The following is a 57,671-nucleotide window of genomic DNA, read 5'->3' as shown; positions in this document are numbered from 1 at the left end:
GCACTTTGTACTCCTGACAAAGAGGAAGAAGCAAAGGCTGCTGGTGCAGACTACGTAGGTTTGGATGAGTACCTTACTAAAATGCAAGGTGGTTGGTTAGATATTGACGTTATCGTTGCAATGGCGAACGTAATGCCAAAGCTTGGTCGTCTAGGTAGAGTATTAGGACCTCGTGGTCTTATGCCGAACCCAAAATCTGGAACAGTTGTAACAGCTGGTCAAAGTTTGGGAGATGCAATTAGCTCTATTAAGAAAGGGAAAACTTCTTTCCGTGTTGACAAATACGGTATTGTTCACACTTCAATAGGACGTGTTTCTTTCACTCCTGAGAAGTTGCATGATAATGCAAAAGAAGTATTAAACACTTTGACTAAAATGAAGCCTTCTTCTGCTAAGGGAACTTACATGAAGAGTATTACAACGGCTACTACTTGCAGTCCTGGTGTTGCTATTAATACCAAATTGAAATAATTGGCAAACTCTTTTGATCAAGCTTTAAAAATTAATATAAAATGACAAAAGCAGAAAAAACGTCAGTTATCGAAGAGTTAGCTGTTAAATTTGAGGATAGTAAATACTTCTATGTAACAGATTGCTCTGAACTGAATGTTGAAACAATAAATAAATTAAGAAGAACATGCTTTGAGCAAGATATTCAACTAAAAGTTGTTAAGAATACCTTGATCAGAAAAGCTTTGGAAAAAGCTGCAGAAAAGAACGAAGAAAACTATGAAGATATTTATGGTGTTCTTAAAGGTGCTTCTGCATTAATGTTCACAGAAACTGGTAATGCTCCAGCTAAATTAATCAAAAACTTTAGAAAGGACGAAGATAAAGAAAAGCCGTTGTTAAAAGCTGCTTTTGTTGAATCTGAAGTGTATGTTGGTGACGGAGAACTAGAAGCTTTGGTTAACATCAAATCTAAAGAGGAGCTTATCGGGGATATCATTCTATTGTTGGAGTCTCCAATCAAAAACCTTGTTGGTTCTTTACAATCTGGTGGAAACACAATCTCTGGATTGCTTAAAGCATTGGAAAGTCGCGGCGAATAGCACTTATGGTCTAAATAAAGTTGTTCTTTGTTACACGCAACTTTTTATTGAAGCTACTTCTTTGCTTCCACACAGAATTGCTTCGTAAATATTTTATTTGGAAAACTTATTTCTCTTAGGAAATTTAAAATCAATAATCAAAATGGCTGATCTAACTAAATTAGCAGAAGAACTAGTAAACTTGACAGTAAAAGACGTTAAAGAACTAGCTGACATTCTTAAAGAAACTTATGGTATCGAGCCTGCTGCTGCTGCTGTAGCTGTAGCTGCTGGACCTGGTGCAGCTGGTGGAGATGCTGCTGCTGAGAAAACTGAATTTGACGTAATGTTGAAATCAGCTGGTGCTGGTAAGTTGAAAGTTGTTAAAGAAATCAAAACTCTATTAGGTGTAGGTCTTAAAGAAGCAAAAGAACTTGTTGACGGTGCTCCATGTGCTGTTAAAGAAGGTGCTCCTAAAGACGAAGCTGAGAGCTTAAAAGCTGCTTTGGAAGCAGTAGGTGCTGAAGTAGAGTTAAAATAATGAAAGTTTGGTGATATCTACGCATACACTATACTTTTAAATATAAGTGTAGGCTTAGTTACTCTATGGTAGCTAAGCCTATTGCTCTATTAATAATCTGACAAAAGTCGGATTTTCCTGTTTTATTTTAATAGAATATTGCCAATTGTAATTATTTGATAATAAATTGGCAGAACAATATTCTATTCTGCGTCGTAACTTTATAAAATTAGCTTCATGTCATCTCTTAACAATACAAGCCATCGCGGTGCACCTGAAAATACAAGACATAATTTTGGTAAAATTAAGCATGAGGATCAATATCCTGATTTCTTAGAGATCCAAGTGAAGTCTTTTCAGGAGTTCTTTCAATTAGAGACTACTCCAGAAAGCAGAATCAACGAGGGTTTATACCAAGTGTTTCAGGAGAATTTTCCTATCACAGATGCCCGTAATATTTTTGTTTTAGAATTTTTGAACTATTTTATCGACCCCCCACGATACTCTATAGAAGAGTGTATGGAGCGAGGTCTGACATATAGTGTGCCTCTAAAAGCAAAATTACGTCTTTCTTGTAATGATGAAGAACACGTGGATTTTGAACAAACTGTTCAAGATGTATTTTTGGGAAATATCCCATACATGACACCTAAAGGTACCTTTGTTGTAAATGGTGCTGAACGTGTTATTGTTTCTCAATTACATCGTTCACCAGGTGTATTCTTCGGTCAAAGCCGTCACCCTAATGGTACAAAGATTTATTCTGCTCGTGTAATTCCTTTTAAAGGAGCATGGATGGAATTTGCTACTGACATCAACTCTGTTATGTATGCATACATCGACCGTAAGAAAAAGTTCCCTGTGACTACGTTGTTGCGTGCTATCGGTTATGATGGAGATAAAGATATCTTAAACTTATTCGGTTTGGCAGATGAAATTCCTGCTACTCGCGAATCTTTAGAAGCAAACTTGGGAAGAAAATTAGCTGCTCGTGTTTTGCGTAACTGGACAGAGGACTTCGTAGATGAAGATACTGGGGAGGTTGTTTCTATCGAACGTATTGAGGTTATCTTGGAACGTGATGTTATCCTAGACGCTTCGAATATTGAAGATGTTCTTGAGGTAGATGTTGAAAGTGTAATCCTTCAGAAGGAGGATGTAGAAGAGGACTACTCGGTAATCTACAATACTTTGCAAAAAGATACTTCGAACTCAGAAATCGAAGCCGTTCAACATATTTATCGCCAATTGCGTGGTTCTGACCCACCAGATGAGGAAACAGCAAGAGGTATTATTGAAAAATTATTCTTCTCTGACAAGCGTTACAACTTAGGGGATGTTGGTCGTTATAAGATTAACAGAAAACTAGAGTTAAACACAAGCCGTGACGTTAGCGTACTTACCAAAGAAGATATTATCGAAATTGTAACTTATTTGGTTCGTTTGATCAACCAAAAAGCGGAAATTGATGATATCGATCATTTGAGTAATCGTCGTGTCCGTACAGTTGGAGAGCAATTATATTCTCAGTTTGGAGTAGGTTTGGCTCGTATGGCTCGTACCATTCGTGAACGTATGAATGTTCGTGATAACGAGGTGTTTACGCCAGTAGATTTGATCAATGCTCGTACACTATCTTCTGTTATTAACTCTTTCTTTGGTACCAGTCAGTTATCACAGTTTTTGGATCAAACCAACCCTCTTTCTGAAATTACACACAAACGTCGTATTTCAGCACTAGGACCTGGTGGTCTTTCTAGAGAGCGTGCAGGATTTGAGGTGCGTGACGTTCATTACTCTCATTATGGTCGTTTGTGTACGATTGAAACTCCTGAGGGACCTAATATTGGTTTGATCTCTACACTTTGTGTACATGCAAAAATCAATAAAATGGGCTTTATCGAAACGCCTTATCGTCCTATTTTGGATGGTATACGGGTAGATTTTGGTAATAATCCTCAATACTTGTCAGCAGAACAAGAAGATTACAAAATTATTGCTCAAGCGAATGCTAAGTTAAATACTAAAGGAGAATTTGCAACAGACCGTATTAAGTGTCGTCAACATGGTGAATTCCCTGTATTAAGCCCAGATGAAATTGAGTTTATCGATATTTCTCCGAATCAAATTGTAGGTGTTTCGGCTTCTTTAATTCCTTTCTTGTCTCATGATGATGCCAACCGTGCCTTGATGGGATCGAACATGCAGCGTCAAGCGGTACCTTTATTAAAACCTCAGTCTCCAATTGTTGGAACTGGATTGGAAGGTAAAGTGGCTCGTGACTCTAGAATGTTGATTAATGCAGAAGGGGATGGTGTTGTTGATTATGTAGATGCAACAAAAATTGTTATCAAATACGATCGTACAGATGAAGAACGTGCGGTGTCTTTTGATGATGATTATACTACTTATGACTTGGTTAAGTTTAGAAGAACAAACCAAAACTCATGCATCAACTTAAAACCAATCGTAGCAAAAGGAGAGCGAGTACATTTAGGAAAGGTTCTTTGTCAAGGATACGCTACACAAGATGGTGAGTTGGCTTTGGGACAAAACCTAAAAGTAGCCTTTATGCCTTGGAAAGGGTATAACTTTGAGGATGCGATTGTTCTTTCTGAGCGTGTTGTTCGCGAAGATATCTTTACTTCTTTGCACATCGAAGCGTTTGAAGTAGATGTTCGCGATACAAAATTAGGAGAAGAAGAATTTACAAATGATATTCCTAACGTAAGTGAAGATGCGACTCGAAACTTGGATGAGAACGGGTTGATTCGTATCGGTGCTTGGATTAAGGAACGTGATATTATTGTTGGTAAGATTACGCCTAAAGGTGAATCTGATCCAACACCAGAAGAAAAATTACTACGTGCGATTTTTGGTGACAAAGCAGGTGATGTAAAAGATGCTTCTTTAAAAGCGTCTCCTTCTACTAAGGGGGTTATCATTGATAAGCGTTTGTTCAAACGTGCGAAGAAAGATAAAGTACAAAAAGCAATGGATAAGAAATTGCTATCTAAATTGGATAGTGATTTTGATAATGAAATTGCTAAGTTAAAAGATACTTTAGTAACGAAGTTGTTGGCTCTGTTAGAAGGAAAAACTTCTGAAGGAATCAAGTCAATTTACAATGAGCAATTGATCGAAAAAGACGCTAAGTTTACAGAACGTGGCTTAAAAGACATCGATTATAGCGCGGTAGATTACTCGAATTGGACCAATGATGACAACACGAACAAATTGGTTCGTCAGTTGTTACACAACTACAGTATTAAAGTAAATCAAATCATTAGTAACTACAAGCGCGACAAATTTGCGATTACGATTGGTGATGAATTGCCTGCTGGAGTACTCAAATTAGCTAAGGTTTACTTGGCTAAGAAACGTAAACTAAAAGTAGGAGATAAATTAGCTGGTCGTCACGGTAACAAGGGAATTGTTGCTAGAATTGTTCGCGATGAAGATATGCCATACTTGGAAGATGGAACACCAATGGATATTATCTTGAATCCACTTGGGGTACCTTCTCGTATGAACCTTGGACAGATATTCGAAACTGTTCTTGGGTGGGCTGGTGAGAAACTAAACATGAAGTTTGCAACGCCTATTTTTGATGGAGCAAAATCTGACCAAATTGACAAATTTGTTCAAGAGGCTGGATTACCTTACTTTGGTCAAACGCATTTATACGATGGTGAGACTGGAGACCGATTCCATCAAGAAGCAACGGTTGGGGTTATCTACATGTTGAAACTGGCGCATATGGTAGATGATAAGATGCACGCTCGTTCTATCGGACCTTACTCGTTGATTACTCAACAACCATTGGGTGGTAAAGCTCAATTTGGTGGTCAGCGTTTTGGTGAGATGGAGGTATGGGCACTAGAGGCATTTGGTGCGGCTAGTATCCTTCAAGAGTTATTGACCATTAAGTCGGATGATATTATTGGTCGTGCTAAAGCATACGAAGCAATCGTTAAAGGGGATAACTTGCCTGAGTCTAGTATTCCTGAATCATTTAACGTATTGGTGCACGAACTTAGAGGGTTAGCCCTTGAAATTAAGTTTGAATAAGACACGAATTACGCTTCGTTGTTTTAAGAATAAAAATAAATAGCTTATTTATATCAAAACCTTTCAAGGCGTCAAAACCTTGAAAGGTTTTAGCCCTTAATCTTTAAAGTGCTTTCGAACGGTACTAGCAGATTATAAAAAAAATAGATTTATGCCTTTTAAAAAGAATTACAACGCTAAGTCAAGACCTAAATTCGATTCAATCGTATTGAGTTTGGCTTCTCCAGATGCTATTTTAGAGCGTTCTTATGGTGAGGTTTTAAAACCAGAAACCATTAACTACCGCTCTTACAAACCAGAACGTGACGGGCTATTTTGTGAGCGTATATTCGGTCCTGTAAAGGATTATGAATGTTACTGCGGTAAATATAAACGTATTCGTTATAAAGGTATTGTATGTGATCGTTGTGGGGTTGAAGTAACAGAGAAAAAAGTACGTCGTGAACGTATGGGACACATCAAGTTGGTCGTTCCTGTTGTTCATATTTGGTACTTCAAATCATTACCAAATAAGATTGGTTACTTACTAGGCTATTCTTCTAAGAAATTAGAGACAATTATCTATTACGAGCGTTACGTGGTGATTCAACCAGGTATTGTTGCGGATAGAGAAATTAATGGTAGTGAAGTTAAAGACTTGATTACAGAAGAAGAGTATTTGGACATCATGGAATCTCTTCCTAAGGAGAACCACTTACTTCCTGATGATGATCCAAATAAATTTATCGCTAAAATGGGAGCAGATGCTGTAAGAGAATTGTTGAGCCGTATGGAGCTAGACAAGATCGCTTACGAGTTGCGTCACAAAGCAGCGACAGAAAATTCTCAACAACGTAAATCAGAAGCATTAAAGCGTTTGCGTGTTGTTGAGGCTTTTAGAGATGGACACACTCGTATGGAAAACAAACCTGAGTGGATGGTAATTGAATATTTACCTGTCATTCCACCAGAATTGCGTCCATTGGTACCTTTAGATGGTGGTCGTTTTGCAAGTTCAGATATGAACGATTTGTATCGTCGTGTTATTATTCGTAACAACCGTTTAAAGCGTTTATTAGAAATCAAAGCTCCTGAGGTAATCTTACGTAACGAAAAACGTATGTTGCAAGAAGCTGTCGATTCTCTATTCGATAACTCACGTAAGTCAAATGCTGTAAAAGCAGAAGGTGGACGTGCTTTGAAATCTTTGTCAGATGTTCTGAAAGGTAAGCAAGGGCGTTTCCGTCAAAACTTATTGGGTAAACGTGTGGATTACTCAGGGCGTTCGGTAATTGTAGTAGGACCTACTTTAAAATTGCACGAATGTGGTATTCCTAAAGGAATGGCTGCTGAGTTGTTCAAACCATTTGTTATCCGTAAGTTGATTGAACGTGGTATTGTTAAGACTGTAAAATCGGCTAAGAAATTAGTTGATCGAAAAGACCCCATTATTTGGGATATTTTGGAGAATGTATTGAAGGGACACCCTGTTATGCTTAACCGTGCTCCTACGCTTCACCGTTTGTCAATTCAGGCTTTTCAGCCAACGTTGATTGAAGGGAAAGCAATTCAATTACATCCTTTGGTTTGTTCTGCATTTAACGCGGATTTTGATGGTGACCAGATGGCGGTACACGTTCCATTGGGGAACCAAGCAATCTTAGAGGCTCAAATGTTGATGCTTTCGGCACACAATATGTTGAATCCTCAAAATGGTACGCCAATCACACTTCCTTCACAGGATATGGTTTTAGGATTGTATTACCTAACCAAAGAAAAACGCAGTACTGACGATGTAAAAGTAAAAGGAGAAGGTCGCGCGTTTTATTCATCTGAAGAGGTCATCATTGCCTATAATGAGGGGAATGTTGATTTGCATGCTATTATCAAAGTTCGTGCAAGAACAGAAGACGAAAATGGTAACTTGACTTATGGTAAGCGTATAGAGACAACTGTTGGTCGTGTTATCTTCAATGAAAAAGTGCCAGAAACGGTACCTTTCATCAACCAAGAATTGTCAAAAAGAAATTTGAAGAAAGTTATCTCTAATATTCTAAAGAGAACCAATACTAGTACTACGGCACTTTTCTTGGATGATATTAAAGATATGGGATTCTATTGGGCTTACCGTGGTGGTTTGTCTTTCAACCTTCCAGATTTGATTACTCCTTCTATTCGTTCAAAACGATTGGAAACTGCGCATGACGAAATTGAAGATATTTGGAACAATTATAACATGGGACTTATTACGAATAATGAGCGTTATAACCAAATTATCGATGAATGGACGCAGGCGGATAACGAGATTACCAACGTCTTGATGGATGAAATGGCAGCACACAAACAAGGATTTAACTCGGTATATATGATGTTGGATTCTGGTGCTCGTGGATCTAAACAACAAATTAAGCAGTTGTGTGGATTGCGTGGATTGATGGCAAAACCTAGAAAATCTGGTGATACTGGGGGAGCAATTATCGAAAACCCCGTATTGGCGAACTTCGTACAAGGATTGTCGGTATTAGAGTACTTTATCTCTACGCATGGTGCTCGTAAAGGTTTGGCGGATACGGCATTAAAAACGGCAGATGCTGGATATTTGACACGTCGTTTGGTAGACGTTGCTCAAGATGTAGTGATTAACATTGATAGTTGTGGTACATTGAGAGGTATTGTACGTACTGCCTTGATTGAAAACGATAAGATTATTCAGTCTTTGAGTGATCGTATCGAAGGTCGTTATCCTTTGCATAATGTTTACCATCCAGAGACAGACGAACTATTGGTATCAACAGAGGAAGTTATTTCTCCTGAAATGGCATTGTTGATTGAAGAAGTAGGTATTGAAATGGTTATTGTACGTTCTGTCTTAACATGTGAAGCAAAACGTGGTGTTTGTCTAAAATGTTATGGTAAAAACTTAGCAACAGGTCGCTTGGCAGAGTTAGGAGATGCTGTTGGTATTATTGCTGCTCAGTCTATTGGTGAGCCGGGTACGCAGTTAACACTTCGTACGTTCCACGTAGGGGGTACGGCATCATATACGGTAGAAGAATCAAGCTTGGTTTCTAAGTTTGAAGGTCGTATCGAATTTGATGGTGTAAGAACGGTAACTTATAAAGACGAAGAGAAAGGCACAGAATTACCGATTGTTATTTCTCGTTCTGGTGAAGTACGTATTATTGATACAAAAACAAATCGCGTTTTATCTTCTAACTATATCATGTATGGTGCTGGACTATATGTCCAAGATGGTGCTATGATTACTAAAGGAGAAAAAATCTGTGATTGGGATCCATATAATGCAGCGATCATTACTGAGTTTGATGGTTCCATTGAATTTGAAAATATCGTTGAAGGTAAAACTTACCGTGTAGAACGTGATGAGCAAACAGGTCACGAGCAGTTTGTTGTTATTGAATCTAAAAACAAAAAGCAAGTACCTGCCATTAAAATTGTAGATGCTAGTGGTGAGACTCTTCGTTCTTATAACGTACCTGTAGGCGCATTCATTGATGTTAGCGACGAGCAAAAGGTAGTAAAAGGACAAGCAATTGTTAAGATTCCTCGTGTAATGGGTAAAATCCAGGATATCACGGGTGGTTTGCCTCGTGTAACAGAGTTGTTTGAGGCACGTAAACCATCTACTCCTGCTGTGGCTACTGAAATCGATGGTGTTGTTAGTTTTGGTCGTATCAAGCGTGGTAACCGTGAGTGTATCGTTACGGCTAGAGATGGTCAAAAACGCAAGTACTTAATTGGACTTTCTCGTCATATCTTGGTTCAAGAGGGAGATTTTGTCCGTGCTGGTATGCCATTATCAAATGGTAATATTGCACCACATGATATCTTATCTATCGAAGGACCGTTTGCGGTACAGCAGTATTTAGTGAATGGTGTTCAAGAAGTTTATCGTGCACAAGGTATTACAATTAATGACAAACATATTGAGGTAATTGTGCGTCAAATGATGCGCAAGGTTCAAATCTTGGATGCTGGTGATACTAAGTTCTTGGAAAAAGAGGCTGTACTAAAAAGCGATTTCTTAGAAGAGAACGAAGATATTTACGATAAGTTAATCGTTGAGGATGCTGGAGGTTCTAGCAAAATTGTAGCGGGTATGTTGATTACTGAGCGTCAATTCCAAGAAGAAAAGGCTTATTTGAAACGTAACGATCGTAAAGTTTTACAAGCACGTGCAGCTATTCCTGCTACCGCAAAACCATTGTTACAAGGGATTACAAAATCTTCTTTGGGTACGAAGAGCTGGATTTCAGCTGCATCGTTCCAAGAAACTACAAAAGTATTGAGTACAGCTTCTATTTCTGCTTCTGCTGATACTTTGCAAGGTCTAAAAGAAAATGTAATTGTTGGTAAGAAAATTCCAGCGGGTACAGGTCTTAGACATTTTGATAATCTTATTGTTGCAGACATGGAAAAAATGGAAGCAATTGAAGCGAAACGTAGAGCAGAAGCTGCTGCTGCGGAAGAAGAGGTTATTATTGGAGAATAACAATTTTCTCTGAAAGATAAATTAAAGGAGCTGTTCTTAGTTGAGCAGCTCCTTTTTGTTTACACTTAACTTAATCTTGTCTAAAAGGTAAAAGAAAACTTCAATTGTTGTTCTTTATTGTCAAAATCAAAAGATGCTATAAAGTCTTTAAGATAAGGTTGGAGCAACGCCTTTAAACTATCTCTATCTGGATAGAGCAACCCTAGTTGAAGGATAGCTTTATTATGCCTATATTCTATACTAGGGTAGGGGCGAATTATCAAATTAGAGACTTGTTCTAACGCAATAATAAGCCCTACCAAATGCCCTTCGACCCAACCACAAGCCTGATTTAATTGCTCCAAACTTTTAGCTTTTATGTTTATCGTTAGATTTATTGTAGAGGAAGTATCAATAGCCATAAACAAAGATTTCCAAGAAATAGCTCCTTTCTTTTGATTTTTTAAAATTTCATTGCCTCTATTCAATTCTTGTTGCAATATACTAGCAGTAGATCGAGTCACATTTCTAGCACTGTTATAATAAGGTTTGATCGTTGTTAGAATTGGCATTCGATCTTGTTTCTCTCTCAGATGATAGCGAGGCTCTTTTATTAAAGTAATAGGTTGCGCCCAGTTGTATTGAGATAAGAGAGAGAAAAAATAAGGCATCAGTGTACTAATGTCCTCTAAATCTTCCTGCTTTGGAATACGATCGAGCACCCAAAGAGCTAAGATAGTCCATGAATAGGTTCCCAAAAAACCAAAGGCATTTCCCTTTATTTTCCTAGCGGTTGCCCATATTTTTATGGCTTTTACAAACCAGCGAAAACTATCTAGCGAAATTTTTCTTTGACTGTAGGTCAGAATGGAATTTGCTTCCAAAATTCCAGTTACTGCTTGCCAGTCTTGTGCACTGAAATAGTACCGATGTTTTTCCGATAGGTTATCCAATGATATGAATGCTGTAGGATAGGCTACACACAACAAATCGATAGAAATGCCCTCCATTTTTAGTTTTAAAATAGGAACTTGGGCATCTTGTATTAATCTAGCTGTTTCATACCAGCCTTTTAGTTGTATTTGTACTCTTTCTAAAAAAGCTAGAGGGTCTAATTCGTTAGGAATTGCAGCCAAGATATCTAAATCGCTTGTGCTGGTATTGGTACCTAAAGCAGTTGAACCTAATTGATGTAGTTTGTACTCTTGACCTAATATGTTATCACAAGTAGTCTGAATTATGTCTAGTATTATTGACCTATTTTGTTGTTCTGGAAAAGATATTACAGCTTTTTTATTACTTAATAATTCAACTAAATTCTGTTCGTCTACTTTTGATGGTGCATTATTATTAATAATACCAGTTTCTAAATCAATTGTATATCTTATTTTAAATGCTTCTTGATGACAACGACTGATAAGTGCAAGACGCTTGACTTTAAAATTAGTCTTTTTCCAAGGAGGTAATGATTCCTTAGCTAGTTCAATTGACCTAAATTGACCAACACTTAAATGAGGAGTAAAGGATAGTTTTGTTTTGGGTAACCCATTTTGCATTACAAATAAACGTTGCATCAAACGTTGTAATTTTTTCAAATGACCACCTTGATTGGGCTCAACAGGTTCTAGCCAAGCAATTGTTTCTGTTTTTTGATTGAAAAATTGATATTGTTTTAATTCTAATTCAAATACTGAAAACGCTTTGAGTACAGTGCTTAATTCTTGTGCTGCTTGCTCGAAATATCGATCTGGTAAAAAGCCATACAATAATGTAATATGAGGCATCCATCGGTTGTATTTTCGATCAAATTGTTGCCGTATTGTTTGGACTTTTTTCGATGTATGCTCATCTGGAAGAATAACAATAGCACTGCGATAGGTCGAAGCAATCGTATTCCAAAAATTGCTTGGTGGCTCAATTTTTTCCGTAGCCTTTTGATGAATAATATTTAACGATAAACCATAGTGATCAGAAGGCAAAGACATAGGAGAGGACATTGTTGTCATTTGATTGGCGAATAAAGCTGCTTGCTCTATTTTCCAATATTGTTCTTGGCTCGTTCGAATATAAAAGCGATCAAAGCGTGCAGGCAGACCTGTTAGGGTAGATATTGCTGCTAGAGGATTATAACTTGGTTCAAAGGTATATCCATCTTTATGAGGATGTTGAGTGCTCCATGCATCCCAAAACTGTTCTTTGTCTAATAATTCTAATCCTTCTTGTCCTCGACTATTAAAATCACCTCCTATCAAAATAGTCCCTTCTAAGCGATTCAAATACTGTAATAGAATACGTAACTGTTCTTGCCGAACAGTTGTGGCATTGTTGGTGCGATTACTAGACAAATGTACGTTCGCAACGTGAAATGGCTGACCGTTAAATTTCCAACTAGCAATTGGAAACTTTTTATTCGTAGTATATTGAAATTCTACCCATGAAAAAGGGTATTTTGATAGAACAACTAGCTCTTGATAATAAGTAGCTGCTTTTCGTTTGATATCCGAAGTATAAATCGGCTGTTTCCAATTTGCTTTTAATAATTTTTCGAGCATTGGAGCATCTACTTCTTGCAATAAAATAATATCTGCGTCTTGTTCTTGCAGATATTGAACAATAGCAGTATGCCTTGCCTCACTGTTTGCAGATATAGAATGGTATTTATCCGTTAATAAATTATAACTCACTAATTTTAGAGATTCTACAAAACAGTTTTCTATGGTAAAAATACTGGTTCTATCTTGGAGTGTTGCAACATAGGTTGGTTGAGGGACAATAGGAATGTTATCAATCAAAATTGAAGCTTGAAGATGTTGACTATCAGTTCTAAATGCCTCTGCTGGTAGCTCATTGTCCTCAAACAAATCAATACGTTTGGCTCTATCCCAAACAATCGTATTGGCGCAGCGAATATATTGCACTCTATTCCAAGGAATATCATTGCTTGCCCAGTCAATTAATAATTTTTCACCAAGAGCATCTTTTATCATACGGTCCTCATAACCGATATAGAATGCTAAGGCATTAAGTTTGGGATCCCATAAGATACGGTCGTGTACCTCCCAACTTGGTTTTAGTTTTTGTTTTGGAGTTTTCATTACGTGCCAATTTTAGATCAATTCTACTGTACTATGGCTAGAATAGAGTGGTCGTTCTCCATATAGCAATGTTTTTCTTATTAAGAAGGGACAAAGCCCTTTCTAAAAGAAAGTTATAGTACAGCGTTAAAAAAGAAAAAGTTGATATCTAAAATTGAAAATTACACGATAGAAAAATTGAAAGGATTTAAGAATGATAACCTGAAATAGTGTGCAGAATGAGCACATACCAACCAACTCTCCTTAGAACAAGAAAGTTCCATGTGAATGGAAATTAATTTATTAGCAAGAAACAAAACTTTATCTTATCAGAAGCAGATATAACAATGGTGTATTATTATAGTAGTTCGTTGATTAGTTCGCTACGCTCATGAGGGCGCAAGCTTAGTTTTTTACTTTTTTACCAAAAAGATAAAAAAGCACATTTATATTAGTTTGATAATCAAAATTTTAACACAAAATGCAATGAAGATATAACCTATTGATTATCAAACTAATAAAGTTTTTTAACGACCACGTAGTAGCAGCGCAGCTAACTATTGTTATTAAAAAAGAGAAGTATTCTAAACAGAATACTCCTCTTACACTATTTCATTACAAAGACTTTAAATTACCCCTTTTTTACAAATTTAATCGGCATTGGTGCATATTGTGCACCTTCTGCTTTTATAAAGTACATACCACTATCTAGTTTCTGAATATCAATTTGTAATTGTCCTTCATGACCATTGATGGCATCTATTCTTTCTACTTCAATACCATTGGCATTAAAGACACTAATGGAGATTTGATCCGGTACATTTTCAGTACTCCATGTCAGTGTAAGTTTATCACTTGCTGGGTTCGGTGTGACGCCTATACGAGCCATTCTACAAACTAAAGAAGAGTGCATTTGACGACAGAATCTATGTTGACAAACTTTTCCATCTGCTTGTGTTCTCGTTACTGTCATACAAACTTCGTAGTGTCCTGTAATATGTGGATTGGTGAATGGATTATTTCCAACCGTTGACACAATAGCTGTACCATCAATAGACCAAGTTACTCGGTCACAATCTAGCAAGCCGATTGGAGTAAATACATCATTAGGACAATCTAAAACCGCATTAAATCCTAAATTAACAGCATCAAAGAAACTTTCGTCACACAAACAATCGTCTTTACAAGGTGGCAACTGAATGAAAATTTCTTCTCTCCAACAATCTTGTTGATTGGCATCCAAAGACTGATATTCGAATTGGAAGGGACTACAAGTTCCGTTAGAAACAACCGTTAAATTATAAACTCCTGCTGTAGGAACAGACAAAGAAGATGGAGAAATAGTACCACAAGTTGTCAAGAAGTTAAGAATGCCAGGATTATCAACAAAAATTTCAATGTTATAATCTGGTACACCGTCTCCGTTGACATCATCAATACAAGTTGTTTTGGTACTGGTAATTTTAGGACAAGGGACTGTATCTTGAGCCGATTGGAGACAGAAGTTATCAAAACCCATATAACGAGCACCATTGATACCACTATTGTCACTGTGCGTCACAAAGAAATGTGTCATACCTGAGGCTGGAAAACCACCCCCAGTACTAGAGCTAAATGTTAAGCTATGATTGACTTTGACATTACTAGTACAGGTAGTGTTATTGATACTAATCGTACCTAATAATATCGTATTAGCAGCTCCAAATAAGGCTGTATTGGAAGGAGTAAAGGCGCCTGTTGGTGTCAAACCAGTTGTGTTGGATGGATTGTTAATCCCATAAACAGCCACTTCTGAATTTCCCCAACCACCAAGGCAAGCCATATCAAAGTTAAGTGTATAAGAACCTGTGTTAGGTAAAATGGTAGCGACCAATTTAGATTGAAAACCTTCTCTATAAGTTGTACCACCGCCCGCATAGTTGGCAATCCAACAGCCCGCATAGTTTCCAGTAGGTGGAGCTGGAGGACTAAAAGGACCTGTTGTAGCGGTATAATAATCTGCCCAGCTTCCTGTTGCCCAAATACGACCAAAATCAGTTGCATTGTCAATATCTTGGTGAGATGCTGTTGGCGTTCCCGATTCTAAGTCACCATTGCTCACATAACTACCAGGACAATCACTGGAAACAGACAGACAGAAATTATCAAAGCCCATATAACGAGCCCCATTAATGCTGCTATTGTCGCTATGAGTAATAAAAATATGCGTCATTCCTCCTGCAGGATAGTTTGGATCATTAGTATCAATAATAACTGTTTGATTGGTTTTTGTATTGGAGATACAGGTGCTTGCATTAACAGGGATTGTATTCAACAAAAAAGTAGTTCCTGTTGGGAACAAGCTCATATTGTCAGGCGTAAAAGCTCCTGTGGGTGAAAATGGAGCATCGCCTCCTGATGGGTTGTGTAGTGCATAAACGGCTACTTCTGAATTTCCCCAACCACCAAGGCAAGCCATGTCAAAAGTGAGGGTATAGGTTCCTGTGTTTGGTGGTAGAGTGACATTGAGTTCTCCCTTAAAACCTTCTCTATAAGTTGTGCCACCACCAGCATAGTTGGCAATCCAACAGCTTACATAGTTTCCAGAAGGTGGAGCTGGAGGACTAAAAGGACCTGTTGTAGCGGTATAATAATCAGCCCAACTACCAGGAGCCCAAATGCGGCTATAACCAACGGCGTTAGCAATGTCTTGGTGTGAAGCGGTTGGTGTCCCATTTTCTAAATCTCCATTCACAAATATATTGTCTGGACATAAACTACTTTGGGAGGATGCTATTGGTATCAAAAAGAGGGAAAGAATAAATAGCAATAATAAGTTTTTCATAATAATAATTTGGTTAAAATTGTTGATGCCTCATAGGCAATTAATGATTGTTACACACTCAATGGGGTATCAAAAGAGTGCGTACAGAATCGTATGTAATGAAATTTTGTGCTATTAGAAGTGATAGCTATGCTTATCACATATTAGGAAACAAGCCCTAATAAGCTAGCAGAGAGGATTTGAAGAAGTATATTTCTATTGTTATACCTGTTATACCATCTTGAGGGGACGTAGCACGTAGTCGTACTAGATGTGGTACCAACGAATAATAATGTAACTAATCTTATTTAGTAATTTAGTTGGATACAGCGGTTCTAACGATAAACGGAATTATATTTAATTTTACCATAAGTCTGCATTTATAGGACATACGAGTCAAAATAGAGTGCTAAAATCGCAAAAAAAAGACCTGAAAAATCCCTAAAACAAGGGCTTTTAGAGCATTTTTTAGACATTATTTTGGGATGTTAAATTTTATAGTTTCCTTTTGAAACTTCGCAAGTATCGATAGGCACTGATTTATGAATTAAATAAATATAATTTCAAATGTCGTTAGTTTCGCTAAGTTGGATACTAAGTTATTGATTTTTTTTAAATAATTTTAAACCATAAATTATTGGTTTTTTACAAGTGTAAGTACTTGTTTATACTAAGGGAACTTAGTATTGGTAGGTTGTTAGGTCAGGTTTTAACTTACAGTTGAGAGCAAGGTAATCTTTATTTTGTTCTAAGATTTACTTTAAGAGAGAAGAGTATAGAAATGCCTATTAATAAAAGAAGAGGCTGCCCTTTTCAGACAGCCTCTTGTGACCTTGGATAAGGAGCAAAGACAGCCTGAGATAAGTAGATGCTATATCGTAAAAAAGAGATTGCCCTTATCCTTTATTTCTTTAGAGCCAGAACAGTACTTAAAGCTACAAAGAGTAAGCTTGGATAAGAGACAAGAAAAGGTGAGGAAGAAAATAGGTCAACAAAACTTGATCTTATGGAAAAGCTACAAAAACAATGTGTGGGGATAGAGATTTCAAAATTGACATTTACAGTCTGTGTATGCAGTTTAGGATTGGATCAAAACGTTTACTTATCAGAAGTAGAGGAATTTTCAAATGATAAGAAAGGATTTAATCGCTTTGTTCGTTGGTCAAAGAAGCAACAAAACCAGAGTGTTGAAATGGTTTATCTGATGGAAGCTACAGGAGTTTATTATGAATCGTTAGCCTATCATTTACACAAAATAAAAAAAACGGTTCATGTGGTTTTGCCCAATAAAGCAAAGCACTATATAGGAAGTTTAAATCAAAAAACAAAAACGGATAGTGCAGATGCACAAGCTTTGGCTAGGTTTGGAGTAGAGCGAAAGTTTTCGGAGTGGCATCCCCCCGCTCCCATTTACAAAAAACTTAAAGGACTTTGTCGTTTTAGAGTCAGTTTAAAAGAAAATCGAACAATGCTCTTAAACCAAATCAGTAGTATAGAGGCGTCAGAGCAAGGGGATAAATTTATAAAAAAGAGCTTGAAAGAATTAGTCAAAAAAATAGAGGTTCAAATTAAATCCTGTGAACAGGAGATCTTGAGGGTATTAGAGCAGGATCAAAAAATAGCTACTCGGGTACAATAAGTTTGTACGATAAAGGGGGTGGGGATTTTTTCTGCACTAACTGTTATCGCAGAAACAGCTGGTTTCGATATGGTGAAGTCAGCTAAACAATTAACCTCTTTTGCTGGTTTGGATGTTGTTCAGAGACAGTCAGGAACATCTATTAAAGGTAAAACTAGAATTTCTAAAAAAGGAAATGCTCATATTCGTAGGGCACTTTATTTTCCAGCTATGGTTGCAGCCCGATTCAATCCTCAATTCAAGGCTGTTTACAAGAGAATTGTTCAAAAGGGAAAACCTAAAAAGGTTGCTAATATTGCCTTAGAGCGTAGATTACTGTGTTTAATATATGTGCTTTGGAAAAATGAACAATCTTACATTGAAAATTATGAAGAGCTAAAACAAGAAAAAAATATAGCCCCAGAACTAGCTGAGGCTACACAGGATAGTCCTAAGACTTCCTAATTTCATAAAAATACTATTTTTTATTCATTCTTTCTTGGATTTTATAACAGTACCTTTTTTTGTGTAAAAGTTAATATTTAAAACAAAATAGTTTAATTTTTAAAACAAAATATTTTGATTTGCGTTTTTAATTATAAAGTTGTATTTTTGTAGTCTATTATTAGTTTTTACACTTTAAAGTGTTTTTATTGGTTAATTATATTTTACAATGGCTACAGAAGATGATGTTGAAGCGTTTTTAGATGATTTTAAAGCTAAACTTAGTGTTTTTAATATAGTTTTTTATGCACGGGAGAAAAACAGAGAAACACTACTTGAGTTAGAGATAAGTCCTCTAGAGAGAGAGAATATAGTCAAAAATTTATCTGTAGAAGATTACTCAGAAGGACCACTTGGTGATAATAATGGAGGTCCTGATTTGTGGGTATTTGGAAAACTGGTCAAAGGCAGAGAAGTGTATATAAAAGTAACAATGGGAGCTTTTAATTGCTCAACGATATGTATTTCTTTTCATTTCGCTGAACACCCAATGAATTATCCTTTTAATTAATAAGAGAATAAAAAGAATAGAATGAAAAGTCCAATAACAGGTCAAGAAATGGTAAAAAAGGTAGAGCCTTTAGTATTAACTTTTAGAAAAGAAAAGTTTAAAATTGAATACCATTTTTATTTATGTAAAGATAGTGGAGAAAAGTTTACCACTACTAAGCTTGACGAAATAAATGTAGAACAGGTTCATAGCCAATACAGGGATAAGCACAACCTGCCTTTTATTCATGAAATAAAAGAAATTAGGGAAAAGTATAACTTATCTGCGATAAAAATGTCTCAGGTTTTAGGATTTGGACCCAATACTTATAGAGATTATGAAAATGGGGAAGTTCCCAATCGTTCAAATGGTAAGATAATCCAAGTAGCTAAAGACCCTAAACAGTTTAAGTTTTTGGTTGAAATATCTGAGGCGTTGAATGAGACTCAAAAGAAAAAGGTATTTGCTCGGATAAATACCTTATCTAATGTTAAACGTTCTAAGGATTATTATTGGGAGCAATTGTTATTTAGTAATGAGCAACCAAATATTAAAACGGGATATAAAGAGGCTTCTCTTGACAAGATAAGAGAGATGGTGGTTTACTTTGCTAATGCAATTCAACCAATGAAAACAATGTTGAACAAATTACTATTTTACTCAGATTTTCTCTCTTTTAGAGAAACAGGGTATTCTATGAGTGGGATGGAATATAGGGCAATAGAAAGAGGTCCTGTGCCTACTACTTTTGAAAGTATTTTTGAGCTTTTGGATAGAGAAGGTGTTATCGTAATTTCAGATGTAAAATTCCCTAATGGATTTTGGGGAAAGAAGTTTAGTGTTCCTACAGGAGGGGCTTTCAACCAAGATCTATTTAGCCCTCAAGAGTTAGATGTATTAAATGCAATAGAGAAGAAGTTTAAAAAATACAATACCAAGAAAATAGTAAATGCCAGTCATGAAGAACTAGCATGGTTAGATAACCATGAAACAAAAAGTATTATTGACTACTCTTATGCTTACTATTTAAAACACGTATAAGGTCTTATATAAAAAATATTAATTAAATAGATTATCATGTTTAGGTTTTTAGCAACATTAGCAGGTGTGATAGGAGGAGCTGTTATTTTAAATGAGATGTTGACAGATAAAACAAAATCAGATAGAATATCAGGAATAAATAAAGATTATATTAGTGATGAATTTTTGATAAGGTATAAGGTCAGGGATGATTTGAGTACTATAAAACAAAGAATTACTAGAAACTTGAATTTACTAATAGGAACCTGTAATAGTTTTAAGTTAGGTGATGGAGGAGAAGCAAGAGCTGCGAATTATAATGATTATTCTAAAATGTATTTGTTATGTGTAAGCTCAAGAGAGGATTATATAGATTTGTTAGAGAATTATTATATAGAGATGTATGAAGGTCATCCTCAGAATATGAATCAACGTAGAGGAGGAGGGCGAATGCAGTCACATGATGGAAAATATTATCTTTATGTGGTAATAGACTAATTTGTATATCTAGATGCTTCAATAGAAGTAGAATTAAATAATAAAAGTTGGTATAATTGATTACCATGATAAGCCCTAAAAAATATGACAATAGCAGAAAAATTAAGAAGAAAAGTTGATGAAGTAGATAGTGCAGGAATAAATACTATAGAAGCCAGACTAAAAGAATGTCTTTTGCTAGCAGAGGAACTTCAAAAGGAAAAGGTTGATGATTTAGATGAGTTTGCTAAGAATGAAGTTATTCCCAATGCTATAAGGAAATTAATTACAGCAGAAAAGGAATGCTCAAATTTCCAATATCCTTTAACTGCCCAGACTAAAGGCAATACAGTAATCCTAAAAGAAATTCAAAAGGATGTGAAAATCACAAATAAACATCTAGTTTATATTTTATGCGATGGGGAAGAAGGGATATATTTCTTACCAGATAATAGTTGGTTTAGAAATGAGAATCATATAAAGCTAGTAATAAGAGGGGGATATGTTATAGGTTTAGTGAATGGGGATATTTTCAAAATAAAGCCTAAGACTCGAATATATGATGTTTACTCTCAAGATGATTTGGAGTATATAGAGTTTCCAGAACATTTAGAAGAAAGGAAAAAGGATGTACTTGAGATACTTAGAAAAATTTAAAAACAATTCTTTTATAAAAAGAGTAAGAAAGGAAAACAAAAAAGCCCTGCAAGTTGTTCACTTACAGGGCTTTGCTTTTGTTGGTGTGGTCCCACCTGGACTCGAACCAGGGACCAGCGGGTTATGAGTCCGCTGCTCTAACCAACTGAGCTATAAGACCATTTACATCAAATTAATTGAAAGTTAATTTTTGGAATCCAAGAATTCATACTTTCTTCTTATCTTGTGCGACACAAAAATAAGCATTTGTATTTAATAAAACAATTTTTCTAAAAAATAATTCCATGGAGGCGATAAAAAATATAATTTTTGATTTGGGAGGTGTATTAATCCACTTACAACCACAGTGGACAGAGGCAGCTTTTTGTGCCTTAGCGGGCAGCAAAGCCGAATATGCTCGTATTTCTACTTTACTTCATCAGGAAAATATTTTTAATGATTTTGAAATTGGGGCAATTGATGCCACTAAATTTATAGGAGCGTTGCAACAATACAATCAAAATGCAGTGACTGAAGAACAGTTAGAAACGGCTTGGAATGCCATGTTGTTGGATATTCCTGCTAAGGGATTGACGTTAATTCAAGATCTAAAAGAACGAGGATACAACGTTTATTTATTGAGCAACACCAATAGCATTCATTTAACAGCATTTACGGATATTGCCAAGCAGGAGCATGGTATTACAGATTTTGATGCTTTGTTTGATAAAGCGTATTATTCTCATTTGATTGGTGCTCGTAAGCCAAATGTAGAAGCTTTTGAGTATGTGTTGAAGGATGCACAGTTGAAGGCTAGTGAGACACTTTTTATAGACGACAATGCTCCTAATTTGGTTGGTGCTCGACAAGCAGGAATACACACTTTATGGCACCCAGCGAATACGGATATAACAAATCACCTGAAAGGGTTTTTAGCTTTGGTGTAAATATAGTCTGAAAACATGTACCTAAAACCGAATATGAGTGTAAATAGGATAGTGGTCAGATGAAGTATTAGAAACGACTCGAAAGGCTTCAACGCTATTGATTGGACTGGTAAAAATGTAGTCGATACGCAAAAAGGGAAGCAAACCTGCGTAGGTGCTTCCTAAACCACTTCCTTTTTCTCGAAAAGCATCGGTCAAATTTTGAGCAAGTTGCCCATAAGCATAAGAACTTGGGGTGTCATTCATGTCACCACAAACCAAAACAGGGTAGGGGCTATTGTGAATATGTTGTGCAATAAAATTGGCTTGTTCTTCTCGTTGCAAAAATGCTTCTTTTAATTTATTATTAATGCGTTGATATTTTTTTTGTGTAGCGTTTTGACCTAGTGTTGATAAGTTGTCTTCGTCAAAAAGCTCATGTTCATCACTCCCCAATCCAATAGATTGTAAGTGAAAACAATAGACGCGAATTGTTTTACCATGGTATTTTAAATCAGCATAAATAGCACCATTGTAACTATTGGGAAAGTCAATGGTTCCTTTTTTTAGAATTGGATATTTGGAGAAAATAGCTAAGCTGCTGCCTCCTCCTTGAAAATGGTACGTTAAGCCCATTTTGTCTTCCAAAAATTGTTTGGCGGTTTGGTTGTATCGAGCTGTTTTTCCTGAAAACTCTTGACCACAAAAAATATCAATCGCTTGGGCTTCTATGGTACGCAATATTTTTTGTTGCGCTTGTTCTAATTTCTTTTTATCAGATAAGGCGGTAGCATTAAAGTAACGCACATTATAACTCATGATTCGGACACTATTTTCTGACGGTGCTGTATTGGACCAATTGAACCCAATTAAATTGAATAAATGTGAACCACCTAAAAAGATAGCAATCAGAGAAAGGTAAAAATAGCGTTTGCGTCGATAGAGCCAAAGAAAAGCAAACAGCAGGTTGATTAACAGCAAAAAAGGATAACCATTTGCCAAAAGAGCAAACCAGTAAAAGGTAGAAGGAGGAATCCATATTGCCAAATAAGAACAAAGTAGGAGTAAACTAACAATAATATTTGCTCCAAATAATAACTTAGTAAAGGTATTCTTTAACCAACGAAACATGAATAAAGTAGGAGTTCTCAGTAATTTGAGTAGATTAGGAAATGGGATGGTACAAAAGAGTTAGCGATAGCGATCTAAGAATACTTTCTCATCTTCTGAAAGACTGTCGTATCCAGAGCGTTTGATTTTATCCAGAATAGCATCTAGGCATTCTTCTCTAGACATTTCCTTATATTTTTGCATAAAAGAGCGACCGTACTCATTGCCATAATAATCTGATTTTTGGCTTCCTTTATAAACCTTCATTTTGGCTTTGTAAGGACTTTCGGCTCTTTGATGTGTTTTTTTCTTTTTAGATGTAGGCTGTCTTCTCTTTCTCAAAAACCAATCTCCTACATTGCGAATCGGTTTTGATAAGTCTACTCCTCGGCGTAATTGATAAATAAAAAACCATCCCATAAAAGCACCGCCCAAGTGTGCTAATGCGCCACCTGGATTATCACCAGGAATGACAATTAGATTATAAATAACCCAAGCTAAAGCAATGTATTGTAATTCAACGTCTCCAATCAGAAAAAAGCGCATGCGCCCTTTGGGATTGAGGGTAGCGGCGGCCAAAACAATGGCCATCACACTCGCCGATGCCCCTACTAGATTGCCAGTGGAATTCCAAAATGGAGGAAAAATATTATACCCAATGACAAAAAATAAGGCTCCTACAACACCGCCCCAAATATAGATGGGAAAAATTTTATCGTTTGAAATTAAACTATTGAGTTGACTACCAAACCAGAATAACACAAGCATATTCATCAGAATATGAAAAATACCCCGTAAGTCATGCAAAAACATATAGGTAAAAATGCTCCAAAAGCGAAAAGGGATTTTTTCAATTTCTGAAGGGAAATAAAACCACTCTCTGATAAAGCTGAAATAAGGCTCTGTGGTTGCGGTTGCCAAATAAAATACCACGGAGACGAGCAGTATAATAACATGCACGGCAACATTGGCCATAATCAGACGAATTATGGTATTTCCTTGATAATAACGCAGCTTTAAATCTTCCCAGATGTTTGTTGCCATGGTTGCTGTTGAGTTCTTGTGTTATTTGCTAAATAGATATGTCTCAAAATACTTGTAAAAACAGTGACTTTTGGTACAACATACTAAGTTCTTGATAAAGTTGCAGACTTCCGAATATTCGAGCCTGTTTTTTTTGTTTTTAAGATTCTCTTAAAATCTAGCCCCTTGTTTTCGCCAGAACCAAACCAAAAGAACTGCAATAGCTGCTCCCGACAAGTGAACAAAGTGGCCAATATTGGTATTGATTCCATAAACTTGTTGATACAACTCCATACAGGCAAACCCAATGGCTAAATATTTGGCTTTGACAGGCATGGGAGGGATAATTAGGTAGAGAATCCTATTGGGATACAACATGGCAAAGGTAAACAATACGCCATACGTTGCACCCGATGCACCTAATGACGGAGTATACCAAATTTTGCCCGCTGTTGCTCGGATGCTATCTAATTCAGGACTGTACAAGGTGGTTGCAATTTGATTGATTTGTCCAGTTGCAAAGGCAAATTGTTCTGGAGACAAGCCTTGTGTCAAGTATTGAACATAGCCATAATTAGCTAGTAAATAGAGCAAATTGGCTCCGAAGCCTGCTGAAAGGTACAAAAATAAAAACTTTTTTGGTCCCAAGGTTCGCTCTGTATCTGCCCCAAACATAAATAAAACCAGCATATTAAAAAATATATGCATAATTCCACCGTGCATGAAAAAGGAAGTTACTAGTTGGAAGGGTTGAAACATGGGATTTTGCACATAATAAATCATTAGATGAGGAGCAATAGCATTGCCTAATGTTTGTGCCGCTAAGAACATCAAAAGGTTCAAGATGATGAGGTTCTTAGTAATAACGGGGATCGCACTAAATTGTGATTGCATGTTGTCGTGTCTTTTTAAATCGAGCCCAAATGAAGGTTCATTTGAGCTCGGTTTTGCATGAAAGCAAGTGAATAATTCTATATGGAAATTACACCTTAGCCCATGATTGCTTCTACTGATTTAACCTCGGGAACCATGCGTTTGAGCATTCCTTCGATGCCTACTTTTAGTGTCCCTGACGAAGATGGGCAGCCGCTACAAGATCCTTGTAAGACCACATTGACCACACCATTTTCAAAAGAATGAAATTTGATGTTCCCGCCATCCATTTCTACGGCTGGGCGAACGTATTTATCCAATAGTTGTTTGATTTTTCCAACCAATTCGGCATCGTCACCCGTATATTGTTCTTCTTCCTCAGCTTCCAATTGGGCTTTAATATCTTCAAAGCCTTCTTTCATGATCACATTTCCTTCTTCTACATAAGCTTTGATAAATGTTTTTAACTCCATCATGACTGTTGCCCACTCTGTTTCTGGAGATTTGGTGACCGTTACAAAGTTATTACAAATATAAACCCCTTGAACGTAGTCAAATTTGAACAAGGCTGTTGCTAATGGAGACCACTCGGCAGCCAACTCTTGTTGATCAGCAGGAAAATCAGCCATTTTGCGAGGGTACAACATTTGGTTGGTGACAAATTTTAATGTCTCAGGATTGGGTGTTTGCTCTGTATAAAGCATTACCGGTGGTTTAGTCATTTTTTTATCTTCCATTGTTGTTTGCTATTTTATGATATAAATTAATACTCCGTTGATTTTTTAGTTTTCCTACGAAAAACGTAAAAAAGCATCTTGCTGATAATCAAACTAATATGATTTAGCTGCGCTGCTACTACGTGGTTTCAACGGAGTAATGATAAATACTTCTAGAGTATTATTGGATAGAACAGAATTTTTTATCTAAAAATTCCATTTCTTTAGTCTTAAAAATTGATTGCACAAAAATAACAAAAAAAGCCCTTTTTTGTTGCTGTGTTTGAAATTTTAGTGTTTTTATGAGAATATTATGATAATTGAAATGAGCAAATAAAAAGCCCTTTCGGATTTCTTGTCTATAATCCCCTCAATAAATTTCCTTTATACGAAGAAAACACTATTTTTGTAGTTAGAGCCTGTTTAAATTCTATCTTCAAGTTACAAATGCTTGATTTTGCCTTTATGGGCAGTTTTTTTGAGCCTTGATAGTGTTACTATCAGCCTAAAAAAGGATGAATTGGCAACCTCAAAACCATATTATACAGAATTAAAAGAATTTGTATAAGTAATGTTAGATGTGGTCGGTATGCATTCAGACGTTCCTCTACAAAACATTACCCAATACCAAGCCTCAAATTATTATGTACTTAGATTTAAGAGCCTTATAAGTATTTTACTTGGCGACTCAAATTTAAGTTTTAAAAATAGGATGTATAAATGTACAGGAGACAAATTCTTTTTAGTATGATTTTCTAACAAATTATTGTAAAATCAAACCATGCAATTTTCTATTTCTTCAGCAGACCTTAAGGAGCAACTTCAAATTATTAATGGGGCAATTAGCTCTAATCCTATCTTGCCAATATTGGAAGATTTTTTATTCAAAATAGAAGGAGATACCTTGACCATTACGGCTACCGATAACCAAACTTTTATGACGGCTGCTTTGCATGTAGATGCAGATGAAGATGGATGTGTCGCAATTCCTGCTCGAATTTTGTTGGATACTTTAAAGCAATTGCCTACACAACCTTTAAAATTTTCTATTGACTTAGAAACATTTGCTGTTGCTGTTACGTCTCAGTTTGGCCAATATAAGTTGGCAGGAGAAGATGGAAATGATTTTCCAAAAATCCCATCTCCTGATAAGGTGGATAATATTGATATTCCTGCAACGGTATTGTTAGAAGGAATCAACAAAACATTGTTTGCAACAAGTACGAATGAGTCGCAAGTGGCAATGACAGGGGTATTTGTTCAAATCAATAGCGAAGGGTTGACTTTTGTAGCAACGGATGCACACAAGCTGGTTAAATATAGCTTTACGGATATTGACACAGAACTTGATGGGGCTTTTATTTTGCCCAAAAAAGCATTAAATTTGTTGAAAAATGCGTTGTCTAATAGCAATCAAAGTGTGAATATCACTTATAATGATACCAATGCGATTTTCTATTTTGGAAACCAAGTATTGTCTTGTCGCCTTATTGATGAAAATTATCCCAATTATGGAGCGGTTATTCCTTCGGATAATCCCAATACAATGAGCATTACAAGAACGGATTTCTTAAATTCGTTGAAACGTATTGCAAACTATGCTAACAAAACAACCAATCAGGTCAAATTGGAAATATCGGACAGCAGCTTGACAATAGAGGCAGAAGATTTGGATTTTTCTAACCGAGCTACCGAACAATTGCCTTGTTTTTATGATGGCGATGCGATGACAATTGGTTTCAATGCAAAGTTTTTAATTGAAATGTTGAACACAATTGGTGGAGATAACGTGCGTATTGAGTTGTCTAGCCCCAATCGTGCTGGTATCCTTAGAACAGAAGAACAAGCCCCCAACGAAGATTTGTTGATGCTTGTGATGCCTGTTATGTTAAATGTATAAGACTTGCTCTTATAGAGAGAGAATAATAGAATGAGGCTGTTCCTTTGAGGAACAGCCTTTTTTGTTTGGGATAGTATTTTTATTAGAAAAATGGTATTTTGTAACAAAACAATAAAATATTTGCTTGAATTTTAGAAGCTTGAAAATAATTATTCTAATACCAATTGCCAATGAGAGAAAACCAAAATACAGAATGGAAACTTTTGTGGAAAGATGAATATCTAAAATGGATTTGTGGTTTTGCCAATGCACAAGGAGGGCGTATCTATTTGGGAATTGACGACGATGGCAAAGTGGTGGGGTTGCGTAAGTATCGACATCGGATGGAAAGCCTACCTGGCAAAATTCTTAGTAATCTAGGGATTTTGTGTGATGTTAACTTACTTTTGGAGCAGGATAAATATTATATCGAAATTGTTGTCGATGCTTATGATGTTCCAATTTCTTATCAAGGAAAATATTATTATCGTTCGGGGAGTACCAAACAAATTTTGCAAGGAACAGCTTTGAATGATTTTTTGATGCGCAAGTCTGGAAAAACTTGGGATGCGATTTTAGAGCCTCAGGCTACTTTGGATGATTTGTCTGAAGAGACGATCCAATTGTTTAAGCAAGGAGCTATTTCTAGTCAACGACTTCCTTCTATTGGTTCGGATACGATGGAAGAGGTCTTAAAGAACCTTCGCTTACAAAAAAAAGGACGTTTAAAAAGAGCTGCTATTTTGTTATTTGGCGATGACCCGAGAGATTTTTACCCTACAGCGTATATCAAAATTGGAAAGTTTGGCACTTCCGATTCGGAATTATTATCACAAGAAACCGTAGAGGGCAACATCATAGAATTGGCAGATAAGGTAATGGCGATTTTGGATGCCAAATATATTACGGCTACGATTTCTTATAAGGGATTGCAACGACAGGAACGTCCAGAGTATCCTCCTTTGGCAATACGAGAAATTTTATTAAATGCCTTGGTACATCGAACTTATATTCAAGCCCCTATTCAGATTAGTTTGTACAAGGATAAAATGATGGTCTGGAACGAAGGTAGCTTGCCGTCGGGCTTGACAATAGAGAATCTAAAAGAGAAACATCCTTCTTTGCCCAAAAATCCTATCTTGGCAGAAGTGTGTTTTAAGGGAGGTTTGATTGAGGCTTGGGGAAGAGGAATCCCTAAGGTAATTGAGGAGTGTCAAAAGTGGGCATTGCCAGAACCTAAAATTGAATTGTTGGGTGGAGGCATTGCCATTACCCTATATAAAAATAAATACACGGAGGATTACTTGGATAGCCTTGATTTGAGTGAGCGACAGCTGAAAGGACTCGAATACGTAAAAGAGCATGGGCAAATTACCAATAGTATCTATCAAGAGATTAATACGATAACAGACCGAACTGCCAGAAGAGATATTAATGAATTGGTAGAAGTACATCAGTTGTTAGTAAAACATGGTACTACGAAAGGCGCTTTTTATACTTTTCTTGGAGATAATAAGGTCAAGGATTCTAAGCTATAATTGGTCATAATTGTCCGAATAAAAAGTGCTTTGTCTGAATAATGTCCGAATAATTGAGTTTTTGTCCGAATAAAAGGCAACAAAACTAAAACGGTCTCATTTTTGATTTTTAGAGAAAATATATTGAGCTCTTAGATAAAAACTTACAATATGAAATACCTTACTTTATTCTTTGCAATGATTGTTGTTAATAATGTTTTGGGACAAACCGCCAAAGCGTATTATCAAAAAGGGAATGTATTCTTTAAAGAAAAAAAATATGCTGAAGCAGTCGATAGCTATAATGCAGCTTTGGAAATAGATTCTCTATACGTATTTGCGTTGACAAATAAGGGGCGGGCTTTGTTTGAACAAAATAAACATGAAGCATCAAAAGAAGTTTTTGATAAGGTAGTAGAACTAAGTCCCGAAGATATGGATGCTTATTATAATCGAGCCAAGTGCTATCGAGCGATGGATTATTTTGAAAATGCCATTATGGATTATAGTACCGTACTGGAGTTAAGTCCTAAACATTTAGATGCTTATTACAATAGAGGATTGACATACCAAGAGGTTAACCGCAATCAAGAAGCGATCAAGGATTTTGAGAAAGTGTTGGAACTGAAGGAACTTCGAACGACTACTAGCGAACAGTATCGTGATATTTATACTTTGTTGGGCTTTTCGAAACGATTGTTGGGAGAGTTTGATGCTGCCTTGGTTGATTTGGAAAAGGCAATTTCCTTAAATTCTAAGGATGCAGCGGCTTACTACCATCGTGGTACCATTCGAGTAGGGACGGATGCCATAGAAGCTGGTTTGTTAGACCTAACCAAAGCAATTCAGTTGAAGCCCGATTTTGCAAAAGCTTATTATCAAAGGGGCTTGACTTATCGGATGCAAAAAGATTATAAAAATGCGATTAAAGATTTTTCTAAAGTAATAGAAATTAACCCAACAGCTAATATGGGGTATATTTCGAGAGGCTATACTTATGCCAATATGGGCAAGGCGAAAGAGGCCATTAAGGATTATGATAAAGCAATAGCAATTAACCCCAAAGATGCTGCAACGCATATCCGAAGAGGTTATGCCAATATTGATTTGAAAGCTTATGAAGATGCAGTGGTAGATTTTACAACCGCCGCAGATTTAAAAACACCTTTTTCAAGCTATGCCTATAACAATAGGGGAAATGCTAGGCGTCTTTTGAAAGATTATGATGGTGCCTTGGAAGATGTCAATTTATCGCTTCAAATGGATTCTTTAAATGCTTTTGGGTATAGTAATCGTGGCTTGATTTGGATGGATAAAGGAGTGACCAATAATGCCTTGGAAGATTTTAACCGAGCAATAGAATTGAATAATCAAATTGCAGAATTCTATTATAATCGTGGTACTTACTATCTGAATTTGAAAATATACGACAAGGCGACAGCAGACTTTAGTAAATCGGTAGAACTGGCTCCTGAATACAAACAAAAAGAAATTCCTAAATTGCTAAAAATTGCTAAAAGAGGTTTTTTATCTGGGGATTGATGAGGGGTGATGTTTAAGTGACTATTTTAATAGGATTATGCCAGCCTTATTAAAACTTTCCATTTGGTAGGAAGGAATAGTCAAGTTTTGGCATTGATAGCAGGATATAAACTTTAATTTGGGAAGGTTTAGTAGCTCATTGGGTAGCTTTTTGATAGGATTTTCTTGAATAGAAAAATAATCTAAATGTTCAAATTGTTGAATGGATGGCGGAATTTTATGTAGGTTACAGTTTTCCAACTCTAATCTTTCGAGCCAATTCATTTCCCATATTGAACTCTTTTCAGATAAATCAGGACAATGCGTAATTTCTAAGGATTTTAATTTCTTTAAAGCCCATAAATTAGATGGTAGTGTAGAGGTATAGTTTTTAATTTGTAGAATAGTCAAATTCTCAAGCTTAGATAATGCATTGGATAAATGTCCTTCTTGGTTTTCAAAATCAAGGGATAACTTAATTAGATGTTTTAGTAGGTATACATTTTCAGGTATACATCCTAATTTTCCAGCTAATTCTATTGTTTTTTTAGTAGTAAATGCTGTGATAACTTTGGCATCAATTTCAAAATTGGTCGGAAGTGCTTCGAGCTTAAAGACGTGGCGTAGAATCCATTGAACAGTGGGAAGTTGTTCTATTGGCATGCCTTCATTCTTGGCTAGAATTAACGCTAATTCTACATTGTTAATATTCGGAGAGAATAAGAGTTTTTCAATTTTATCTTCCATATTTGAATAAAGCAATTTATCATCAGATTACTGCACAACCAACTTAGGACGTCTCAATATATGATGAATTTTGATAGAAACATCTAGGAATAAAATTCTAGGATTGCCATTGCGTTCTACATGGAACGCTGTTTCATCAAAAAGCGTAATCAGTTCTTGAAGTTGATCCACTCCAATTACTTTTAGCATATTTTGAGCTGTTGTCAGTTCTGCCTTTTGAAGGCGTACTTTTAATTGACCACCTCCTAGTTGTAAGCTCAAGAATTCTTTTAGAAAGTAAAGTGCATATTGCAAAAAAACGACCTGATCCTTGCGCCCCATTTTAGTGAAAAAGTCTTTTTGAGGATGTTTGCCACTCACAATACCTTCCACCCATTGTACCATCTCTTGTGGTTTGCCTTGGTAACAAACCCGTAGCCAATCGACAAATAGGGTTGCATTGTTATCATCCATATCTTCTACCAAAGCGCAAGCTTTGTTGTAGTTGCCTTCAACCAAATATGCGATTGTCTGTGCTTTTTGAGCACTTAAATTTTTGTTTTGTTCCAGCGCTTTGGCAATTTGCTCGTCTTCTAATCGAGGAATATTCACTAGTTGACAACGAGATAAAATGGTATTCAATATTTTACCTTCTTCTTCAGAAATCAATAAAAATACAGTATTGGGACGAGGCTCTTCGATGAGTTTTAGCAAGCGATTTCCTTCTTTACCTAAGTATTCAGGAAGCCATAAAATCATAATTTTGAAGCGCCCTTCTAGTGCTTTGTAACTTAGGCGTTGGACGATAGAAACACATTCATCTTTGGTAATGTTTCCTTGTTTATTTTCTGCTCCTAAGTATTCAAGCCATTGATTGGCATTGAGATAAGGATTTTCGGTGATAGCAGCACGCCATTCTTTTATAAAATTGGTACTAATTGCCTTTGAACCAACGGTTGGATAAGAAAAGTGTAAATCAGGGTGGACGTATTTATTGGTTTTGCGGCAAGCACCACAAGTGCCACATGCATCTTGGTCGGCGGGTTGTTCACACAGCAAAAACTGAGCATAAGCTAAAGCTAATGCCAGTGCTCCATTTCCTTCTTTACCTAAGAAAATTTGAGCGTGTGCTGTTCGTTCTGCACGATAACTCTCGACAAGGTGCTGCTTTATTTTTTCATGCCCAAATACTTCCTTAAATAGCATACTAATTGATTGGTCAACTTTGATAAATTATGTTTTGGTACTTTAAACTTCCACACAATTTATCAAAGTACCAAATTTATTTGGATTGAAAAGAAATAAATTTTGAGGAGACATTCAAACTAGCTTATGCCGAAACACCTAAAGCCGATAGTACCTCATCAGAAGCAGGTTCTGTTTGAGGATCGAAAACATGGGTCAAAAAACCTTGTTCATCAAAAACATATTTTTGAAAATTCCAGCTTACTTCAGAATCTTGAACACCGTTTTGTGCTTTTTCTGTTACAAAGGAGTACAAATAATGCTTATCGTCTCCCTTTACAGAAATTTTTGTTGTCATTGGAAAACTAATATGATAAGTAAATCTACAAAATTTTTCAATGTCTTCATTAGAGCCTGGTTCTTGTCCACCAAAGTTGTTGGCAGGACAACCAACAATGACAAATTTATCAGAAAACTCTCGATACATTTCTTCTAATTGTGCATATTGTGGTGTCAAACCACATTCTGAAGCTACATTTACGAGCAAGATTTTTTTTCCAGCATAGTCAGAAAAGTTAATTTCATTGCCTTTTAAACCTTTAAGGGTCAATTTATGGATGCTTTGAGGTGTGTTCATAATTTTATTTAGATATTATTAAGTAATAGTTAGCGACACGACTACTCGGTAGTTTGTAAGTTTAATAGTCCGTCAATTATTAGTTAATTTGGATATTACTTGCGTTCTTGTTGATAATATATTTACTTATTTAACAACATATTTCTAGCGTTTTAGTTATTAATAGTTCATGAATTTTTTGTTTTTTTTGTCAAAGGAAATGAAAAACAATCTTGTTTTGTATGGATTATTAGTTAAATATGGTTTTGATTGATGGTTAGGATGCTACTCGTTTTGGTAATGTTTAAGATTTTAGAATAGGAAGTGGCTAAAAACGAATAGTTTACGAATTAATAAAGAACCAAAATAAATTTTTTTTGAAAAGATATGTATATTTCAGTATTTCGAAAAGCACATTTTAATGCCGCTCATCGGTTGCACAATCCTAATTGGTCAGAAGAAAAGAATGAAGCTATTTTTGGATTGTGTAATAATAGTTATTACCATGGGCATAATTATGAATTAGAGGTCAAAGTAAGTGGAGAAGTAGATCCTGAAACGGGTTATTTGATCGACTTGAAGCTGTTGTCGGATATAATTAAGGAGCATGTAGAGGACAAACTGGATCATAAAAACCTAAATTTACAAGTAGAAGAATTCAAAAATTTAAACCCTACTGCAGAAAATATTGCGTTTGTAATTTGGCAAATTTTAAGAAACGAACTGGATGAAAAATACGATTTGATGGTTCGTTTGTACGAAACGCCACGGAATTATGTGGAGTATGAAGGTAAATAGGTATTGAAACTGTTGAAAAAAGATTATATTTGTTAAATGTGCCCCTCTATCCTGTAGTCAAAGGACTATGGACCAAAACTTGTTTTGTGCAAAAACTATGATTTGTTATCATTTGTTGTTAAATGGAAAATAATTAATGTAATCAATCCATACAAACTCGATAGCAAGATTTTACACAAATCAATGCCAAACAAAGCGCAATAGAATTGAGTTTAGGGTTGTTTTGCTGTCAACAAAACAAACAAAACTCACTCAATGCTTATACAATGTGCATTCACGAACAAAAAATAGAGCGTTCCTGTGGTGCCATAAGCAATATTTAGCGATCTAATGAAGATATCGCTTCGTAGAAAACACGCAGTAGCAGCGTAGCAAACTAAGCAAAGCGCGTTAGTTGACTAGGTGTGTGCTGCGCAGTTGATTATTAATAAAATTTGGTTTTATTATTTTGATTTTTAAAGTTTTGATAATCATCTTTTGGGTAAGGTGTCTTGTGAAAGCTAAAAGATCTACGAAGTATTAATGAAGAAAATACATCTTGCAAAAATAATTAGTATACTTTTCTGTAAATGAAAACTAAGTCCAAGTATCTGATAACAATATGTCTTATTTTGTCCAGTCAGATTACGATACTTATAGCACAACCTTCGTTTACACTAAATGGATCTACCATAGTCATGTCGGAGAATTGTTATCGTTTAACATCTCACGAATCATCTAATGACGTTGGTAGCCTTTGGTGCGAATTTCCTATTGATTTAACGAATGCCATTAATTTGCGTTTTGCCATTAATTTGGGCTGTTCGAAATATGCTGGAGAAGGGATCGCTTTTGTTATGCATACGGATTCTAACAGCTATGATGCGCTAGGATGCAATGGTTCGGTAATGGGGTTCGGAAAATCAAGCAACTGTGAAGGGATCGCTCCTTCTTTGGCTTTGGAAATTGATACCCGCTTTAATAGAAACCACAAAGATTTGTACCAACCTCACTTAGCGTTGGTAAAAGATGGTAATTTAGGAAAACCATTGACTGCACCTATTCGAGCAAAAGAATATGGCAAAGATGTGCGAGATTGTGAATACCATGATGTTCAGATTACGTGGTTTCCATCCAAACAGGAACTTTGTATTTATTTTGACGGAGAAGTTCGAATCACGTACAAAAAAGACTTGATCAATGAGATTTTTGGTGGTACTCAAAGTGTCTATTTTGGTTTTACAGGAAGTACTAGTAGCCGAGCGAATATGCAGATGGTTTGTGTCCAATCTCTGGTCATTGAAGTTGATGGAGATTTTGAGCGAAAACGGAATTTTGAAGATGCAATAGGTATTTATCCAAATCCTTTAAAAGAGAAAATAACAATTGATGTTGATTTATCAGAGGAGCAAGATGTACAAATGCAGTTGTACGATAGCACGGGTAAATTGATTTATGAAATACCAACCCATGCTACTCAATCTAAAAAGTATTATTTTAATATGCCTGGTTTACCTTCAGGGGTCTATTATGTGACCGTTACCAATGGAACCAATCGGGTTAGTAAAAAAATTGTGCACATATCTTCTATTCGTGCCTAGTGTGGTGTAGGGCTGAAATGAGCTTATTGAACCACTCGTTTGTATAGTCTAAATGACGTTAGATTTAAATCAATTTCTTCGTATTCTGTTGTATTTAATATTTTTCTTTTGGGAAGAATTAGGTAATCTTGATGGGTAAATACAGTGGATAAATCAATATAAAAATAGCGATACATATAAGCATGCAAATTCCAAATTTTGTATAAAGAAGGAGGAATATGTACAATTGTATTAGGTGGGATTATCTGACCAATTGCCATACTATCGGGCAAGACATCATAACTTCGAGCATATTTTCCCATATTTCTGATACTTAGACCAACACACAGTACTAACCCTAGCATAAGGCCTATTTTTAACAACTTATTGAGGGATTCAAATTTCAAAAAATAGTGCATCAAAGCTTTAAAGGTAGGAAAAATAAAAGTTGCCATACTCAGACAGTAAAAAAGCATAGAAGGCACAATATAAAAACGTAGTTGTTTAGGGCTAATGAGCATAGGCAAAGAAGCCGAACAAGCAATAAGAAACCATAAAAAAAACAACCGCCAATTGATTTTTTCTTGAACAGGAATGGCGAAAATCTTAGTGAGTAGGTGCATACCAACTAATAAACTAACAACAATAAGGGATTCTTCTATAATTGCTTGAAGGAGAAAAAAACGGTGTTCTGCTAAGCTATCCATGCCCGATAAAGACCCTTTTAACTGAAGTTCTAAATAGACTTCGAAGAACGTTAGCGCTCTAGGGCTGGTTATAAAAAGCAACCAATAATAAAGAGCCATAAAAATCCCTGTAGCAGTAGTAGCTAAGATTGCTTTGCCTAGTAAATTTCGTTGATACAGCAAGGCATAAATAATATAGGTAGCCAAGGGATACAAGGCAACAGGACCTTTGACTAAAGTGCCTCCAAATATCAATAAACTGGAAAGGAAAACAGAACCAATCCAATGTTTATCAGTCGATATATTTTTCAGATGAATCCAAATGGCTGTAGTCGTGAATAAAGTTAAAGTATTTTCAAGCATATTGTTACCGTAACTCCATCCAATGATAGGAATACACGTCCAAAAAAAAATAGCTAAACTACTGCCCGATTTGTAAAATAATTGCCAACATTGGTGTATCAGAAAAATGGTCAAACAAGCCATGAGCAGAGAAAACGTACGCTCTAGCCAATAGACGTCTCCGAGTACCCAAAAGAACAAGCTTTGAATCCAGAAAGCCATAGGAGGGTGGCCATTAAAACTATTATCTAATGTATTGGAAACTTTTAAATCCCAAATTGTTGCTTGAGCATCAAATACAAGGTTGCGGGAAATAGCAGAATAAAACATCCCATCGTCAAATACGCCATACATCCATAAAGGAACTACCCACCAAGCAAAAATCATCACTAAGTTAGACAATTTCATAATGCTTAAAGATTGGAGACGTTTGTTCAACATAATAAGTTTTATCCTATTTTTAGCGGACAATTGGTTGTTGATAAAAGAAAAAAACGAAGCTTGCCGAGTAGGCTTGTGCTAGTAGCACAAAAGCCCAAGGTCATGAGCCTAGCGAACTAATCCATCACCACATAGTAGTAGTGCAGCTAAATATTAAAATCTAAGGTACTCAATTTTTTTTACCAAACTTAATACGTACTAAAATTACGTAGCATGAATGGTAGATTAACAAGAAAGGGCTGAAACAAAGTAATTACCTCAACGTTTTATCTTTCTTTTTGTTCTCTTTAGTAGAACGGAAATTGCTAGAAAAGGCATCAATAAAAATGCCGAAAAAACGAAGCTTTTTCGGCATCTATGATTTAAGGAGAACTTGTTGCCAAGAGAATCCCAATACAACTACTTATTCTACAATAACTTGTTTGGTAATTTGTTGTTCTCCATGCATCAAGTTGATGAGATAAGTACCAGAAGGATATTTAGATAAGTCAATTTGATCATTGTAATTTCCTTCAAAATTTTGAATGTTTTTACTAAACATGGTTCGACCGTCTAAGCCAAGCACCTGAATTGTTAATGGGGCTTTTTCTCCTTCAAATCGAATGTTAACAATATCGGCAGTTGGGTTAGGGAATACCTCCATAACAGCTTTGGTTTCAAAAGTTGGAAGAACCAAGTCTTTCATATTTTGAGGCAAATCTTCTTTGGGTGCTTCTATTGGTGTTTCTTCTTGAATAAAAGTATTGGTTTCGCAGTATTCTTCTAGTTTCGTAATTTTAGCAGCAGTTCTAGGGTTATTCGCCCAAGAGCCGAGTGTTGCCTCAATCAGCATGGTTTTGTTGTTTCTGACAACTTGAATTTGAATTTGGTCACCAGGTTTTTTACTTTGAATAAATTGAATAGCTTCTTTAGTACTGCTAATAGGAGTTTGATCCATTTTAGTAATTTTATCCTCTGCTTTTAATACCGCAGCAGCGGCACCTGTTCCTTTGATGATAGAAGACAGCCGAGCACCACTACCGTCTTCATTGGAAGCATGATTAAGATAGACTCCCAAAAAAGGCTTGCTATACATTTCAGCTAATCTTTCGCAAGCACTTTCTTGCATTTCTTGTTCTTCTTGTTGATTTTCTGCGCAATATTCTTCTAATTTAGTGATTTTAGCAGCAGTTCTAGGGTTATTTGCCCAAGAGCCGAGTGTTGCTTCAATTAGCATGGTTTTGTTGTCTCTGACAACTTGAATTTGAATTTGGTCACCAGGTTTTTTACTTTGAATAAACTGAATGGCTTCTTTGCTGCTCTGAATAGGAGTTTGATCCATTTTAGTAATTTTATCTTCTGCTTTTAATACCGCAGCTTCAGCACCCGTTCCTTTGATAATAGAAGACAATCTAGCACCATCGCCTCCATCTGTATGAGGGCTACTAAGGTAAACTCCCAAGAACGGTTTGCCGTATAGTTTTTCTAACTTTTCGCAAGCATTTTCTTTTAAGTACCCATCAGAATTAGAACTCCAAGAGTAGGTGTAATTGTAATTTTGACGGTGATTTAGATAATGATTTTGGGAAGTAGAGCGAAGAATAGAAGCAGCTGTATGCGTTGCTCCATCTCGTTCGTATTGGACTACAATAGCATCCCCAACTTGATGACCTTGAATTATCTCATGTAGATTCGCAATGTTAGCGGTCTTTTTTCCATCAATACTTATAATTTTATCATTTTCTTGTAGCCCAATTTCTGCGGCAGTAGTATTGGGGAATGTTTTTAATACCACAACTCCCGATTCGTTTCCTTTTAGCAAAACACCTAACTTCGGCTTGTTATCTATTACTTCTATTTCTTCTTCTTGGGAAGGTTCCCAGTGGTAAGCAATCTGCCCTTCATAACTTTCAGAAGGAGCATTATTTACAAAAACTCGAACATTTTTATTCAAATTTTTCTCAATGGTTGTAACTTTGTGGTCTGTACTAGTATTGCTATCTTGTGCAAAAATAGAGTTGGAAGAGCTAGAGGTGATCATAGTTAAACTCAATCCATAAATCCAAGCTTTTCGATTAAAAAAAGTTTTCATATTAGTATAATTTTTACAAGTGGTTGAACAGAATTATTAGCGGTAATTGGTTTGACCACTTTTGTTAAAATGATAAAAGGTTTAAACCATCCAAGTACAGAAGGAATGGAGTTATAAGTGGTGGTTTGTCAATCTCTTGTAAATTTAAGGAACGAATGGCGTTATTCTTCTTAAGGAAAGGTTAATAAGGCGTTAAGTATTAAAAACAAAATAAAATAAGGTAGTGCAAATGAAAATAGAAATTTTATTACTTGTCTGTGGCGGGCTTTTTCTCGGTACAAGTTGTGGAACAACAAAAAAAGTACAAAAGAACGACGACAAAGAAATAACAACAGTAACAACTACGGACACTATCCCTCCTCAAGTAATTTCTCACCCTCCTGTATATATTGAAGGTGGAACTAGAAAAAAGATCTTTTATGTAGGGATGCCGAGTACCGTCAAGGTTTATGCTGAAGGAGGGAATACTGCTCATTTAGATGTATCTGTAAGTGGAGGAGAGTTAATACCTGCTGATTTGACCAAAGGTTTGTACAGTTATACCGAAAAAATACCAGGAATCGCTGTAGAGGTCGTTGCCAAAGATACTTCTAAGGGAATTGTTGTTTCTGAAATTTTTGATGTTGTAGAGATACCTGCTCCCGATGCTTATGTCGGTAAATATCGAAAGCCAGTAGATACCAAACGAGTAGAATTTACGGTAGAGGAGTTTAAGCAACAAGACGTACTCATGTTAAAACACGATGAGAGGGTACCTGCTCGTTGCGATGCGGAAAGTTATACATTGATTCACATCAATAAAGAGGGTAAGAGGGCTGTCCATGCCAATCAAAATAAACGAGGAATGTTTGATGAAACAACGCAAGCAATGATTTCAAATGCTCAACAAGGAGATATTTTTATTTTTGAAAATATAAAATCAACCTGTTCGCCATACCCTGTTAAAAATATAGTCTATCTGCTAAAATAGAATTGTTTTTGAGGGCAATAAGTAGAGTCCTCTAGGGGGCTTTTTTTTGAAAAAGAGGCGTTTTGAAGATTTTTTATAAAAAAAAATAAAAAAAAAATCACATAATGTTCACACTTTTAATTAGGGCTGCATTAAGAAGTGTAGTTAAGAATAACAACGATGTTTTTCCAAACTATATTCAACTTCAATAACCATGAAGTTTCAACCTTGAATTAAGATGTGTGTTTTTATAGATTAGATAGTATGTTTTAAACCTAACTTGGCTCCCACCGAGTTAGGTTTCTTTTTTTAGTAACTATCCCTAAATATCCCCCAATTGAGGACGCAATAAAATTTCTTCTACAACTGTTCGATCACTCAGATTATAAATGTCGAGTAGTGTTTGTGCAATGTCTTCTGCTTTCATAAAACGTTCCTCAGGTAAATCTGTTCCTTCCCAAGATGCTGTATAGGTAGCTCCTGGCATGACAGCCGTAACTCGAATGCCTTTATCTTTTACTTCTTCTCTCAAAACTTTAGAAAAACCCAACATAGCATGTTTAGAAACAGCATAGGCACCATAAGGCATGATACTAGCAATAGAACACATGTTAAAAATATGCCCTTTTTTTTGCGTAATCATACTAGGAAGTATGCTTTGAGTCATGTAATAAGTGCTATATAGGTTTAAATCCATCATCATTTCGAACGCAGATTCATTTTCAGATTGCGCTAACTCACAAGGAATAAATACGCCTGCATTGTTCACCAAAATATCAATGCTAGCCCATTGTTTAACAATAGCAGCAGCAAAGTTTTTGACAGCATCTTTTTTAGACATATCAACAACTTGACCAATAACCTCAATAGAGTAGGTGTCTTCTAAGTGTTTTTTTAACGCATCAACGTCGGTTTGTGTGCGAGAACAAATAGCAACATTAAAGCCATTTTGAGCAAATAATTCGGCTACAGCACGACCAATTCCTTTAGTAGCTCCTGTTATAATTGCATTCATTATATTCGTTTATTTAGTGAATGATATATTGCAGCCAATATATAAATTATTACAACAGCAACAAAAATAGCAACACTTAATCTAAACTAGTCATACCATGTTTAATGGCATACTTGACCAGTTGAGCATTGTTGCTAATATCCAATTTTTTAAAAATGGTTTGTTTGTGACTTTCTACTGTTCTAGGAGAAATAAATAATTGTTCTCCAATTTGTTTGTATCCGAGTCCTTCACAAAGCAACTGAATGATAGAAACCTCTCGTTCGGATAGTTTTGAGTGTTGATTTTGTTGAGTATTGGCGACATAACCCTTAAAAATGGTTGATAAAATGGAAGAACCAAAGTAATTTTGATTTTTGACAACGGTTTCAATTGCTTCTACCAATTCTTCTTTGGTACAATCCTTAGGTAAAAAGCCCATAGCCCCTTTCTGTACTGCTTGTTGAATGCGTTGTTCTTCTGTTTCGGCAGAAAACATTAAAACAGGAATATCAGCATATTCTTTTCTTAGTTGTTCTAAGACTTCAAGACCGTTCCTGTTAGGCATGATAATATCTAACAAAATTAAGTCGGGTTGTTGTGTTTTGAGGCGTTCAAAAAGTTCCAAAGATCCTGAAAAGTCTGCTAGAACCTGAATATTTGTTCCTAATAATAATGCACGAATTCCATCTCTTAAAATCTCGTGATCGTCAACAATGAAAATAGATATTTTACGCATTTTGAGGTGATTGTTGTAATGAAAAACTAAAAATGGTGCCTTTGCCTAGAGTGCTATTCACTTTGATAGTGCTACTAAGACGTTCGGCTAATTCTTTGCAAAGAAGCAGCCCAATTCCTGTTCCTTTTTGAGGGATATGATGCTCAACTGTTGGTACAGTCTGTTGGAATAAATTACTTTGCTCTATTTCAGACATACCTTTGCCAGTGTCTTTGACCAAAACTTCAATTGTGTTACCAATGGTTTTGGCTTGTACATATACTTTGCCACCTTTGGAAGTAAATTTAATCGCGTTATCAATTAAATTTCTAAGAATAGTTTGGGTTATTTTTAAATCGGCATACACGATACTATTGGGAGGGACTGCGTTAATTAACGCAATTTGTTCTCGATCTGCATTGATCTTAAATAAATTAAAGACATCTGCAACCAGCTGCTCTAAAGCAAAATGCTGTGGGGTATTACTTAATTTCCCGCTTTGATTAATAGCCCATTGCAATAAGTTTTGGATGAGCAAATACAACTCATTGGATGATTTTTCTAATTTTTGAATAAAATATAAAATAGAGCTTTTATCCATAGACTCTAAGTTGCTCGATAGAGATTGAGTGATAGAGCGAAAACCGATTAAAGGATTTTTGAGATCGTGTCCAATAATGGTAAATAATTTATCTTTAGTAGAATTGAGTATTTCTAGTTCTTTATTGGTTTTAGAACGATACCGATACAATGAAATAAGAACACTAATAATTATGACCAGTAAAAAAAGGACACTAAAAATCCACTTTCGTTGAGTTTGGATGCGCTCTAATTCTAAGCTAGAAATAATATTTTGTTGCTTGAGCAATTTGATTTCTTGCTCTTTTTTCTCTGATTCGTACTTTGTTTCCAGCTCAGCAATGAAATTAGCATTTTTCTCTTGTTCGATACTATCGGCGATGGCTTTGTATTGTAGGTAATAAAAAGAGGCCTTTTCGCTGTTATTCATTAGGTTGTAATAGTCAGCATAAATCTGATAAACTCGAAAGGTGTTGATATCAAGTTGATGTTCTCGAATGATTCGCTCCGCTCGTTGAATGTGTTGTAGTGCTTCAGGAAATTGATGAGCTTTTAAGTGCATTTCTGCAATGTCAAGTAAAATTTCGCCAATTAATTGAGGGTTACCTTGTATCATCCTCAATTCAAGTGCTTTGTTATAATACGCTATAGAACGCTCATAGTCATCCTGCCAATACGCTAGTTGCCCGATAGAAACATAGTTATTGATAATGCCCACAGAATCTTTTAGTTTTAAATTAAGCTCCAAGGCTTGTTGATAATACTGCCTTGCTTGTTGGTAGTTCTTTATTTGCCTATAAACGAGTCCTATATTAGATAAACTCTTACTAATTCCTGATTGATTATTAATTTTTCGTTTTAAGGCTAAAGATTTTTTGTAATACTCTAGTGCTTTATCGTGCTTCTCAAACTTCATATAAACAATTCCTATGTTATTATAAGTAGAATGAATAGAAGGCGAGTTGAGTTGTTCTTTAATTTTTAGAGCTTTAAAATAATATGTCAGAGCAGTGGGGTAGTCTTTTAACTGATTATAAGCAAACCCCATATCATTATAAAGCCAAGCAAATATTTCTTCTTTTAGTTCTTCTTGTTTTGTTTTAGCCCATTCTAGAGTTTTCAAGCCATAGACAACAGCACTATCAGGTTGTCGAAGGTAAATGAAAGCATCAACGACTTTAGTTGAAAAAACAAAAAGCGTGTGGTCGAAATTATTTTTTTTAGCTAGTTTGCAAATAAATTTTCTATAAAATAAAACTTCTTCTGGATGAAAACGTCCCAATTCGGCACAGATAGCGTCCAATAACTCTATTTTTAAAGAATCACTTGGCGTGTCTAATATATATTGAGGAATCTTAAACGTTGAATTGTTTTGTGCAGCAGTTGTGGAGAAAAACAATGTTGTTAAAAAAAAACAATAAAGGACTGTTTTAATGGGAGCAAAAGTTTTCATTTTGAATCAATTAAGAAAAGAAGGAATAAGATACAAAATATAGAAATTTTTATAAAAAAAAGGTCAACCTCATGTTAGAAGTTGACCTTTTATGATTAGAACTTAAGATAAGTTTACCTAGTTTGTTCATTATTTTTTTTGCGAGCAATATTAGCACTAGCACGATTTTGTTTGTGTTTAATAACCGCTTTTTCTTTTCTAGTCACAACACCATCTGCTTTAGCTGCTCTTTTAGTTCGATTAATATCACGCTGTTGCTGTTTTAATTTTTTTGCTTCGGCAGGAGTTAATTCTCCAGAGCGAACACCGTCATTAATTCTGGCATTTTGTTTTACCTGTTTGGTAACAACTTCCTTTTGGGTTGTTTGAGCATTAGCGTTGAAGCCTAATCCGAATAAAGCAATCAGTACAAATAACAAATTTTGAATCTTCATGATCGTTACAATTTTTAATGTTTGGAGAATTTTGTTGATAACATTAAGACTTCAGTACTTATCAAAGGTTTAATTCAAAGGAAAAAAATTTACTTTATTGCTGCTTAGTTGGATCGTATTCTGGGTCAATTTTCTTCCATCGTTGGTGATATTCCTCTACTTTCTCTGGTTGATTTAATTGGCGATAAGCAATTTCTAAATTGTAAAGAATAGGAACTGCATTGGGTGTTATCTCTAACGCTTTCTCTAGGTTTTTGATAGCTGTATAGTGAGAATTGGTTGCTTCTTGGAGGCGACCTGCTTGTTGCAATTGCATGCCCTTTATACCATAAGCAATCCCCAACAAACGGAAGCTTTCAAAGTCTTTATTTGAATAAGTCAAAGACTTTTCAATCGAAGCAATCGAAGCATCTATTTGCCCTAAATGTTGCCCCAATAAATTACCACGATCTCTATAAACAACGCCTAAGTTGCGGTGAACATCTGGGTGGTCTGGGCGCAAGCGAAGTACTTCGTTATAAGCCTGTATACCCGCATCATAGTACTTCAATGCTTCTTCGAAAAGACTTCGTTTGGTTTGAGGATTGGTATTATTGGCACCTTCTTGTTTTTTTACGCCACCTAACATCACATTAGCATTACCACGCAACAACCAAGCATTGTTATAGGTAGGGTGCAGTTGTGTCGCTGTAATTGAATGTCCCAATGCTTTTTCAATCAGCATTTTACGCTCTATAGAGTTATTGGAGCGATTGGCTTTATCTTGTAGCACACCCGAAACGGCATTGTTTAATTTTGCACTATGAGGAGAGTGTACAATATCTGTGGTAAATAATGTATAGTCATCATACCAAGCAAGGTTTCGAGTACATGTTTTGATAGAATATAGAACGACTAGAACTCCTAATACAGCTGTTGGAATTCTCAAGGCATCCACCCAACTTTTACCTCGGTTTGAAGCTCGTTGAACTAGTTCGTATAATCCCATGGCACAGAGCGTACTAAAGCCAACTGAAGGTAGGAACATGAAGCGTTCGGCCATATTGGTTCCAATCGGAAAAATTAAATTTGAAACAACTGAGAAAGTTGCCAAATAAAATAGAATAAAGAACGCATATGCTTTTCGTTTGAGGGTACCCAAGATTAATAAAATACCTAAAATAAAATGCAGCAATACAGAAAGTAAGACCTCAGGCATTGAAAAGGTCGGAATAACATCCATATTGGTACGAATATGCTTTGGGTAATAATCATTTGTCAGTGGATCTGGATAAATGAGTAGTTTGATGTACTTGCCCCAAGTGTACAATACTGTTGCCAAACGCTCTTCGTTAGTATAAGAAACGTAGCGGTTGTTTTCAATTTTTAGGAACGGATCATTCATTAATTCGGTTGCAGGGGCGTTGTTCGTACTCACAACAGAGGCGGCATCTCCTAAAATTGGACCTCGGATTCCAAACCAAAAAATACCAACAATAACAATATAAGGAACTGTTTTTATTAGGATTTCTGGAAGTTCTTTCTTGGTAAAGAAGTAAAGCGCAGCAGGAATAATAGCTAGGAAGGTAACCGCATTTTCTTTTGAAAAAATCGCAAAAATGAAAGCCAAAATAGCACCAACTTCATAGAAAAGTGCTTTGTTTTGTTCTACTACAGCAGCTTTTAAGACCCAATAGACAGCCAATACAGAGCCTAACAAAACCATAATTTCATCTCGACCTTTGATGTTGGCAACTGCTTCAGTATGAATTGGGTGTGTTGCATAAAGTAAGGCACCTGCTAAGGCTATAAAATAACCTTTTAAATTATTTTGAGTCCTTTTAGGATTAAACATTTGCAACAACATCAAGTAAATAACTACACAAAGCCAAGCATACAACAGCATATTGACAAAATGACTAATCCACGGTTTGCCCCGATAGTTTTTATCTCCATCTTTGTCCAAAGCAGGTTGCCCGTCTGAGCTTGTTACCACCTCACCGAACAGTTGCAATTCAATAGCAAACGTTGCTAGAGAAAGAGGACGATAACGACCACCTGCAACTAAGTTTCGCTTGCTCCCAAAAAAACCTGTAAATGTATCTTCAGTCCAAATACCATGCATTCCCTTAAATCCCTTTTTGGTAAATTCGTTGCGGAGAATAACAATGCTATCATCAACAGCATACTGATGCCCTAGCGTGTTGGCATACAAAGCTGCACTTAGAAAGAAGACAAGAATCAAATGCATTTTATGATTGACCCAAAAAGAATTTTTTACTTGTAATTCTTGGGAGGGGTTAGAATTTTTGTCTTTTTGAGTGCTAGCTTTAGAAGTAGAGGGCGTAGCTTTTTTAGATGGTGATTTTTTTTTCTTACTCATAACTTGCTTTTGGTAAAGTGGCACGAAGTACTAAAATTAAGAATTCAAAAGAAATAAGTACAGCTAGAAGAGCTTTATTTCTTTTGAGTTCTTAAATAAATGGTAAAATGAAAGTTCTTTACGATGCTGTTGAAGGAGCATCAATGACTTTTACAACCATGCGAATATCTTCTACTGGACGATCAGGCCAAGTTGGTTCAATAGAGCGATAGGTTTTGGCAGATACGATTTTTTCTAAGACAGGCATACCTTTTATCACTTGCCCAAATATCGTATACATATTATCGTATTGCGGTGTACCACCATACATTTCGTAAAGCTCGATTTGTTCGGGCGTGTAATCGACTTTTGTTTTTAATGATAACTCCTTTACTTGATATTGTTTAAGAGGTTGCCCATGAATAATCATAAACTGGGAGCCATTAGAAGACTTATCGGGGTGGTGCCCAATGCCTTTATGAAAACCACACAAAGCACCTTGGCGCATGATAAATTTGGTCGATATTTCAGCAGGGATACGATGCTCAGCGTTCCCCATGCCAAGATACTGTTCTGGTGGGACAGAATCTCTAGAGTCGGGGTCCCCTCCTTGAATCATAAAATTGGGTTGTACTCGATGAAACAGTAGCCCATCGTAAAAACCTTCTCGAGCTAGTTTTAAGAAATTATCTCGGTGCTTGGGGGTTTCATTAAATAATTCAATAATCATCTCCCCATATTGTGTTGTAATGGAGACTTTGGGTCTAGGAAGTGTGGCAATAGTATCTTCTTCTTCTGTGGAGTCAGCAGTAGGAGAACCACAGGCACTTATCAAAAGACCGATTAATAGCAATAAATAAACTTGTTTGTGCATGGATTAACTGTTCTTTACGTGTTCGATATATTCGGCAATTTTTCTTCTTAACAAAACTTCTTGTTGAGCACGTCCAGCAGGTGGAATCGCCATTTGTTTCCAATGAGGCCAACCATCTTCGTCATAGCCTTCTAGTTCGTAATAACCATCATAACTCAACAATCGGCAGACAGCAATATGCATCAAGTCCTGTCTCTCTTCTTTAGTGAATTCGTCTCGAATTTGCCCAAGCTCTTGCAAACCAATTGCAAATAAAATGCCTTGTAAGTCAGGTAGTTTGTTTAATCCTAACATAGTTTTGATCTCAAATCTTGTGTTGAGCCATATTGCATCTCCTTCTTGACTGTCATCATAAAGTTCGTCTTCGATAATATCTATACCGTCAAATTTTGCCATAGTATGTTATTTAAATTCATTCGTTATCAAGGTTTATTGATTGAAGAGAATCTGTCTCTGAATTATTATCAATAACGAAAATAATCACAAAGATATGTCTATGAGAGGAGTTTTTTATGCATACAATCAGAATAATTTAGAGCTAGGATATAAAAAAAGGTAACAACCGTCTATTTACTTGTTGTTACCTAAGGGGAAAATAAGCCAGCCCAAAATTATTCAGAATCGTTTGGAGCTTTGTTTTGCTGATAAGCGAGCACTAAGTCAGCTACTTCTATCTCATTCAGATCTACTTTGAGGGTATCTTTGATGGCAAGTTCGTCAGGAGTTAAAACTGTACTGTCTTTTGGTTTGTTGTTATTAATAATATTTTTATAAGCTGTCATAAAATTGACAATGTCTAATAAGGGGTAATAGGCTGTTGTGTGTTGTGTGGCAGCCTGAGCTACAAAACGAGTGAATTGACTAATCACTGGTAAGTAGGCATCTTTTAGATTTTTTGGTAAGTTCAAAGCACTGACAAAGGCAATGGCTGCAATAGCTTTTAAATCGACTGAATTGTCAAATGTTCCTTGCAAAGGAGTCGAAGGTTGAATTTGCTGATAGGGATTTTTGTGGGGAACAACCACAATTTTGTCTGCCATAGCGATAAAAGAAGCAAGTGTCACAAGGCTGCCTAAAATAGATTGATTGGGTGTATCCGCACTAGAAGGTTTTATATGTTGCTCATAAAAAGTTGGAATTTGAGCTAGGTCACTTCTTTGCCATGCGTGTGGAACAACATCAATCGTGTTGTATTTGCTATGATAAGCGATTTTATTGGCTTTGATTTGTTTTTGATAATAGGTGGCAAAGTCCTTGTCGCCAGGAGTCGGACCAGCAGTTGGATAAGTGGAGAGCTGTGCCTTATTGGAAGGGTCCCAAGTTGCTTTTTTGTCTGATAGGTAAAGAGCTAATGTTGGGGCTAGGGCACCTCCTAGGCTATGCCCCGTAACAGCTATTTCTATACCCGTTGGAATCGTATTACTTGCAATATACGAGCGCAAACTTTCTAGGAGCGTATTGCCCGTATCATCTTTCATACTCAATAAAATTTGTAAACCAATACTGGTGCCTTTGGCAATGTGCCCAGAGTAGGAAACACCAGTGATGGATTCCCATTCTACCAAACTATTGACTGAGAAGTCTTGAACCAACCAACCATAGGTCGAGATAGAATTGGTACCAGCAATAGAAATTACCAACAGTTGCTCTGATGGATTGTAGTAGGCACCCATTGTATTGTCTGCATGAACAGAGTTGGAGGTAGGATTTTGAGCATAAACAACAGGTCCCCAAACGGAATTCCATGTTCCAATGAGTGTCGTTGTTTGGGCAAGAACATCTTTGGATACTTTGGTTACATAGGACTGCATAGCAGCCATACCACTTTTACAATCACTTTGCGGCCAAGATAGCCCAAAGGCAGAATTGGTCGAAAAAGAAAGGCTATAAATTTGTTGTTCTCTAGAATAAGTAGGAGTCATAATAGAAGCTTTATTAGAGGTTCATTGAAAATAAGCACAAAAACAACTAGTTGTTTTTGTGCTCTAAGGGCATGTTAGACTAGCAGACAGTTTTGTCACAAGCTAATTCACAAAGTTGTCTGGCACCAATAGGTAAAACTTGACAAGCTGTTTTGCAAAGAGTACAGGCAATTCCTGAAGTAGTGATTCCTTTTGAAGAAGTGTTGTAATTGGTTTTAATGCCAATAGGCATAGATTGCATTGGAGTTTTCATAATACGTTGGTTTTTGTAGACCACTATTTTTTGTCATTAGACCTGTATTGTTATAGCGTTAGCAGTCTATGAAGGATTTTTAGTGGACTATTAATTAGAATAAAAGCACAAAAACTAGATTGAAAGCTTTTGTGCTCAGAAAATAATTCTAGCAGACAGTTTTATCACAGGCTAGTAGACAAAGTGTTTTTGCGACACCAGATAACTGGTTACAAGCTAACTTACAAAGTGTGCAAGGAAGACCAGATTCGTTAACACCAGTTGCTTTAGCATTGTAATTAAGCTGATTGCCAATAGGCATGGATTGCATTGGAATTCTCATGATTAAAAGAATTTAAAAGTGAATAATAAATTAATAAAGTTTTAATATTTATTGATAGCTCTATTGATTGGAGGCTTAGTAGGTAGACCAAGAGCGAACTTCACCAATAGATACAGGGATCGCATAACTGACATCAATTGTAAATCGGAAGACCAATTTTGCTTTATCTGTATCAGAAGGCGTAAAGAAGGTTAATTTGACATCCCAACAATCTGAGTTTGGCTCGCAAATAGGACTACGAGCTACATCAATAGAAAGCAATTCCATCCCTTCTTTGGCTGTAGACGAAAAGACTTGTTCTGCTTGCCAAGCATTGGTTGCTGCGAAGTTGATGGCACGTTCTTCTGGGGTTCTGCCTGTGTTTCTCAATTCATAATAGATACGATCTAGGAAGTTTCCTAAAGCTCCAGCACTTAGTTCTTCGGATGCAATGTCTGTAGTTTTCCAACCATACATTTGATGACCTACAGGAACTAAAACAGGAACTGATAATCCATTCATCAAGGTAACTGACCCCGCTATGATTCCAGGAATAGATATGCGGTGGATTTTGCCATCGTGTAAATCGTCTAGTGCTTCACGAAGCTGTTCGTACGTTTCTCGAACATATCCTCCAACAGGATGAACCGCATAGATTGGTGTTTCGTCCAATTTGACAATCCAAAGCAGATCTTCTGATTTTTCTGGATTTTTTTTCAAAAAAGAAATAACATCTTTGGCGTTGTTGATGCTTTTTCTGTCTCCCATTGCTTGGTCAAATGCATTTTGTCTAGAGGTGCTCTGGAAGGTGTAACTCAAGGTTCCTATGGTATAAACATTTTCAATGGCTTTGCTTTTTCCACTGTTACATCCACACGATTTGTTTTCGCCACAAGATGGTGTGATACCTTGATTGGTAGAAACTGTTTCTGGAGCTGTTGGTTGTTGGTCTAGAGAAGTTGGGATATTAGCAGATAAATTGACTTCTGCTACTTCGATGCCTTGATTGTTTTCTAACATGATTTCTTTTGTTTGATTTGAATTAATAAAATGGTTGGAAGTTGATGATTTTAGATTATTAATCTGACTAGGCGATAGTTGATCTCCTAGAATTACTTGGAGGGCTGCTGCAATATTGATGGTACCAACAAGCGTTTTTTCGCAGTTGTCTTGTTGGTTAGCATCGCATTTAGTAGCCGATTGTAGTAGTAGATGAAAAATGTCTTGTGCTGTGTGAGATAGATTTTGTTGTCGTGAAAGACTGAGAAGCAGCGCAACGATACCCGATGCAATAGGAGTGGCATAACTGGTACCTGATTTGTGACTAAATTTATTCTCAAAAATCGCAACAGGGATATTGTTACCTGGAAAAAGCAATCCATTTCTTTGATAGGCTTTGCCCCAATTGCTAAAATCAGAGGGCTGTTGGTTGTGATCCATTGCGCCTACTGCTAAGACAGAAGGTTCTGCCGCTGGCAGATGCAAACACTCACAACCATCATTGCCTGCTGCTGCAACAACTAATATGCCTTTGTCTTGGCATTTTTTTAGGACTTTGGATAGCAATAAATCCGCTACGCTGGAATTAGAGAACTGCCCTCCACTGATATTGATAATTTCTGCTCCTTCTGCTATGGCAAGCTCTATACATTGCGCTAGCTTCATCTGGGAGGTAGGCTGCAACTGTTGGTCTTTTTCGGCATATATGCTAATGCCAATTCCTCGGCATAGAGGAGCAATACCTTGTAATTCCACATCTTGGCTAAAAATAATACTGGCAACACTTGTGCCATGTTCTGAGAGCAACTGATCGCTAGAATCAGCTGTATTGATTATGGATAGATTAGAACTGGCAAAACAAGCATGTTGTTGATCTATTGCACTGTCTAAGACTGCAATACAAATGGAAGGATCTCCCTTGGTTTGGTTCCACAAACGATCAAGATCAGGGAGTAAGTCATTAAGGGAACTAGTTTTGGGTGTCGCTAGACCTGAGTTGGGAATACTCGAAGTCGAGGTGGAATCGCTCTTCATAATGGATGGTTATTTAACTGGGATAAATGAACAATCCAAAGATGCAAACTTTTGTTATGGGAGAACAGAGTAAAAATACCTGTTCTAAAAAAGTAGGTATTTTTACAACTTTTTAATATTTATTTTGTTTTAATGTATTTTTCAGAGAGAGGACAAAAAGTAGATGAGATGTTGTTACAACACATTGAGAGAATTGATATCAACGATTTTTTCTTTAATAGCATAAATAATCAGTCCTGCTGTATTTTTAACCCCTACTTTAGATAACAAGTTGTTCTTATGCCCCTCAACGGTTCGTTTGGTAATAAAAAGTTTGTCAGCAATTTCTTGAGCTGTTTTTTGGTGGCAAATCAATTCCAAAATTTCTTTTTCTCTGTTAGTTAGCGTTGTTTGCAGTGTCAGTTTTGGTCTAGGGGCTTTGGGAGCAATTTGAGTACGCATTACTTCGATTTGCTCAGGTAAGAAATAAAAGCCTTTTTGATGAACTGTCTTTACAATTTCCAAAAGTTGTTGTGGCAAAATTCCCTTAGGCAAAAAAGCACTAACACCTGTTTTTAGCATATAGCCCATAAAGGACTTTTGGTAGTGAGAAGAAATGACGATAACATGAATATTGGGGTAGTTGTCTTTTAGTATGGTAGCAACTTCAATACCATCCATATCTTTCATCTTTAAATCAAGTAGAACAATATCAATAGGAGTCGTTTGTGTGGCTAATTGCTGCAAAAAGTCTTTGCCCCCAAAAGCAGAAAGTGCTACAGTGGTTGCTTGTTGTTGAGAAAAAAAGCCTTCTAATAGTTTTACGATTAGTTGTTCATCATCGACAATTGCTAATTGAATAGTGGTAGATTCTAAATTCATATATGGTGTTTTTTGAAAAATAAAAAAGAACTCCCTTGCTGAGGCTTAGAGTTAAATCGGAATACTCCTTTCAAGCTTTGACTTCTAAGTGTGATATTTTTTAAACCGAGACCTTGTGTGTTCTGATTGATATCAAACCCAATTCCATTATCTATAATTTTTAGCCCAACAAAATATTTTCCTTGATGCAAATGAATGTTTAAGGTAGTCGATTGGGCATGTTTTAGAATATTATTAATAACCTCTTGAGCAATTCTAAAAATTTGCAATTTAGTAGGATTAGACAAGTCTTTTTCTATTGTACACGAGTAGGATAAATTGATTTTAAGATGTTCTTGTATGGGATCTAGAAAGCCCTCTAATAGCTCATACAAATTGCTTTGCTCCAATAGGGGCGGACTTAGGTCGTGTGAAATGCGTCTTGCTAAAATAATACTATCTTGCAACATAGTGCTAAGATCGTCTAAGTTGGGCGTAGTATGTAGGCTTAATAAAGAAATATTAAGTTTAGAAATCAAATCGTCGTGCAGGTCGGCAGCAATTCGATTGCGTTCTCGTTCTTGCACCAGAATGCTATCTTCCAACAACTGCTGTTGATGGGCAACAATGGTTTTTTGTAGTTTCTGTTGTTCTCTTAATATCCGAACGAAATAGAGCCTAGTGAAATAGACAAATGTTCCAATTAGGGCTATGACGAAAGCGAATACAATACTCAACCATAGGGCGAAGTTTTCTGGGTTTTGCCATGCTGCCATATCATATAGGTCAAAAATGAATAAAGTAATAGTGCACTTAATGCATTCAGCATCCAAAAAGGGGTGACTAAATACAAGGATTCATTGACTAAAAAATTAATTGATAAAAATATAATGCTATTGATAGAAAAATATCCAATAAACATAGAATTGAGCAACAATCGTTCTTTATCAATAGGTGTTTTTTCCTTTAATATAGTCCAATAATATCTTAAGCAAAGTAGTATAATGGCAATGTCTGCAACAACTTTACTAAAAGCATAAAATGTTTCTGCATTAAATAGGTCGCACAAGAACAGAATATCTAAAATAATGAGCCCATGTGCCAATAATAACAAATTTCTTAAAGTGCTCTTTTCTTCTTCGAAAAAGAAACAGAGGTATATCGTTGAGAATATGGCTAATTCGGCAAAGCTATAAACTGGCAATAAAAATAAATTATAGCCTGTACTACTCATAAAATAGGTCGTTAGTAGTTCGACTAAAATACTTAAGCCAATATAACTCCCTATTAATTTGTATAAGTGAGATAGTTGCTTGAGATAATAACAAACGGTAACCCCAGCAATGAACATCGAAAGTTCTGTTACGGTTAATAAAGCGTTGAAAAAATGGAGCATATTATCATAAAGCATACTTTATAAGTTGAAAATTGGATGGAAAGGAAAAAGGAGGAGCAGGTCTGAGAAAATCCATTGATCGATTCCAGGTAACTCCATTAGAATTATAACCCCAAAGGATTAGATCAATTGCAAATGCATTGGGTGTTTCTTGTTCTTTTAGAGCAGGAGAAAGAATGATATAATCTGCGAATTCTTCTTCAAATAATACGGATAGATCACTAAAGGGAATTTCAAACACTTGGACTAAGTCGTTTTGTTTCTCAATCCATAAATCTTTGTGCAAAGCCCATTGAATTGAACGGGTTAACCCTTCAAGAGGGGTGATGATAGGAGAACTATCTATTAAATTCATACTTGGGTCTGGAATGATCGCAGCTCGATAAGGATTGTGTTTCAGGTTGGTTTCAAAGGCTTCCCAGTTTGTTTCGACAGGAGTTTTGTCGGTAATGCTGTCCACAGAAAACATACTTAAAGAAAAGTGGGCTTTTGTAGGAGGTTGCACCAATCCCAAATAAGCGTGTATATAACTGGGTTTACGTGATTTCCAAGTTGTATAATCTTCTTTAAAAAGTTGAAAATAAGCTCCTTGGTTGAAATAATTAATAACGGCAGTAGGGGTTTTTCTGACTTCATTCCAAATTCGAATAGCTTGACTTGCCTTGGATATTATTGAGCTCATAATGTATTGTTTTGGGTGTAAATGTGATGTTTAAATAATGCAGTTATTCCTCTAGTGATAAAAACTACTTAGAACTTAAGGCATAATCAAGTAGCTGGAAATTTGAGGGAGTATCATAAGGGGGATTGGCACGAACCCCATCAACAGGATAGTTGGCTAACATACCTTCTAAAGTATGTCCCCAAAGTATTAGATGGAGCTCAAAATCATTCTCACCAACTTCATTCAATGCCGGTAAAAGAACAATGTTGGTAACATTTTCATTTGCAAAGAGGTGACTTAAGTTTTCAAAGGGAATAATAAAAACTTGAACAAAATCTTTCTGTCGAAGCAACCAATGGTCTTTGTGTAGAATCCATTTTTTGGAATCTTTTAACGCTGTTAAAGTATCTATCTGTGGCTTTACAGGGTCAGGAGGATCTTTCTCAAATATAAAATGAGCATTGGGAAGGACCGATCGTTGGTAAATGCTTTGTTTAATATTAGTGTTGAATTCAACTAGATGATTGGGAACAGGCTTTGAATCGGTGATATTATCCACACAATATAATGCAAGCGAAAAATTGGTTTGCCCAATTGCTTGAGTTAGTCCCATGTAAGCATGTAAGCTACTAGGTGCGTTTAAATTCCATTGATTAAAATTATCTCTAGATATTTGAAAGTAAGCTCCTTGATTAAAGTAATTTCGAGTGGCGGCACCATCGTTACGAACTTCGTTCCAAGTTTGTAGGGAAAGAACGGCCGTTTCTAAAATAGTGGACATTGGTATATACTTTTTGAGGTTAAAAAAAGGGTGTTTGGTTTGTTATAATATTAATGGGAGTATTTTATGTTACTAGTTTGCTGATTTTTTATTAAAAAGATAAAAAATATATATATTTATATTAGCTTGATAATTGAAGCTTTGCTTTTAGTTAGCTGCGTTGCTACTGCGTGGTTTCAATGAACTATAATTATATGTCGATAGGCAACGTCTCAAAAAGAGCTATTTGTTAAGCTATTTTTGCTGAAATATAGATGTCAATACTTCGTAGAATCAGGACAAAAAACAACTGTAAAAGAGCAATATAGTAAAAAAAAATATAGAAGCCCTTGTTACTTATTTAAAAAAATATTGTTTTTATACTAAATATTAAGTCCTGAAAGAGCTGTATTTTGTTGAGTATAAGTGTGGTAGATTTAAATTTTGTTATCCTTTGTGGCTACTGTGTTTTTGAGATAGTAAACTTCGTTAATACTTTTGGGATGTATGTGAAAGGAGGGGCAAAAACTTACTAGTTAAGTGATCGCTCATGATAGGATGTACGGACAATCGTATATAGTGCCTTTAATGATATAGAAATTCAATTAGTTAATCGCATTGGCACTGCCACTTTTGAACACCATCATGTTCTGAACAAGTACCTCTTCCTGTTGCATGACTCTTAAAACCATCGTTACAAATAGCTCCAACTCTATCCGATTGACTATCGTTTTCGTCACAGTCACACATAGGAGTATAATATTGATAATTCCATTCGGAGAGAAGGATGTGATAGGTTCCTATTGGAATGATGAAGAGAAATAAGAAAATCCAAACTAGTGAACGTTGATGATCAGAATCTATTTGTTGTTCAAACTTTCGTTCTATAGCAAACCAAGCTAAAATCAAAGGCAGAGCAACAATAAAGGCTATTCCATATTTGACCCCAAAAGAAGTGTACTGCCCAACATGTTGTACAATTATAAAACTAAGGACAAGAATAGTACTGAGTAACAAAATTTTAAACTTAGTTTTTAAATAATTGAATATTTTGATAAAGGGACTCATGTCAAGTAGTGTATTAAAATAAAAATAGATAGTTGGAACTTTAGAAAAAAGTCCAAAGACACATAAAATTTAATTTAAACTAATATTGCTTTTTGATTGGAGGTTTTTTTTGTGTAGAAAATCGAACAACGTTTATAATTCTAACCCTAGGAAATTCAAGTATTAAAAATACAAAATAACGAGCAAGGTTGACCATTTAAAATTAATAATTTTAGAATAGAACAAGCATAAAAGTAGAACAAGCATTGTTTTTTTGGTAGCTTAACTTCTTGCCTAGAACATGTTAAAGATAGAATTGTTATCTTTGCAATTCTTATCCAGAAATAATAAGCCAGTATGAATTTAGAGCAACTTTTTAAGCAATATACAACGGATTCTCGCAGTACCCAAATAGCCACTGCACTGAATCAAACAAAACGTCCAACTTTACAACTAAAAGGATTGGTAGGGGCGCAACCTGCCTTTGTAATATCTGCGATTAATCAAATGAGTCAAAAGCCTTTTTTAGTTATTGCCTCAGACAAAGAAGAAGCAGCGTATTGGCAGAATGACATTACTTCTTTGTTGCCTAAAAAAAGAGAAGCACTTTTTTTCCCAGACTCTTATCGCCGTCCAATGGGATTCGATAAACTAGATCGAACCAATGTTTTGCAACGAACAGAAACAGTAAGTAAGTTGGTTGAGCATCCTAATGCGCCTGCCGTTGTGGTTACTTATCCTGAAGCTTTATTTGAAAAAGTAGTAGCTCCTTCTAATTTAAAGGATGCAGCTATTGAAATTAAAGTAGGAACAGAATTGGATGTGCCTTTCTTAGTCGAAATACTGGTTGAATATGGCTTTTCAAGAGTTGATTTTGTGTATGAACCGGGGCAGTTTTCTGTGCGTGGAGGGATTATTGATATTTATTCTTATGGCAATGAGCATCCGTATCGAGTAGAGTTGTTTGATGTAGAGGTCGAGAGTATTCGAACGTTTGATCCAACCTCTCAATTATCTACGCGCAAGATTGCCTTTGTAACGATTGTGCCCAATGTGAATACAGAGTTTGAAGCCCAGCAAAAAGTTTCTTTATTGGAAGTGCTTCCCTCAGAAACGGCTGTTTGGGTAGCCAACGGGCAAATGTTATTGGATAAGTTGCAAATCTGTTTTGAAAAATCGTCAGAATTTAATTTAACAGAGGATGAAGTCGTGACTAAATCTCGAGAAGAAGAAGCATTGTTGCTCAAAGGTGCCGCATTTTTGTACCCACGAGAAGTTGTTGGAGCATTGCAGCAGTATTCTGTCTTAGAGTTGAGCAACGAGACGCTTTTGGAGCCAACAACAGTTATTAATTACAAAACAGCACCACAGCCAAGTTTTAATAAAAACTTTAAGGTGCTCATCCAGA

The 57,671-nt window shown here is 36.0% G+C and carries 47 protein-coding genes, 1 tRNA gene and 1 pseudogene (2 of these 49 running past the window's edge); 19 read left to right on the top strand and 30 right to left on the bottom strand.

Annotated features, from left to right (window positions below; all coding sequences use genetic code 11):
* The 5 genes from rplA to rpoC all read left to right on the top strand — a co-directional run.
* Positions 1-471, top strand: partial view of a 50S ribosomal protein L1 gene (gene rplA, locus QP953_RS28165; RefSeq protein ID WP_052596882.1) — the 3' portion only. The gene continues 228 nt to the left of window position 1, outside the view; 471 of the gene's 699 nt are visible here — the last part of the coding sequence; the start codon falls outside the window, past its left edge; the stop codon is at positions 469-471.
* 41 nt (positions 472-512) lie between these two features.
* Positions 513-1,052 (top strand): 50S ribosomal protein L10, encoded by a 540-nt coding sequence (gene rplJ, locus QP953_RS28160; RefSeq protein ID WP_052596886.1) that lies wholly within the window; start codon positions 513-515, stop codon positions 1,050-1,052.
* Between the two features lie 142 nt (positions 1,053-1,194).
* Entirely contained in the window at positions 1,195-1,572 is a 378-nt protein-coding gene (rplL, locus tag QP953_RS28155; RefSeq protein ID WP_052596889.1) for a 50S ribosomal protein L7/L12, read from the top strand.
* 216 nt (positions 1,573-1,788) lie between these two features.
* Positions 1,789-5,622 (top strand): DNA-directed RNA polymerase subunit beta, encoded by a 3,834-nt coding sequence (gene rpoB / locus QP953_RS28150; protein WP_052596890.1) that lies wholly within the window; start codon positions 1,789-1,791, stop codon positions 5,620-5,622.
* A gap of 151 nt (positions 5,623-5,773) precedes the next feature.
* A complete protein-coding gene (gene rpoC, locus QP953_RS28145) occupies positions 5,774-10,114 on the top strand; it encodes a DNA-directed RNA polymerase subunit beta' (protein ID WP_052596893.1) in 4,341 nt (1,446 codons plus the stop codon).
* Between the two features lie 80 nt (positions 10,115-10,194).
* Here rpoC and QP953_RS28140 read toward each other — a convergent pair whose 3' ends face one another.
* Both QP953_RS28140 and QP953_RS28135 read right to left on the bottom strand, forming a co-directional pair.
* The gene (locus QP953_RS28140; RefSeq protein WP_309553604.1) at positions 10,195-13,188 is read right to left on the bottom strand and encodes a poly(A) polymerase; all 2,994 of its coding nucleotides are present in this window, start codon (positions 13,186-13,188) and stop codon (positions 10,195-10,197) included.
* Between the two features lie 610 nt (positions 13,189-13,798).
* Positions 13,799-15,991: a T9SS type A sorting domain-containing protein gene (locus QP953_RS28135; RefSeq protein ID WP_309553603.1), complete on the bottom strand. Its 2,193-nt coding sequence runs from the start codon at positions 15,989-15,991 to the stop codon at positions 13,799-13,801.
* 985 nt (positions 15,992-16,976) lie between these two features.
* On the opposite strand from QP953_RS28135, the gene QP953_RS28130 reads away from it, so the two are divergent.
* The 6 genes from QP953_RS28130 (at position 16,977) to QP953_RS28105 (ending at position 20,736) form a co-directional block, all read left to right on the top strand.
* The gene (locus QP953_RS28130) at positions 16,977-17,609 is read left to right on the top strand and encodes a transposase (RefSeq protein WP_309553602.1); all 633 of its coding nucleotides are present in this window, start codon (positions 16,977-16,979) and stop codon (positions 17,607-17,609) included.
* Positions 17,610-17,627: 18 nt separating this feature from the next.
* Complete coding sequence (locus tag QP953_RS28125) at positions 17,628-18,053, top strand: transposase (protein ID WP_309553601.1); 426 nt, start codon at positions 17,628-17,630, stop codon at positions 18,051-18,053.
* A gap of 208 nt (positions 18,054-18,261) precedes the next feature.
* Positions 18,262-18,603 (top strand): hypothetical protein, encoded by a 342-nt coding sequence (locus QP953_RS28120; RefSeq protein ID WP_309553600.1) that lies wholly within the window; start codon positions 18,262-18,264, stop codon positions 18,601-18,603.
* A 48-nt stretch (positions 18,604-18,651) separates the two neighbouring features.
* Positions 18,652-19,623 (top strand): type II TA system antitoxin MqsA family protein, encoded by a 972-nt coding sequence (locus tag QP953_RS28115; protein WP_309553599.1) that lies wholly within the window; start codon positions 18,652-18,654, stop codon positions 19,621-19,623.
* Positions 19,624-19,659: 36 nt separating this feature from the next.
* Positions 19,660-20,100, top strand: coding sequence for a hypothetical protein (locus QP953_RS28110; protein WP_309553598.1), 441 nt, complete (start codon positions 19,660-19,662; stop codon positions 20,098-20,100).
* 84 nt (positions 20,101-20,184) lie between these two features.
* Positions 20,185-20,736: a hypothetical protein gene (locus QP953_RS28105; protein ID WP_309553597.1), complete on the top strand. Its 552-nt coding sequence runs from the start codon at positions 20,185-20,187 to the stop codon at positions 20,734-20,736.
* 86 nt (positions 20,737-20,822) lie between these two features.
* Here the strand turns inward: QP953_RS28105 and QP953_RS28100 are convergent.
* Positions 20,823-20,896: transfer RNA gene (locus QP953_RS28100), tRNA-Ile, on the bottom strand.
* A 124-nt stretch (positions 20,897-21,020) separates the two neighbouring features.
* On the opposite strand from QP953_RS28100, the gene QP953_RS28095 reads away from it, so the two are divergent.
* On the top strand, positions 21,021-21,662 hold the full coding sequence (locus QP953_RS28095; RefSeq protein WP_309553596.1) for an HAD family phosphatase: 642 nt from the start codon (positions 21,021-21,023) through the stop codon (positions 21,660-21,662).
* Positions 21,663-21,683: 21 nt separating this feature from the next.
* Here QP953_RS28095 and QP953_RS28090 read toward each other — a convergent pair whose 3' ends face one another.
* The 4 genes from QP953_RS28090 to QP953_RS28075 all read right to left on the bottom strand — a co-directional run bounded on the left by QP953_RS28090 (position 21,684) and on the right by QP953_RS28075 (position 25,384).
* Positions 21,684-22,772 (bottom strand): endonuclease/exonuclease/phosphatase family protein, encoded by a 1,089-nt coding sequence (locus QP953_RS28090; RefSeq protein ID WP_052596902.1) that lies wholly within the window; start codon positions 22,770-22,772, stop codon positions 21,684-21,686.
* A 60-nt stretch (positions 22,773-22,832) separates the two neighbouring features.
* Positions 22,833-23,795, bottom strand: coding sequence for a rhomboid family intramembrane serine protease (locus QP953_RS28085; RefSeq protein WP_052596904.1), 963 nt, complete (start codon positions 23,793-23,795; stop codon positions 22,833-22,835).
* Positions 23,796-23,945: 150 nt separating this feature from the next.
* Positions 23,946-24,668: a rhomboid family intramembrane serine protease gene (locus QP953_RS28080; RefSeq protein WP_309553595.1), complete on the bottom strand. Its 723-nt coding sequence runs from the start codon at positions 24,666-24,668 to the stop codon at positions 23,946-23,948.
* A gap of 95 nt (positions 24,669-24,763) precedes the next feature.
* A complete protein-coding gene (locus QP953_RS28075) occupies positions 24,764-25,384 on the bottom strand; it encodes a NifU family protein (RefSeq protein ID WP_081909548.1) in 621 nt (206 codons plus the stop codon).
* A 760-nt stretch (positions 25,385-26,144) separates the two neighbouring features.
* Between QP953_RS28075 and dnaN the strand changes: the two genes are divergently transcribed.
* From dnaN to QP953_RS28060, 3 genes are all read left to right on the top strand, one after another.
* Positions 26,145-27,263, top strand: a complete 1,119-nt coding sequence (gene dnaN, locus QP953_RS28070) for a DNA polymerase III subunit beta (RefSeq protein WP_052596908.1) — start codon at positions 26,145-26,147, stop codon at positions 27,261-27,263.
* Positions 27,264-27,433: 170 nt separating this feature from the next.
* On the top strand, positions 27,434-28,780 hold the full coding sequence (locus QP953_RS28065) for an ATP-binding protein (protein WP_052596910.1): 1,347 nt from the start codon (positions 27,434-27,436) through the stop codon (positions 28,778-28,780).
* A 150-nt stretch (positions 28,781-28,930) separates the two neighbouring features.
* Positions 28,931-30,301, top strand: coding sequence for a tetratricopeptide repeat protein (locus tag QP953_RS28060; RefSeq protein WP_309553594.1), 1,371 nt, complete (start codon positions 28,931-28,933; stop codon positions 30,299-30,301).
* A 21-nt stretch (positions 30,302-30,322) separates the two neighbouring features.
* On the opposite strand, the gene QP953_RS28055 is transcribed toward QP953_RS28060, so the two are convergent.
* From QP953_RS28055 to QP953_RS28045, 3 genes are all read right to left on the bottom strand, one after another.
* Positions 30,323-31,027 carry a leucine-rich repeat domain-containing protein gene (locus tag QP953_RS28055; protein ID WP_052596914.1) on the bottom strand — a complete coding sequence of 235 codons (705 nt, stop codon included), beginning with the start codon at positions 31,025-31,027 and terminating at the stop codon, positions 30,323-30,325.
* 27 nt (positions 31,028-31,054) lie between these two features.
* Positions 31,055-32,212, bottom strand: coding sequence for a hypothetical protein (locus QP953_RS28050; RefSeq protein ID WP_309553593.1), 1,158 nt, complete (start codon positions 32,210-32,212; stop codon positions 31,055-31,057).
* A 124-nt stretch (positions 32,213-32,336) separates the two neighbouring features.
* Entirely contained in the window at positions 32,337-32,828 is a 492-nt protein-coding gene (locus tag QP953_RS28045) for a glutathione peroxidase (protein ID WP_052596916.1), read from the bottom strand.
* 366 nt (positions 32,829-33,194) lie between these two features.
* Here QP953_RS28045 and QP953_RS28040 point away from each other — a divergent pair, with 366 nt between their 5' ends.
* Positions 33,195-33,605: a 6-carboxytetrahydropterin synthase gene (locus QP953_RS28040; protein WP_052596917.1), complete on the top strand. Its 411-nt coding sequence runs from the start codon at positions 33,195-33,197 to the stop codon at positions 33,603-33,605.
* A 569-nt stretch (positions 33,606-34,174) separates the two neighbouring features.
* On the top strand, positions 34,175-35,185 hold the full coding sequence (locus QP953_RS28035) for a lectin-like domain-containing protein (RefSeq protein WP_052596918.1): 1,011 nt from the start codon (positions 34,175-34,177) through the stop codon (positions 35,183-35,185).
* Positions 35,186-35,674: 489 nt separating this feature from the next.
* On the opposite strand, the gene QP953_RS28665 is transcribed toward QP953_RS28035, so the two are convergent.
* From QP953_RS28665 to QP953_RS28025, 3 genes and pseudogenes are all read right to left on the bottom strand, one after another.
* Positions 35,675-35,737 (bottom strand): hypothetical protein, encoded by a 63-nt coding sequence (locus QP953_RS28665; RefSeq protein WP_368667160.1) that lies wholly within the window; start codon positions 35,735-35,737, stop codon positions 35,675-35,677.
* Positions 35,738-35,973: 236 nt separating this feature from the next.
* Positions 35,974-36,414: pseudogene (locus QP953_RS28660) on the bottom strand (glycosyltransferase family 39 protein); the annotation flags it as partial.
* A gap of 622 nt (positions 36,415-37,036) precedes the next feature.
* Positions 37,037-38,704, bottom strand: coding sequence for a PDZ domain-containing protein (locus QP953_RS28025; protein WP_309553591.1), 1,668 nt, complete (start codon positions 38,702-38,704; stop codon positions 37,037-37,039).
* 229 nt (positions 38,705-38,933) lie between these two features.
* Here QP953_RS28025 and QP953_RS28020 point away from each other — a divergent pair, with 229 nt between their 5' ends.
* Entirely contained in the window at positions 38,934-39,674 is a 741-nt protein-coding gene (locus QP953_RS28020) for a GldM family protein (RefSeq protein WP_052596924.1), read from the top strand.
* A gap of 301 nt (positions 39,675-39,975) precedes the next feature.
* Here QP953_RS28020 and QP953_RS28015 read toward each other — a convergent pair whose 3' ends face one another.
* The 17 genes from QP953_RS28015 to QP953_RS27935 all read right to left on the bottom strand — a co-directional run bounded on the left by QP953_RS28015 (position 39,976) and on the right by QP953_RS27935 (position 56,284).
* Complete coding sequence (locus QP953_RS28015) at positions 39,976-40,668, bottom strand: SDR family oxidoreductase (protein WP_309553590.1); 693 nt, start codon at positions 40,666-40,668, stop codon at positions 39,976-39,978.
* A gap of 76 nt (positions 40,669-40,744) precedes the next feature.
* Positions 40,745-41,386 (bottom strand): response regulator transcription factor, encoded by a 642-nt coding sequence (locus tag QP953_RS28010; protein WP_052596928.1) that lies wholly within the window; start codon positions 41,384-41,386, stop codon positions 40,745-40,747.
* Positions 41,379-43,397: a tetratricopeptide repeat-containing sensor histidine kinase gene (locus QP953_RS28005; RefSeq protein ID WP_052596930.1), complete on the bottom strand. Its 2,019-nt coding sequence runs from the start codon at positions 43,395-43,397 to the stop codon at positions 41,379-41,381. Before QP953_RS28005 ends, QP953_RS28010 begins: the two co-directional genes overlap by 8 nt.
* Positions 43,398-43,510: 113 nt before the next feature.
* Entirely contained in the window at positions 43,511-43,831 is a 321-nt protein-coding gene (locus tag QP953_RS28000; protein WP_197043844.1) for a hypothetical protein, read from the bottom strand.
* A 94-nt stretch (positions 43,832-43,925) separates the two neighbouring features.
* The gene (locus QP953_RS27995; protein WP_309553589.1) at positions 43,926-46,193 is read right to left on the bottom strand and encodes a tetratricopeptide repeat protein; all 2,268 of its coding nucleotides are present in this window, start codon (positions 46,191-46,193) and stop codon (positions 43,926-43,928) included.
* A gap of 118 nt (positions 46,194-46,311) precedes the next feature.
* Positions 46,312-47,046, bottom strand: coding sequence for a peptidylprolyl isomerase (locus QP953_RS27990; RefSeq protein ID WP_052596934.1), 735 nt, complete (start codon positions 47,044-47,046; stop codon positions 46,312-46,314).
* A gap of 3 nt (positions 47,047-47,049) precedes the next feature.
* The gene (locus QP953_RS27985; protein ID WP_197043845.1) at positions 47,050-47,442 is read right to left on the bottom strand and encodes a hypothetical protein; all 393 of its coding nucleotides are present in this window, start codon (positions 47,440-47,442) and stop codon (positions 47,050-47,052) included.
* Positions 47,443-47,657: 215 nt separating this feature from the next.
* Positions 47,658-48,968 (bottom strand): lipase family protein, encoded by a 1,311-nt coding sequence (locus QP953_RS27980; RefSeq protein ID WP_309553588.1) that lies wholly within the window; start codon positions 48,966-48,968, stop codon positions 47,658-47,660.
* 79 nt (positions 48,969-49,047) lie between these two features.
* Positions 49,048-49,221 (bottom strand): hypothetical protein, encoded by a 174-nt coding sequence (locus tag QP953_RS27975; protein ID WP_309553587.1) that lies wholly within the window; start codon positions 49,219-49,221, stop codon positions 49,048-49,050.
* Between the two features lie 148 nt (positions 49,222-49,369).
* Positions 49,370-49,543, bottom strand: a complete 174-nt coding sequence (locus tag QP953_RS27970) for a hypothetical protein (protein ID WP_156039763.1) — start codon at positions 49,541-49,543, stop codon at positions 49,370-49,372.
* 75 nt (positions 49,544-49,618) lie between these two features.
* Positions 49,619-51,556 carry a PatA/PatG family cyanobactin maturation protease gene (locus tag QP953_RS27965; protein ID WP_309553586.1) on the bottom strand — a complete coding sequence of 646 codons (1,938 nt, stop codon included), beginning with the start codon at positions 51,554-51,556 and terminating at the stop codon, positions 49,619-49,621.
* A gap of 174 nt (positions 51,557-51,730) precedes the next feature.
* The gene (locus tag QP953_RS27960) at positions 51,731-52,417 is read right to left on the bottom strand and encodes a response regulator transcription factor (protein WP_052596940.1); all 687 of its coding nucleotides are present in this window, start codon (positions 52,415-52,417) and stop codon (positions 51,731-51,733) included.
* Positions 52,414-53,172, bottom strand: a complete 759-nt coding sequence (locus tag QP953_RS27955) for an ATP-binding protein (protein WP_309553585.1) — start codon at positions 53,170-53,172, stop codon at positions 52,414-52,416. The genes QP953_RS27960 and QP953_RS27955 overlap by 4 nt, the downstream gene beginning before the upstream one ends.
* On the bottom strand, positions 53,130-53,807 hold the full coding sequence (locus QP953_RS27950; RefSeq protein WP_052596944.1) for a hypothetical protein: 678 nt from the start codon (positions 53,805-53,807) through the stop codon (positions 53,130-53,132). The genes QP953_RS27955 and QP953_RS27950 overlap by 43 nt, the downstream gene beginning before the upstream one ends.
* Positions 53,797-54,474, bottom strand: a complete 678-nt coding sequence (locus tag QP953_RS27945; protein ID WP_309553584.1) for a hypothetical protein — start codon at positions 54,472-54,474, stop codon at positions 53,797-53,799. The genes QP953_RS27950 and QP953_RS27945 overlap by 11 nt, the downstream gene beginning before the upstream one ends.
* Positions 54,475-54,538: 64 nt before the next feature.
* On the bottom strand, positions 54,539-55,237 hold the full coding sequence (locus QP953_RS27940) for a hypothetical protein (protein WP_052596948.1): 699 nt from the start codon (positions 55,235-55,237) through the stop codon (positions 54,539-54,541).
* A 588-nt stretch (positions 55,238-55,825) separates the two neighbouring features.
* Positions 55,826-56,284 carry a hypothetical protein gene (locus QP953_RS27935; protein ID WP_052596950.1) on the bottom strand — a complete coding sequence of 153 codons (459 nt, stop codon included), beginning with the start codon at positions 56,282-56,284 and terminating at the stop codon, positions 55,826-55,828.
* Positions 56,285-56,620: 336 nt separating this feature from the next.
* On the opposite strand from QP953_RS27935, the gene mfd reads away from it, so the two are divergent.
* Positions 56,621-57,671 carry the beginning of a transcription-repair coupling factor gene (gene mfd / locus QP953_RS27930; protein ID WP_052596952.1) on the top strand. The gene runs 2,348 nt beyond the window's last position, so 1,051 of the gene's 3,399 nt are visible here — the first part of the coding sequence; its start codon is at positions 56,621-56,623; its stop codon lies beyond the right edge, outside the window.

This window comes from Aureispira sp. CCB-E (assembly GCF_031326345.1).
In the GTDB taxonomy this organism is placed as follows: Bacteria; Bacteroidota; Bacteroidia; order Chitinophagales; family Saprospiraceae; genus Aureispira.
This window is presented reverse-complemented; position numbering and strand designations above follow the sequence as displayed.

What these genes read in the sequence shown, in the direction of transcription:
- rplJ (WP_052596886.1), top strand. Translation starts at nt 513, where the DNA reads ATGACAAAAGCAGAAAAAACGTCAGTTATCGAAGAGTTAGCTGTTAAA.
- rplL (WP_052596889.1), top strand. Translation starts at nt 1,195, where the DNA reads ATGGCTGATCTAACTAAATTAGCAGAAGAACTAGTAAACTTGACAGTA.
- rpoB (WP_052596890.1), top strand. Translation starts at nt 1,789, where the DNA reads ATGTCATCTCTTAACAATACAAGCCATCGCGGTGCACCTGAAAATACA.
- rpoC (WP_052596893.1), top strand. Translation starts at nt 5,774, where the DNA reads ATGCCTTTTAAAAAGAATTACAACGCTAAGTCAAGACCTAAATTCGAT.
- QP953_RS28140 (WP_309553604.1), bottom strand. Translation starts at nt 13,188, where the DNA reads ATGAAAACTCCAAAACAAAAACTAAAACCAAGTTGGGAGGTACACGAC.
- QP953_RS28135 (WP_309553603.1), bottom strand. Translation starts at nt 15,991, where the DNA reads ATGAAAAACTTATTATTGCTATTTATTCTTTCCCTCTTTTTGATACCA.
- QP953_RS28130 (WP_309553602.1), top strand. Translation starts at nt 16,977, where the DNA reads ATGGAAAAGCTACAAAAACAATGTGTGGGGATAGAGATTTCAAAATTG.
- QP953_RS28120 (WP_309553600.1), top strand. Translation starts at nt 18,262, where the DNA reads ATGGCTACAGAAGATGATGTTGAAGCGTTTTTAGATGATTTTAAAGCT.
- QP953_RS28115 (WP_309553599.1), top strand. Translation starts at nt 18,652, where the DNA reads ATGGTAAAAAAGGTAGAGCCTTTAGTATTAACTTTTAGAAAAGAAAAG.
- QP953_RS28110 (WP_309553598.1), top strand. Translation starts at nt 19,660, where the DNA reads ATGTTTAGGTTTTTAGCAACATTAGCAGGTGTGATAGGAGGAGCTGTT.
- QP953_RS28105 (WP_309553597.1), top strand. Translation starts at nt 20,185, where the DNA reads ATGACAATAGCAGAAAAATTAAGAAGAAAAGTTGATGAAGTAGATAGT.
- QP953_RS28095 (WP_309553596.1), top strand. Translation starts at nt 21,021, where the DNA reads ATGGAGGCGATAAAAAATATAATTTTTGATTTGGGAGGTGTATTAATC.
- QP953_RS28090 (WP_052596902.1), bottom strand. Translation starts at nt 22,772, where the DNA reads ATGTTTCGTTGGTTAAAGAATACCTTTACTAAGTTATTATTTGGAGCA.
- QP953_RS28085 (WP_052596904.1), bottom strand. Translation starts at nt 23,795, where the DNA reads ATGGCAACAAACATCTGGGAAGATTTAAAGCTGCGTTATTATCAAGGA.
- QP953_RS28080 (WP_309553595.1), bottom strand. Translation starts at nt 24,668, where the DNA reads ATGCAATCACAATTTAGTGCGATCCCCGTTATTACTAAGAACCTCATC.
- QP953_RS28075 (WP_081909548.1), bottom strand. Translation starts at nt 25,384, where the DNA reads ATGGAAGATAAAAAAATGACTAAACCACCGGTAATGCTTTATACAGAG.
- dnaN (WP_052596908.1), top strand. Translation starts at nt 26,145, where the DNA reads ATGCAATTTTCTATTTCTTCAGCAGACCTTAAGGAGCAACTTCAAATT.
- QP953_RS28065 (WP_052596910.1), top strand. Translation starts at nt 27,434, where the DNA reads ATGAGAGAAAACCAAAATACAGAATGGAAACTTTTGTGGAAAGATGAA.
- QP953_RS28060 (WP_309553594.1), top strand. Translation starts at nt 28,931, where the DNA reads ATGAAATACCTTACTTTATTCTTTGCAATGATTGTTGTTAATAATGTT.
- QP953_RS28055 (WP_052596914.1), bottom strand. Translation starts at nt 31,027, where the DNA reads ATGGAAGATAAAATTGAAAAACTCTTATTCTCTCCGAATATTAACAAT.
- QP953_RS28050 (WP_309553593.1), bottom strand. Translation starts at nt 32,212, where the DNA reads ATGCTATTTAAGGAAGTATTTGGGCATGAAAAAATAAAGCAGCACCTT.
- QP953_RS28045 (WP_052596916.1), bottom strand. Translation starts at nt 32,828, where the DNA reads ATGAACACACCTCAAAGCATCCATAAATTGACCCTTAAAGGTTTAAAA.
- QP953_RS28040 (WP_052596917.1), top strand. Translation starts at nt 33,195, where the DNA reads ATGTATATTTCAGTATTTCGAAAAGCACATTTTAATGCCGCTCATCGG.
- QP953_RS28035 (WP_052596918.1), top strand. Translation starts at nt 34,175, where the DNA reads ATGAAAACTAAGTCCAAGTATCTGATAACAATATGTCTTATTTTGTCC.
- QP953_RS28025 (WP_309553591.1), bottom strand. Translation starts at nt 38,704, where the DNA reads ATGAAAACTTTTTTTAATCGAAAAGCTTGGATTTATGGATTGAGTTTA.
- QP953_RS28020 (WP_052596924.1), top strand. Translation starts at nt 38,934, where the DNA reads ATGAAAATAGAAATTTTATTACTTGTCTGTGGCGGGCTTTTTCTCGGT.
- QP953_RS28015 (WP_309553590.1), bottom strand. Translation starts at nt 40,668, where the DNA reads ATGAATGCAATTATAACAGGAGCTACTAAAGGAATTGGTCGTGCTGTA.
- QP953_RS28010 (WP_052596928.1), bottom strand. Translation starts at nt 41,386, where the DNA reads ATGCGTAAAATATCTATTTTCATTGTTGACGATCACGAGATTTTAAGA.
- QP953_RS28005 (WP_052596930.1), bottom strand. Translation starts at nt 43,397, where the DNA reads ATGAAAACTTTTGCTCCCATTAAAACAGTCCTTTATTGTTTTTTTTTA.
- QP953_RS28000 (WP_197043844.1), bottom strand. Translation starts at nt 43,831, where the DNA reads ATGAAGATTCAAAATTTGTTATTTGTACTGATTGCTTTATTCGGATTA.
- QP953_RS27995 (WP_309553589.1), bottom strand. Translation starts at nt 46,193, where the DNA reads ATGAGTAAGAAAAAAAAATCACCATCTAAAAAAGCTACGCCCTCTACT.
- QP953_RS27990 (WP_052596934.1), bottom strand. Translation starts at nt 47,046, where the DNA reads ATGCACAAACAAGTTTATTTATTGCTATTAATCGGTCTTTTGATAAGT.
- QP953_RS27985 (WP_197043845.1), bottom strand. Translation starts at nt 47,442, where the DNA reads ATGGCAAAATTTGACGGTATAGATATTATCGAAGACGAACTTTATGAT.
- QP953_RS27980 (WP_309553588.1), bottom strand. Translation starts at nt 48,968, where the DNA reads ATGACTCCTACTTATTCTAGAGAACAACAAATTTATAGCCTTTCTTTT.
- QP953_RS27975 (WP_309553587.1), bottom strand. Translation starts at nt 49,221, where the DNA reads ATGAAAACTCCAATGCAATCTATGCCTATTGGCATTAAAACCAATTAC.
- QP953_RS27970 (WP_156039763.1), bottom strand. Translation starts at nt 49,543, where the DNA reads ATGAGAATTCCAATGCAATCCATGCCTATTGGCAATCAGCTTAATTAC.
- QP953_RS27965 (WP_309553586.1), bottom strand. Translation starts at nt 51,556, where the DNA reads ATGAAGAGCGATTCCACCTCGACTTCGAGTATTCCCAACTCAGGTCTA.
- QP953_RS27960 (WP_052596940.1), bottom strand. Translation starts at nt 52,417, where the DNA reads ATGAATTTAGAATCTACCACTATTCAATTAGCAATTGTCGATGATGAA.
- QP953_RS27955 (WP_309553585.1), bottom strand. Translation starts at nt 53,172, where the DNA reads ATGGCAGCATGGCAAAACCCAGAAAACTTCGCCCTATGGTTGAGTATT.
- QP953_RS27950 (WP_052596944.1), bottom strand. Translation starts at nt 53,807, where the DNA reads ATGCTTTATGATAATATGCTCCATTTTTTCAACGCTTTATTAACCGTA.
- QP953_RS27945 (WP_309553584.1), bottom strand. Translation starts at nt 54,474, where the DNA reads ATGAGCTCAATAATATCCAAGGCAAGTCAAGCTATTCGAATTTGGAAT.
- QP953_RS27940 (WP_052596948.1), bottom strand. Translation starts at nt 55,237, where the DNA reads ATGTCCACTATTTTAGAAACGGCCGTTCTTTCCCTACAAACTTGGAAC.
- QP953_RS27935 (WP_052596950.1), bottom strand. Translation starts at nt 56,284, where the DNA reads ATGAGTCCCTTTATCAAAATATTCAATTATTTAAAAACTAAGTTTAAA.